The organism is uncultured Paraglaciecola sp. (assembly GCF_937123705.1).
In the GTDB taxonomy this organism is placed as follows: Bacteria; Pseudomonadota; Gammaproteobacteria; order Enterobacterales; family Alteromonadaceae; genus Paraglaciecola.
Genome location: NZ_CAKZKO010000133.1, coordinates 1 through 57,671 on the forward strand (window position 1 = coordinate 1; position 57,671 = coordinate 57,671).

46 protein-coding genes and 1 tRNA gene (1 of these 47 running past the window's edge) are annotated in these 57,671 nt (G+C 41.2%); 21 read left to right on the top strand and 26 right to left on the bottom strand.

All coding sequences use genetic code 11. The features are described from left to right. Window positions 1-123 precede the first annotated feature (123 nt). The 3 genes from Q0688_RS16290 (at window position 124) to Q0688_RS16300 (ending at window position 4,223) form a co-directional block, all read left to right on the top strand. Entirely contained in the window at window positions 124-2,691 is a 2,568-nt protein-coding gene (locus tag Q0688_RS16290) for an AAA family ATPase (RefSeq protein ID WP_299079179.1), read from the top strand. 510 nt (window positions 2,692-3,201) lie between these two features. Beyond that, on the top strand, window positions 3,202-3,693 hold the full coding sequence (locus Q0688_RS16295) for an FKBP-type peptidyl-prolyl cis-trans isomerase (RefSeq protein ID WP_299079181.1): 492 nt from the start codon (window positions 3,202-3,204) through the stop codon (window positions 3,691-3,693). A gap of 8 nt (window positions 3,694-3,701) precedes the next feature. Next, the gene (locus Q0688_RS16300) at window positions 3,702-4,223 is read left to right on the top strand and encodes a hypothetical protein (RefSeq protein WP_299079183.1); all 522 of its coding nucleotides are present in this window, start codon (window positions 3,702-3,704) and stop codon (window positions 4,221-4,223) included. A gap of 108 nt (window positions 4,224-4,331) precedes the next feature. On the opposite strand, the gene Q0688_RS16305 is transcribed toward Q0688_RS16300, so the two are convergent. The 6 genes from Q0688_RS16305 to yhbY form a co-directional block, all read right to left on the bottom strand. Beyond that, a complete protein-coding gene (locus Q0688_RS16305; RefSeq protein WP_299079195.1) occupies window positions 4,332-6,401 on the bottom strand; it encodes a multicopper oxidase domain-containing protein in 2,070 nt (689 codons plus the stop codon). Between the two features lie 46 nt (window positions 6,402-6,447). After that, window positions 6,448-6,789 carry a hypothetical protein gene (locus Q0688_RS16310; RefSeq protein ID WP_299079197.1) on the bottom strand — a complete coding sequence of 114 codons (342 nt, stop codon included), beginning with the start codon at window positions 6,787-6,789 and terminating at the stop codon, window positions 6,448-6,450. 210 nt (window positions 6,790-6,999) lie between these two features. Then, entirely contained in the window at window positions 7,000-7,428 is a 429-nt protein-coding gene (locus tag Q0688_RS16315; protein WP_299079200.1) for a phosphate ABC transporter substrate-binding protein, read from the bottom strand. Between the two features lie 11 nt (window positions 7,429-7,439). Further along, a complete protein-coding gene (locus tag Q0688_RS16320; protein WP_299079202.1) occupies window positions 7,440-8,573 on the bottom strand; it encodes a hypothetical protein in 1,134 nt (377 codons plus the stop codon). Between the two features lie 47 nt (window positions 8,574-8,620). Then, window positions 8,621-10,138, bottom strand: coding sequence for a methyl-accepting chemotaxis protein (locus tag Q0688_RS16325; RefSeq protein WP_299079205.1), 1,518 nt, complete (start codon window positions 10,136-10,138; stop codon window positions 8,621-8,623). 278 nt (window positions 10,139-10,416) lie between these two features. Continuing rightward, window positions 10,417-10,713 (bottom strand): ribosome assembly RNA-binding protein YhbY, encoded by a 297-nt coding sequence (yhbY, locus tag Q0688_RS16330; protein ID WP_299079208.1) that lies wholly within the window; start codon window positions 10,711-10,713, stop codon window positions 10,417-10,419. A 107-nt stretch (window positions 10,714-10,820) separates the two neighbouring features. Here yhbY and rlmE point away from each other — a divergent pair, with 107 nt between their 5' ends. The 14 genes from rlmE (at window position 10,821) to Q0688_RS16400 (ending at window position 28,805) form a co-directional block, all read left to right on the top strand. Next, a complete protein-coding gene (gene rlmE, locus Q0688_RS16335; RefSeq protein WP_299079211.1) occupies window positions 10,821-11,450 on the top strand; it encodes a 23S rRNA (uridine(2552)-2'-O)-methyltransferase RlmE in 630 nt (209 codons plus the stop codon). A gap of 93 nt (window positions 11,451-11,543) precedes the next feature. After that, complete coding sequence (ftsH, locus tag Q0688_RS16340; RefSeq protein ID WP_299079214.1) at window positions 11,544-13,496, top strand: ATP-dependent zinc metalloprotease FtsH; 1,953 nt, start codon at window positions 11,544-11,546, stop codon at window positions 13,494-13,496. A 95-nt stretch (window positions 13,497-13,591) separates the two neighbouring features. Next, entirely contained in the window at window positions 13,592-14,434 is an 843-nt protein-coding gene (gene folP / locus Q0688_RS16345; protein ID WP_299079217.1) for a dihydropteroate synthase, read from the top strand. Beyond that, window positions 14,424-15,764: a phosphoglucosamine mutase gene (gene glmM / locus Q0688_RS16350; protein WP_299079220.1), complete on the top strand. Its 1,341-nt coding sequence runs from the start codon at window positions 14,424-14,426 to the stop codon at window positions 15,762-15,764. The genes folP and glmM overlap by 11 nt, the downstream gene beginning before the upstream one ends. 100 nt (window positions 15,765-15,864) lie before the next feature. Then, the gene (gene tpiA / locus Q0688_RS16355) at window positions 15,865-16,611 is read left to right on the top strand and encodes a triose-phosphate isomerase (RefSeq protein ID WP_299079223.1); all 747 of its coding nucleotides are present in this window, start codon (window positions 15,865-15,867) and stop codon (window positions 16,609-16,611) included. Between the two features lie 8 nt (window positions 16,612-16,619). Then, the gene (gene secG, locus Q0688_RS16360) at window positions 16,620-17,021 is read left to right on the top strand and encodes a preprotein translocase subunit SecG (protein ID WP_299079226.1); all 402 of its coding nucleotides are present in this window, start codon (window positions 16,620-16,622) and stop codon (window positions 17,019-17,021) included. A gap of 17 nt (window positions 17,022-17,038) precedes the next feature. Next, window positions 17,039-17,123, top strand: a tRNA-Leu gene (locus tag Q0688_RS16365). Window positions 17,124-17,288: 165 nt separating this feature from the next. Next, complete coding sequence (locus Q0688_RS16370; protein ID WP_299079229.1) at window positions 17,289-18,530, top strand: integrase domain-containing protein; 1,242 nt, start codon at window positions 17,289-17,291, stop codon at window positions 18,528-18,530. Window positions 18,531-18,696: 166 nt separating this feature from the next. After that, window positions 18,697-21,126 carry an EcoAI/FtnUII family type I restriction enzme subunit R gene (gene hsdR, locus Q0688_RS16375; protein WP_367179813.1) on the top strand — a complete coding sequence of 810 codons (2,430 nt, stop codon included), beginning with the start codon at window positions 18,697-18,699 and terminating at the stop codon, window positions 21,124-21,126. Between the two features lie 17 nt (window positions 21,127-21,143). Further along, a complete protein-coding gene (locus tag Q0688_RS16380) occupies window positions 21,144-21,881 on the top strand; it encodes a DUF3800 domain-containing protein (protein WP_299079235.1) in 738 nt (245 codons plus the stop codon). A gap of 136 nt (window positions 21,882-22,017) precedes the next feature. Next, on the top strand, window positions 22,018-23,502 hold the full coding sequence (locus Q0688_RS16385) for an N-6 DNA methylase (protein WP_299079238.1): 1,485 nt from the start codon (window positions 22,018-22,020) through the stop codon (window positions 23,500-23,502). Window positions 23,503-23,504: 2 nt separating this feature from the next. Continuing rightward, window positions 23,505-25,352, top strand: a complete 1,848-nt coding sequence (locus Q0688_RS16390) for a restriction endonuclease subunit S (protein WP_299079241.1) — start codon at window positions 23,505-23,507, stop codon at window positions 25,350-25,352. A 50-nt stretch (window positions 25,353-25,402) separates the two neighbouring features. Then, complete coding sequence (locus Q0688_RS16395) at window positions 25,403-26,788, top strand: DUF262 domain-containing protein (protein WP_299079244.1); 1,386 nt, start codon at window positions 25,403-25,405, stop codon at window positions 26,786-26,788. Next, a complete protein-coding gene (locus tag Q0688_RS16400) occupies window positions 26,763-28,805 on the top strand; it encodes a DUF262 domain-containing protein (protein WP_299079247.1) in 2,043 nt (680 codons plus the stop codon). Before Q0688_RS16395 ends, Q0688_RS16400 begins: the two co-directional genes overlap by 26 nt. A gap of 927 nt (window positions 28,806-29,732) precedes the next feature. Here the strand turns inward: Q0688_RS16400 and Q0688_RS16405 are convergent. The 3 genes from Q0688_RS16405 to Q0688_RS16415 all read right to left on the bottom strand — a co-directional run bounded on the left by Q0688_RS16405 (window position 29,733) and on the right by Q0688_RS16415 (window position 33,989). Further along, window positions 29,733-30,599: an MBL fold metallo-hydrolase gene (locus tag Q0688_RS16405; RefSeq protein ID WP_299079250.1), complete on the bottom strand. Its 867-nt coding sequence runs from the start codon at window positions 30,597-30,599 to the stop codon at window positions 29,733-29,735. Between the two features lie 13 nt (window positions 30,600-30,612). After that, the gene (locus tag Q0688_RS16410) at window positions 30,613-31,749 is read right to left on the bottom strand and encodes a serine hydrolase (protein ID WP_299079253.1); all 1,137 of its coding nucleotides are present in this window, start codon (window positions 31,747-31,749) and stop codon (window positions 30,613-30,615) included. Window positions 31,750-31,871: 122 nt separating this feature from the next. Then, window positions 31,872-33,989 carry a winged helix-turn-helix domain-containing protein gene (locus Q0688_RS16415; protein ID WP_299079256.1) on the bottom strand — a complete coding sequence of 706 codons (2,118 nt, stop codon included), beginning with the start codon at window positions 33,987-33,989 and terminating at the stop codon, window positions 31,872-31,874. Window positions 33,990-34,356: 367 nt separating this feature from the next. On the opposite strand from Q0688_RS16415, the gene Q0688_RS16420 reads away from it, so the two are divergent. Next, window positions 34,357-34,932 carry a TetR/AcrR family transcriptional regulator gene (locus Q0688_RS16420; RefSeq protein ID WP_299079259.1) on the top strand — a complete coding sequence of 192 codons (576 nt, stop codon included), beginning with the start codon at window positions 34,357-34,359 and terminating at the stop codon, window positions 34,930-34,932. Window positions 34,933-35,007: 75 nt separating this feature from the next. On the opposite strand, the gene Q0688_RS16425 is transcribed toward Q0688_RS16420, so the two are convergent. After that, window positions 35,008-37,629: a TonB-dependent receptor gene (locus Q0688_RS16425; protein WP_299079262.1), complete on the bottom strand. Its 2,622-nt coding sequence runs from the start codon at window positions 37,627-37,629 to the stop codon at window positions 35,008-35,010. Between the two features lie 232 nt (window positions 37,630-37,861). Continuing rightward, window positions 37,862-39,091 carry a glutathione S-transferase family protein gene (locus tag Q0688_RS16430; protein ID WP_299079265.1) on the bottom strand — a complete coding sequence of 410 codons (1,230 nt, stop codon included), beginning with the start codon at window positions 39,089-39,091 and terminating at the stop codon, window positions 37,862-37,864. A 141-nt stretch (window positions 39,092-39,232) separates the two neighbouring features. Between Q0688_RS16430 and Q0688_RS16435 the strand changes: the two genes are divergently transcribed. Next, the gene (locus Q0688_RS16435; protein ID WP_299079268.1) at window positions 39,233-39,412 is read left to right on the top strand and encodes a hypothetical protein; all 180 of its coding nucleotides are present in this window, start codon (window positions 39,233-39,235) and stop codon (window positions 39,410-39,412) included. 352 nt (window positions 39,413-39,764) lie between these two features. Here the strand turns inward: Q0688_RS16435 and Q0688_RS16440 are convergent, their stop codons facing one another. The 6 genes from Q0688_RS16440 to Q0688_RS16465 all read right to left on the bottom strand — a co-directional run bounded on the left by Q0688_RS16440 (window position 39,765) and on the right by Q0688_RS16465 (window position 45,194). Continuing rightward, entirely contained in the window at window positions 39,765-39,956 is a 192-nt protein-coding gene (locus Q0688_RS16440; protein ID WP_299079271.1) for a type II toxin-antitoxin system VapB family antitoxin, read from the bottom strand. 172 nt (window positions 39,957-40,128) lie between these two features. Further along, complete coding sequence (locus tag Q0688_RS16445; protein WP_299079274.1) at window positions 40,129-40,956, bottom strand: type 1 glutamine amidotransferase domain-containing protein; 828 nt, start codon at window positions 40,954-40,956, stop codon at window positions 40,129-40,131. 28 nt (window positions 40,957-40,984) lie between these two features. Further along, window positions 40,985-42,751: an arylsulfatase gene (locus Q0688_RS16450; protein ID WP_299079277.1), complete on the bottom strand. Its 1,767-nt coding sequence runs from the start codon at window positions 42,749-42,751 to the stop codon at window positions 40,985-40,987. 17 nt (window positions 42,752-42,768) lie between these two features. After that, on the bottom strand, window positions 42,769-43,875 hold the full coding sequence (locus Q0688_RS16455) for a glutathione S-transferase family protein (RefSeq protein ID WP_299079280.1): 1,107 nt from the start codon (window positions 43,873-43,875) through the stop codon (window positions 42,769-42,771). A 55-nt stretch (window positions 43,876-43,930) separates the two neighbouring features. Next, entirely contained in the window at window positions 43,931-44,809 is an 879-nt protein-coding gene (locus tag Q0688_RS16460) for a bile acid:sodium symporter family protein (protein WP_299079285.1), read from the bottom strand. Window positions 44,810-44,930: 121 nt separating this feature from the next. Continuing rightward, entirely contained in the window at window positions 44,931-45,194 is a 264-nt protein-coding gene (locus Q0688_RS16465; RefSeq protein WP_299079287.1) for a hypothetical protein, read from the bottom strand. Window positions 45,195-45,728: 534 nt separating this feature from the next. On the opposite strand from Q0688_RS16465, the gene Q0688_RS16470 reads away from it, so the two are divergent. Beyond that, on the top strand, window positions 45,729-47,384 hold the full coding sequence (locus Q0688_RS16470) for an AMP-binding protein (protein WP_299079322.1): 1,656 nt from the start codon (window positions 45,729-45,731) through the stop codon (window positions 47,382-47,384). A gap of 134 nt (window positions 47,385-47,518) precedes the next feature. Here the strand turns inward: Q0688_RS16470 and Q0688_RS16475 are convergent, their stop codons facing one another. The 7 genes from Q0688_RS16475 to Q0688_RS16505 are packed head-to-tail and all read right to left on the bottom strand — an operon-like array spanning window position 47,519 to window position 54,500. After that, the gene (locus tag Q0688_RS16475) at window positions 47,519-49,153 is read right to left on the bottom strand and encodes a sulfatase-like hydrolase/transferase (protein WP_299079290.1); all 1,635 of its coding nucleotides are present in this window, start codon (window positions 49,151-49,153) and stop codon (window positions 47,519-47,521) included. A gap of 34 nt (window positions 49,154-49,187) precedes the next feature. Then, a complete protein-coding gene (locus tag Q0688_RS16480; protein ID WP_299079293.1) occupies window positions 49,188-50,102 on the bottom strand; it encodes a haloalkane dehalogenase in 915 nt (304 codons plus the stop codon). 4 nt (window positions 50,103-50,106) lie between these two features. Then, window positions 50,107-50,577, bottom strand: a complete 471-nt coding sequence (locus tag Q0688_RS16485; protein ID WP_299079296.1) for a hypothetical protein — start codon at window positions 50,575-50,577, stop codon at window positions 50,107-50,109. A gap of 10 nt (window positions 50,578-50,587) precedes the next feature. Next, window positions 50,588-51,700 carry a DUF2855 family protein gene (locus Q0688_RS16490; protein ID WP_299079299.1) on the bottom strand — a complete coding sequence of 371 codons (1,113 nt, stop codon included), beginning with the start codon at window positions 51,698-51,700 and terminating at the stop codon, window positions 50,588-50,590. A 12-nt stretch (window positions 51,701-51,712) separates the two neighbouring features. After that, window positions 51,713-52,336: a hypothetical protein gene (locus Q0688_RS16495; protein ID WP_299079302.1), complete on the bottom strand. Its 624-nt coding sequence runs from the start codon at window positions 52,334-52,336 to the stop codon at window positions 51,713-51,715. Beyond that, the gene (locus Q0688_RS16500) at window positions 52,333-53,331 is read right to left on the bottom strand and encodes an NADP-dependent oxidoreductase (protein ID WP_299079305.1); all 999 of its coding nucleotides are present in this window, start codon (window positions 53,329-53,331) and stop codon (window positions 52,333-52,335) included. The genes Q0688_RS16495 and Q0688_RS16500 overlap by 4 nt, the downstream gene beginning before the upstream one ends. A gap of 5 nt (window positions 53,332-53,336) precedes the next feature. Continuing rightward, a complete protein-coding gene (locus Q0688_RS16505; RefSeq protein WP_299079308.1) occupies window positions 53,337-54,500 on the bottom strand; it encodes a glutathione S-transferase family protein in 1,164 nt (387 codons plus the stop codon). Between the two features lie 71 nt (window positions 54,501-54,571). Here Q0688_RS16505 and Q0688_RS16510 point away from each other — a divergent pair, with 71 nt between their 5' ends. Continuing rightward, a complete protein-coding gene (locus Q0688_RS16510; RefSeq protein WP_299079311.1) occupies window positions 54,572-55,723 on the top strand; it encodes an MBL fold metallo-hydrolase in 1,152 nt (383 codons plus the stop codon). Between the two features lie 5 nt (window positions 55,724-55,728). Here Q0688_RS16510 and Q0688_RS16515 read toward each other — a convergent pair whose 3' ends face one another. Together Q0688_RS16515 and Q0688_RS16520 are read right to left on the bottom strand one after the other, a co-directional pair. Further along, the gene (locus Q0688_RS16515) at window positions 55,729-57,042 is read right to left on the bottom strand and encodes a DsbA family protein (RefSeq protein WP_299079315.1); all 1,314 of its coding nucleotides are present in this window, start codon (window positions 57,040-57,042) and stop codon (window positions 55,729-55,731) included. A 206-nt stretch (window positions 57,043-57,248) separates the two neighbouring features. Then, a protein-coding gene (locus Q0688_RS16520) for a cytochrome c3 family protein (RefSeq protein WP_299079318.1) crosses the window boundary here: on the bottom strand, window positions 57,249-57,671 show its 3' portion. Its footprint extends 1,785 nt past the window's final position; 423 of the gene's 2,208 nt are visible here — the last part of the coding sequence; the start codon falls outside the window, past its right edge — the gene reads right to left on this strand; the stop codon is at window positions 57,249-57,251.

The window sequence follows — 57,671 nt, forward strand, 5'->3', positions numbered from 1 at the left end:
AATTTAAAGATGCTAAAAAGGTTGATGCTTGTGGTGTAAGCAGTAATACGCGTCGGCAAGTGGTTGTCGATGCTTATATATTATAATCAGCTAGAAAATAAGCCTAAGTTGAGATTTTAGCAAATGAAAATAAAAACGAAATATAATAAGCATAATGTTAGCGCTTATCAGCAAACCCAATTAAAAATTAAGCGCCAGCAAGGTTTTAGCTTGCTTGAAATCTTTGTTGCTCTAGCTATTGGGCTAGTCATTTTTGCTGGCGTGTTAAGCGTGTTTGTCGGTATGAAAAGCACAGTGAGTGAAACATCACATTACGGCGAATTACAAGAAAATGGTCGATTTGCTATAAGTGTATTAAGTGATGATTTACTAAGGCAAAATTTTTGGGGCGATTATACTGGCTCAATTACGTTGGCAAATATCAACCCGGTACCTGCTGCGCCCGTTGGTGAATGTGTTGGTGGGGGAGTTAATAATGGTACCTTTCCCCTTGCTACAGGTAGTTTTAGAACACTGTGGGCTGATACAGTAACTAACGCCAGCATATTATCGGGTTGTGTTACAGATGCAAAAAAAAAGTCAGACGTATTACAAATTAAACGTGTTGTGTCTACACCTGAGGCATTAGTTGCAGGGGCTGCGGCACCAGCGGGTAATTATTATTTTATGAGTAACATGGACAATGGAACCCTTTTTGCTGCAGGTACGGTACCTGATGTGAAAAATGGTCGAGTCTGGGAATATCAACATCACATTTATTATGTTAGAGATGAAAAAATAACTGGTTCAGCTGAGACTATACCCGTATTGATGCAAGGACAGCTAACAAATCGTATAACTTTTTCACCAATTATTGATGGTAAGCCCATTACCGATGCCGAGTTTGCCAAAGTGTCAGATACACAACGTCAGCGCTTTTATCAACTGATTGACGAGCTCGAAGACAAGTTAAGTGAAGCCTTGATTGAGTTGCCTAGGTGGAAACGTGAAACCGCAGAAAAGTTAAGAAAACTCAAAAAAGATACGGCAGAGCAGGGGATAAGACCCTTACTAAAAGATTTAGAACACAAATATTCATCAAACTTAGCCATCTTGAAGTTTTTAAGGCAACTGAAACCTCATCTTGTTGAAACCGTTGTTGAGGTACTGGCTGACGACAAAAAAGAAGATAAACATGATGAATATGACAAACGTTCCATTCTAGAAGAACAGTATTTACCCAATATTATTGTTTCCCATGAACTCAATAGTGGTTCTCCGGTGATCTATGAGCCTAATCCAACTCATCAAAATTTGTTTGGAAGGGTTGAATACACCAATATTCAAGGATCGGTTTATACTAACTACCGGATGATCCGCCCTGGGGCCATTCACCGCGCCAACGGTGGATATTTGCTGTTAGACGTTGACAAGCTTATTGAACAACCTTTCGGCTGGGAAACCTTAAAACTGGTGCTAAAATTTGGCTCATTAAAAATGGACCTACCTCAACACGACGTAGGCATGGTGAATTCTATCACCCTTAACCCCCAACAAATTCCTATTGATGTCAAAGTGGTACTGCTAGGCTCACGAGACTTGTATTACACCTTGCAAGATTATGACGATGAGTTTTATGAGTTGTTTAGGGTGTTGGTGGATTTTGATCACGAAATTCCGTTAGATAAGAAAACCCTATTTGATTTTGTTGGCCGAGTACGGGCACAACTCAAAGAGCTAGGCCTAACCTCTATTTCTGCCAAGGCTATGTATCGCTTAGTCGAATACAGCTTGCGACTTGCAGAGCATCAACAACGCTTATCGGCACGTTTTTCTGATGTGATTGAACTGCTTCATGAGGCCGAATATTTTTGTCGCCAGCAGCAAACTCAAGAGCTAGACGTGACCCACATTGAGGCGGCACTAGCGGCAAAAACCCATAGAACAGGCCGGGTAAGTGAAGCGGTTTTAGATGATATCAAGCAAGGCCAAATTTTGATTGCTACCCAAGGAGTTGACCTAGGTAAAGTGAATGGCCTTACGGTATTAGAAATAGGCGATAGCATGTTTGGAACACCAGCACGTATAACTTCGACCGTGTACGCAGGTTCAAATGGTGTGGTCGATATCGAACGTGAAGTAGAGCTAGGTCAGCCGAGTCATTCAAAAGGCGTGATGTTGCTAACGGGTTATCTAGGGCATAAATATGCGCAATTGTTTCCTTTGACCTTATCTGCCAACATCGCCATCGAACAATCTTATGGTCATATAGACGGAGATAGCGCATCGCTGGCAGAGTTGGTGGCGTTAATTTCCGCCCTAACTAAAATGCCAGTACGCCAAGACTTAGCCATAACAGGATCAATTAATCAGTATGGCCAAGTGCAGTCTGTAGGCGGCGTGAATGAAAAAATCGAGGGATTCTTCAAACTTTGCCAACATCGCGGCTTAACGGGGACTCAAGGGGTGATTATTCCCAAATCTAATCAGGTAAATTTAATGCTAGATAAAGAAGTGCTGGCAGCCGTAAAAGCCCAAAAATTCCATATTTGCGTGGTTGAAACCGTGGATGATGCTTTGGAATTATTGATGGATGTAGACGCGGGTATTCAGAACTCTAAAGGCCGTTACCCTAAAGGTTCGGTGAACTATATGGCGGTATCGAGTCTATTGAATATTGCCAATATAGTGGCCGGAGCCGACGATGACTAATATGGCGAATAGATAAATCTAAACGAATTTTGAACCACAGAAGACACAGAGAGCACAGAGAAAAACAATTTTAATTTTCACTATCTTGTCCTCTGTGAAGCGCAGCGCTCTGTGAGCTCTGTGGTGAATTAGCTTTTGAATCATCAATAACTGATTAAATAAAACAAATGGACCCATGCTAACAACATGCAGGGACGAAGATAATGACGGCCATCATTCCTTAATGCTACCCCAAACCGCCATTCCCGAGTGCTTTTATCGGGAATCTCTTTTCTTTGACAACACGCAATGCATTTAAAAGCAAAAAAATTGAACCACAGAGATCACAGAGGGCACAAAGAAAAGCAGATAGAATCTAAACCTTCTTTTCCTCTACGTGGCTCAGTGCTCTGCGTTCTCTGTGTTTCAATCATTTCATTCTTACTCCAAATCTTAAGTGTTAACGCTCAACAGTGAGGTTTAATTCTGTTAGGATCTCGCCATTAATAATCATTAATCCTAAGAGACATTATGAAAATTTCAAAAGGTACAGTTGTACAATTCCATTATCGAATCAAAGACTTAGATGGCAAAGAGTTAGAGTCTAATTTTGGTGATCAAGCCGTGGCCTATCTCCATGGTTATAACAATATGATGCCAGGGATCGAAAAGTCTTTAGAATCCATGTCAAAAGGCGATGAGCTTGAAGTAGAGTTAGAAGCCGCAGAAACCTATGGTGAGATTCAAGCTGATAGCGAACAACGCATATCGGTCAAGCACTTACTTAGCGCCGAGAAAAAGCCAAAATGGAAAGCGGGTATGACAGCCGTTGTTAATACTGAACAAGGTCAGCGAGAAGTGACAATAGTAAAAGCCGGTAAATTTATGGTCACCATAGACACCAACCACCCACTGGCCGGTAAAACCTTACAGTTTGAACTACAAGTGGAAAGTGTTCGCGAAGCTACAGAAGAAGAAATCCAACATGGCCATGCTCATGGAGTGGGTGGGCATCAGCATTAGGGAATTTTATGGATATAGAATCACTCAAAATTGTAGGCGGAATTCTTGGAGTTGTAGCTTTCTTTTGGAAGGTTAGTGATACTTTAGTTAGTTATGTCAATCTTAATGTTGAAGTAAAAACCGAGCCAAACGAATTTTTAACTGTAAAAGTTTCTATAGAAAATAAAAGCCCTACTAGAAAAGTATTAACTAACGCAATTCTCTTAATATCACCTGAAGAAGAAAATCCAATTTTAACATTTAATAATTTATTTAAGAATGAATCTAATTTTAGCAAAATCTCTTCAACTAGAGGAATAGCGGTGAATAAATTTGAAAATAGTATCGTTGGTGAAAACGGACGAATAATAATTCCATTGCCATTCTTTTATAACGAACATGAGTCGATAGGAGATGAAAAAATATCTTATAGAACTTATATCAATTTGAAAGATGTTGAAATACTTAAATCATATTCGGTGAGATTTTACGTTTGGGGTGCAGGTAGATTGCATAGAAGCTCACAAGATTCATTTTTCAAAACTGAATAAATATTCGTGTAATTAAATTTCAAGTTATTTTTAGTTTATAATGTAAAAAGTCAGTTGGCCTATTGATGTTAAAGCCAACTGATTGATTTAACTAATAATAACACTTAACTAAAAAGTGGCGGTGATCCCAACACCTACGCCTGAAGTTTCGTTGGCGTTTATTGCAATAGACCAATTAGGTGACGAACGATACTCCAAAGCCGTTTGCCACTCTGATTCACTTGAAGCGCCAATGGATAAACCTATATTAGGAGTGAGCTGAAATTCAGTTTCTGCCTCAGCCTGTATTTTACCTTCATCATTAATCCAAATCGCTGTTTCAATATTAAATGGTGTGATGTATTTAAGCCCCACCATCAATTCGTTTTCTTGAGCTTCGCGCTCAACACCTAAAAAGTACTGCAACCAACTAGATTGTTTGTAATGAAAACGGGCGCCCAATTCTAGCGCTTCTGAGAAATGTTTTTCAGCGGCTAACTCAACCATATAATTAGTATTGCTGATGCGAAACTTTGCATAAAGGTGCGAAGAAAGTAGCGTTAAATCACTGCGGCTATACCAATCATCATCCATGATCTCATTGCTCAACATTTTTGCCTTGGTAAATGCTGGATTACCTTGGTAATCGCTGTAGCGAACTACCCGAGCCATACCTGTTTTTGCATGATATAGATTGTGGCAATGAAAAAACCAATCTTTCTCTTCGTTGGCGGCAAACTCTATGGTGACACTCCCCATAGGTGGCACATCTACTGTGTGTTTCAGTACGTCGTATTCACCATTGCCAGAAATCACTTTGAAAAAATGCCCATGCAAATGTAATGGGTGATGCATCATAGATTCATTTTTAAAATGAAAACGAACTACTTTGCCTTTATCTATTTTGATTACATCTGCTTTCGATAATGGCAGATTGTTAAAATTCCAGTTATAGCTTTCCATATCACCGGTTAACCGCAAAGTGTATGTTTGTAATTCACCGGTATATTTAACTGGCTGCCTAGTTTTGAGCAAAGCATAATTGAGTGTGTTGACTATTTGCTCTGTTGAATCCTTCATCATCTGGTGATGTTGATGATGGTTGTGTTGTTGTGGCTTTGGCTGTTGCTTGGCAGCAGTTGTGTTGGACATCTGATGCATTGAGTGATCTTCGCCATCGCCGTCACCATGTTGCATTTTCGCAAAAACATTGGGTCGTTGAGGATCGGGTGAGGGTGTTGCCGAGCCACTACCTAGTTTAACTTTTACACCGCCGGTTCCATCAATGTTATTTGCTGCAAACTCAAAGCCGCCAGAACTAGGAATAGTGACTATCACATCATAGGTTTCAGCCATGCCCATTCTCAATTCTTTTACTTTAATAGGTTGAACATCTAGTCCATCAGCAGCGACCACTTCAAATACACCAGAACGTTGCTGAATATCAAAATAACTCGAAGCGCCCGAGTTAATAAGCCTGACTCGAACTTTTTCACCCGCTTTGGCATCGGGTAATAACGCTAATGATGTTTGTCCATTTGCTAAAAATGCATCGTAACCTACATCCGAAACATCCATACCTTCCATTCGCTGCCAGCGGTTAGTTAACCACGCATCCAAATTGCTATTTTCAAGGTAGCCTTGAATGCTAAAAACTGAATCTTTTTTATATGCATACCAATCCCCGTCCATTTTTAGATTCTTCAGTACATCGACTGGGTCTTCATCAGTCCAATCGGATAATTGCACCACCACATCGTGGTCAAATGATTGCTGATAGCCTTGCTTTGGGTGTACCACTATCGAACCATATTGACCTTTTTGTTCATCAATTCGTGTATGGCTGTGATACCAATAGGTTCCCGCATGTTTAAGCTCAAACCTATATTTAAAACTGGCTCCAGCTGCTATTGGAAAGTAAGTAATATAGGGCACTCCATCTTGTTCTTGAGGCAACAATAGTCCATGCCAATGAATAGAGGCTTCATCTTGGGTATGGTTGATGACTTTAATGATGGCAACATCGCCTTCAGTAAATTCAAGCTTTGGGGCGGGAATGCTGCCATTAATTGCCATGGCTGTGGCCGTTTGGCCAGAAAAATTAACGGTTTTGTGATCTACATTAAGTTCGTAGAACACTTCTTTGCTATATGCTGTTGTAGTCAACAAAACACAAAGCATTACTAATACTGGTTTCATAGATATCTCCAAGTTAAAAATTGCTGATGATCAGCACAACGATTTTTTAAATGGAGAAATAAATAGGAGGGCGGTAATTCCGGCTTTTGTTTTGAGAGTGAAGTTGCTTCACAATATTAATACGGGTGCCATATTGAAGTGACTTAACAAAACTTGATTCAAAGCCATAAACAAACTGAGAGCAGATATCACAATCACAAATATGTGGCGCGTTTTGGGTTTCTTCTTCTACCTCATCGTGACAAGGCATTTTAGTAACACTTTGGGCTGTTTCATTATGATCCATCATGCATGCCTTTGAAGCAGCAAGAGAATTTGCTGACAAAGTGAATAACAGTAATAGCACCAAAAAATGTTTCATGATCTCGATATATTCAGTATATGTCATGCAGCGACACACCGAAAAATAGATGGTAATTTACATGTCACAATTTTAAGTTAATCCATAACCTATACGCAATTAGTTTTTATGGTCTTAGTTGGTAAGTTGGCCCAGTGTTATATCAAGCCGCATCAAAATGTGATCACATATTTAATGCGCTTGATAGTAGAAATGATCAATCAACAAAACCACCTAAACTGAGCCAATACAAGAGAGTTAAAAAGTAGCAACAACCTTTACATCGGCATTAACACTTGCAGCATCAACGTACCCGATAGCGGCTGGGTTTCCCTTAATTAAATTAATTACTTCTGCATCATTGGCTACTTCTTTTGGTGGATTTGCTTTACCACTAAAGAGTAACTTCGACCAATAAGCCTTCATTTGGTTACTGGATTTCCCTAAGGCCTTCTGTTCAAAATCGCCCCTAGTTGCTTGTGAGCCTTTTAAATTGACTGGTTCAGCTGAAGCGCCGCCAGGAAAGCTCTTTGATTTTCCTAAAAATAAACGTTTGATGTCATCATTGCTCAAGGTTGCGGCATTGCTTGGGTTTACAACCACGGCTACTTCAGCAAATGCACCTTGAGAAAAAAGCAAATTTACAATAAACACGTTCAGTAAGGCTACCCTATATATAAGTTTCATCTGAATGACCTCTAGAAGACAGTTGTTATAGCAAATTGAAGTAAAGATGCATCGTTTGCACCCATCAATTTATTATCGAAGTTAGTGTATTCCACTTTCATGCTGACGGTTGCATCCATGTCCCATTTGTAGCCTAAGGTGACAAAGCTGCTATCTTCAGCACCATTATTGAAAATACCAACAGTAGATGCATACAAAAAGTCTAACTCAGGCACTACGCCTACAGGAACATCATCAAGCAATGAAATATCAGGATCTGCTTCATCAGCCCCTGCAGTAAGGTGCAACAGGCCATTGCCAAGGCGATATCCAATACTCATGTAATAAGAATCACTTGTGGGATAAAAATTTTCACCTGTTTCGACTTTAGTGACCTCTGTTACTATAAGCCAGTTTTCAAAGTCAAAAGTAAAACCAACTCCAGCAAACTTACCCTTATCTTCAACAATTTCTACGCCAGTTGCTATTTCTGGAAACATGGCTGCTCGCCAACCATCAGCTAAAGTGGTTATGTCAGGTGAGTCAAGTGAAAAATCAGCTACTGCATAACTTAACCTTGCGGTAAACCAATCCTTGTTGAGGCTCCAAGCAATACTAATGACATCTTTAAATTCGGCATCAAACCCACTAATCTCGGACTTATTACCGCCCATTGTCACGTGAAAAGTAGAATCAAAACTACCTAGCGTTAAGTTTTTAATTGCACCAATACCATCTATTACGTCAAAAGGCAGGGAGTAAACACCTTCTGGGGGCGTTATCCAATGGTAGGCATAAGACACATCAAGATAATCGGAATAAATATAAAAAGGTGCTCTTTGTCGGCCAAATAAAATACGCCAATCGTTTGATGTGTCATAACTAATAAAAGCCCATTTAGCACTGAGATCCCAATCTTCTTCTCCTTTGGCTAAAAGTTGAGTTGTAACTCCCCAGCCTTCGCCTAGATCAGAAGAAGCTTGAAGTCCAACTAGAGAGTTAGTCGCAAAACTAATTTTGTCGTCATACCCCCCGTAATTTTCATCGCTACCCATAGTGACTCCGCCCGCAATTGTGGCAAAGCCTGAAAAATTTATATCTCCTGCGTGAGTTTGAAACGCCAAACTACTACCTGTTAGTAACAATAACTGTATTTTCTTGTTCATGGATGTTTTCCTAATGTGTTCTGACAAATATTAATTAGAGTAATGTTTTAGACTTTAAATTGAGTCGCAATGGATTCTAAAACAGAAGCTAGACCTGATAGTTTTTCGCTGACTTCTGTTAGCTCCGAACTGGCACTATTTGATTCTTGGGTTTTTTCTTGAATATCCGCAACCGAATCAACCAAACGGCCTGATATTTCAATTTGCTGAGATGTGTCGCCCGCAATTTCTTGGTTCATGCGATTTATTTGAGATACCGTCTCAGTAATATTTTTCAAGCTGTCTCCTGCATCGCTTGCTCTTTCAACGCTAACATTTACTTGATTTTGACTGCTTTCCATTTTTGAAACAGCATCTTTAGCTGACACTTGAAGCTCTTCAAGAATTTGGTTAATTTCTTCAGTAGACTCCTGGGTACGTAATGCCAAATTTCTAACTTCATCTGCAACTACTGCAAATCCTCTGCCTTGCTCACCGGCCCGTGCCGCTTCTATTGCCGCGTTGAGAGCGAGTAGGTTAGTTTGTTCTGCAATCCCTTTAATCACTTCAAGCACAACATTCACCTTAGATGAACCTTGTTCAAGCTTTAAAACTGCATCTGAAGACTCGGTAATGTTTTGTGCCAAGGACTGAATACTATCAATGGTTTTTTGAACATCATTTAGCCCATTGTTGGCACCTTCTTTGGCATCACCCGCTGAGGTTGATGCATTAGCGGCATTGTTAGAAATACGTTCAACACTTTGATTCATTTCATCTACTGAACTTTGTGATTGGTTACTACTAACCAGCTGTTGCTCAAAAATGGTTTGAGTACGACTGGTAAGCTGTTTAATGGCTGAGGCTGTTTCTGCCAAAGGAATAGCTGTCTCAACGGTTTGCTTAATGGTATTTTGTAGTTTTTCGATAAAAGTATTAAACCAGCGCACCAGTTCGCCTATTTCATCTTGGCTGGCTGAATTAATTCGTCTAGTGAGATCGCCATCTTCTTCAGCTATTCGGCGCATTGAAACTATGATTTCATCAATGCTACCTTTAATCCCGGTACTGATTGGCAGGGATACCGCAAACAAAAGCACTATTGTAATAACGCCAACAATAATGCCTATGGTAACAGTCGACTCCGTTTTTTCGTTGACACTATTAAATGCTTCAATAAACTCTTCGTTTCTCGCTTCATTAAACACTTTTAAGTCTTGCTGCAGTTTTTCGAGTCGTTCCGACATCTGCTGGCTTTTTTCAGCTAACGTAGAGTAATCAGCAGTGCCATCAACGATACTTTTAGAAAGCGCGTAGGCAAGTTGATAGTAACTTTCTAATTGTTTTATCAACTCATTGATATTGCTAGTATTTGAAGAGTCGATTTCTGCGGCTTTATATAAGGTGTCTTTGAGTTCTTGATGTATAACATTGGCAGCATCAAGTTTGTCAGGTTCGGCCATACCTGCAGCGTCGCCTAATGTTTCTTTGATTTTTTCTAGTTTGATTAAACTTTCGGATGAGAACTGTAAAAGAGGGAATTGAATGTTCTTCGCATTGTGAAGAAGTACCAGGTTGTTATTCATTGCAAATAAGCTAATAAATAAGTAAATCATGAACCCTATTACACCAACGATTGGGATCATTAATATTTTGAAGCGGATTGAGCGTTTAGAAAAAAAATTCACCAGCAACTACCTCTAATTAAGTAAATTCAACAACTTAAATTTTAGTGTAGTCAAAGCTTTTTATTTAGCAAACAAGGATATACAGATGTTTGGGAAGGAAGAATTAAGTTATGTGCCCTAAATATAAAAAAACTTAGGGCTACATTTAAAGACAACGAAAAAAGTTAAAACATTCTCTATTTTTTTGGCAAATCGATTTTTTTCTCGTCGCTTTGTTTAAATAATACCAAAACGTGGCCTATCACTTGCAACTTAGTCGCCGCGGTTTCTCTAACGATGGCGTCAACAATTAACGATTTTTCTTCTTTATCGTCGGTCGGGATTTTTACCTTAATTAATTCATGGTGATTAATCGCCCCTTCAATTTCAGCCAAAACCCCTTCAGTTAGGCCATTGTTACCTAGTTGTACTACAGGTTTTAGTGCGTGGGCCAAGCCCTTTAAGTGCTGCTTTTGTTTGTTTGATAAAGTCATTAGTTAGGTTTTCTTACAAATTTATTGATGATGTATGGTTGAAAAGCGCTATTCTAGCGCCATCTCACATTTATTCCTAATTTGAATGCGGTGTTTTTGACAGTTAAATGAGCAAAAATAAACAATCGGTTAGTAGCCAGCGTTGGTTAAAAGAGCATTTTGACGACAAATTTGTGAAAAAAGCGCAAAAACAGGGGTTGCGTTCAAGGGCTGGATTTAAGATAGAAGAAATTCAACACAAAGATGGTTTAATCAAACCCTCTATGACTGTGGTTGATTTAGGGGCTGCGCCCGGAGGTTGGTCGCAATATGCTGCTAAGGTAGTAGGTGATGATGGCTTAGTCATCGCTTGTGATATTTTAGCTATGGACCCTTTAATGGGAGTAGCATTTCTTCAGGGAGATTTTCGAGAAGAAAGTGTATTAAATGAATTGTTGAATAAAATTGATGGTAAAAACGTTGATGTGGTGATGTCTGATATGGCACCCAATATGAGCGGCAATGACGCTATCGATCAGGCTAAGTCTATGTACTTAGTAGAATTAGCCTTGGATATGTGCCATCAAGTACTGAAAAAAAACGGCAGTTTTGTGGTAAAAGTATTTATGGGAGCGGGCTTTGAAACCTTTATGAAGGATGTTCAAAATGCCTTCAAATCGGTTAAAACACGAAAACCAGAATCATCAAGAGCGCGTTCCAGAGAGGTTTATCTGGTGGCGACAGGATATAAATTATAGTAGTCTCGTCATCATTAAGTGGTACGCGATAAAAAGCGCGAGACGAAATTCATAGAGTCACAATGACTCTAGCAACAACAGAGGTTTAACAACTTGAGCGACATGGCAAAAAATCTAATCTTATGGCTCGTTATCGCTGTGGTATTGATGTCGGTTTTCCAAAATTTTTCAGGCAATGAATCCCAGTCAACCAATACTGATTACACCATGTTTTTACGTGATGTCAGTAATGGTGTGGTTAGCAGTGCCACTATCGACCGCAATACCGGGCAAATTAATGGTGTAAAACGTAATGGTGAGTCTTTCAATACCATTATTCCTTACACAGATTTAGCCTTGATGGACGAGTTGATTGAAAACAATGTGGCTGTGTTTGGTAAAGAGCCAGAAGAATCGTCAATTTTAACCTCGATATTTATATCTTGGTTCCCTATGTTGTTGTTGATTGGTGTGTGGATATTTTTTATGCGTCAAATGCAAGGCGGAGGCGGCGGCAAAGGCGCCATGTCATTTGGTAAAAGCAAAGCCCGTTTGTTAGGCGACGATCAGATTAAAACCACCTTTGCCGATGTGGCAGGCTGTGATGAAGCTAAAGAAGATGTTTCTGAGTTAGTGGATTTTCTGCGTGACCCTACTAAATTTCAAAAGTTAGGCGGCCGGATCCCAACAGGTGTGCTTATGGTAGGCCCTCCAGGAACAGGTAAAACCCTGTTAGCTAAAGCGATTGCCGGTGAAGCAAAAGTACCGTTTTTTACGATATCGGGTTCAGATTTTGTAGAAATGTTTGTAGGTGTGGGTGCATCTCGTGTGCGTGACATGTTTGAACAAGCTAAAAAATCATCTCCTTGTATCATCTTTATCGATGAAATTGATGCAGTAGGCCGTCAACGTGGTGCTGGCGTAGGCGGTGGTCACGATGAAAGAGAACAAACCCTTAACCAAATGTTAGTTGAAATGGATGGTTTTGAAGGTAACGAAGGCGTGATTGTGATTGCTGCCACTAACCGTCCAGATGTATTGGACCCGGCATTATTACGTCCAGGGCGTTTTGACCGTCAAGTTACTGTTGGTTTGCCTGACATTAGAGGGCGCGAGCAAATCCTTAAAGTGCATATGCGTAAGGTGCCACTGGGTGACAATGTTGAAGCTAGCTTAATTGCTCGCGGTACACCGGGTTTTTCTGGCGCTGACTTGGCCAACCTAGTGAACGAAGCCGCGCTATTTGCCGCACGTTCAGGTAGAAAAACAGTGTCTATGGATGAATTTGATAAAGCCAAAGACAAAATCATGATGGGCTCTGAGCGCAAGGGTATGGTGATGTCTGAGGAAGAAAAAACCAATACTGCCTACCATGAAGCAGGGCATGCAATAGTAGGACGTATGGTACCTGAGCACGATCCGGTTTATAAAGTATCTATTATTCCTAGAGGTAGGGCTTTAGGTGTGACTATGTATTTGCCCGAACAAGACAGATATAGCCACAGCAAACAACACCTCGAAAGCATGATATCGAGCTTATTCGGCGGGCGTATCGCTGAAAACATGACATTAGGCGAGGAAGGCGTAACCACAGGTGCATCTAACGATATCGAACGTGCTACCGATATTGCCCGTAAAATGGTAACCCAGTGGGGCTTATCTTCAAAAATGGGACCTATGCTATACGCTGAAGAAGACGGCGAAGTGTTTCTTGGACGCAGTATGTCAAAATCTAAGAATATGTCTGACGATACCGCACGTGCTATTGATGCGGAAATTAAGTCTATTATTGACCGCAATTACGAACGGGCAGAAAAAATTCTAGAAGAAAATCGTGATGTTCTGGAAACCATGAAAGACTGTTTAATGAAATACGAAACCATTGACGCGAAACAAATCGATGATCTAATGGCCAGAAAAGAACCTAGACCGCCAGCAGATTGGATTAGAGATAACAAAGATGATGGCAACACACCTTCGGGCGGTGCTACTGTCACAGGCTCTGATAAGAAAGATGGCAAGCCTAGTGAGCCCAATGTAGGCGATCCAAGCGACGCAACTAGCTAAGATTAGTGGATGTAATAAAAGCGCTTTGTTGATGATTCAGCAAGGCGTTTTTTTATGGATACGCTCTCAAATCTTGAACAAACTATCGAGGCTTTATGCAATTTAAAGATAACTGCTTAGATTTATCGACCCCGAAAGTTATGGGAATATTAAATGTTACGCCGGATTCATTTTCTGACGGTGGCGCTTTTGATGTACTCGAAAATGCCCTGACACAAGCCGAATTAATGCTGTCAGAAGGCGCCGATATTATCGATATTGGTGGCGAGTCTACAAGGCCTGGTGCTAAAGATGTATCGCTACAACAAGAGCTGGATCGCGTCATTCCAGTAATAGAGGCAATAAAACAAAGATTCGATACGGTTATCTCCATAGACACCAGCAAAGCACATGTAATGACAGCAGCGGTTAAGGCTGGTGCTGGTCTGATTAATGATGTGAGGGCATTGCAAGAACCGAGCGCTCTAGCTGCAGCAGCCAATGCCAAGGTGCCAGTTTGCCTGATGCATATGCAAGGTCAACCTAGGGAAATGCAACATAATCCAAGGTATGGTGATGTGGTGCAAGACGTAATGCAGTTTTTACAACAACGTATTGAGCGTTGTTTAGAGGCGGGTATTGCCCAGTCACAACTTATTGTTGACCCCGGTTTTGGTTTTGGAAAATCCCTAGAGCATAATTATCAGCTATTGGCTAATTTAGAAGTATTTCAGCAGCTTAATGTGCCGGTTTTAGCTGGGATGTCCCGAAAATCTATGTTGGGCAACCTGTTAAATCGAGACGTAGAGCAACGCTTAGCCGGCAATATTGCGGTGGCCACAGTGGCACTGCAAAAAAGAGCACAAATAATTAGAGTGCATGATGTTAAAGAGACAGTAGATGCTGTTAAAGTAACGCAAATGATAAACGCTTACAGGAACAACAATAATGAGCGATAGAAAATATTTTGGTACGGATGGAATACGCGGCAAAGTGGGTGAAAGCATGATTAACCCAGAGTTTGTGATGAAACTCGGTTGGGCTGCGGGCAAGATATTGGCCGGTCAAGGAACCAACAACGTGTTAATAGGCAAAGATACGCGCATTTCAGGTTATATGTTGGAGTCTGCCTTAGAAGCGGGTTTGTCTGCCGCGGGGATCAATATTGGGTTACTCGGCCCTATGCCCACACCTGCTATTGCCTATCTAACCAAAACCTTTCGCTCTGAAGCCGGTATTGTTATTAGTGCCTCACATAATCCTTATTACGATAATGGTATTAAGTTTTTCTCTGCCGATGGCATGAAGTTAGACGATGATATTGAGATTGCCATCGAAGCAATGATGGATAAACCTATGGAATGTGTTGCATCAGATAAATTGGGCAAAGCAGTACGTATTGCCGATGCGCCTGGGCGTTATATCGAATTTTGTAAAGGTAATTTCCCTTCGGCACTATCGCTTAAGGGCTTAAAAATAGTGGTCGATTGCGCACATGGTGCAACCTATCACATTGCACCTAACGTACTTAGTGAGTTAGGTGCAGAAGTGATTGAAATTGGCGCTGAACCCGATGGTTTAAACATTAACCAGAAAGTGGGCGCAACTTCAATGAAGGCTGTAACCGAAAGCGTTGTTGAGAATAAAGCTGATTTGGGTTTTGCACTCGATGGAGATGGCGACCGCTTAATGCTAGTCGATCACAAAGGTAACGTGATCGATGGTGACCAAATTGTATATATCATCGCCAGAGACGCCCTTAAAACAGGACGCTTAAAAGGCGGAGTGGTGGGTACAGTCATGAGTAACTTAGGTTTAGAAGTTGCATTAGGAACCTTAGGTATTCCATTTGTTCGCAGTAAAGTAGGGGATCGCCATGTTATGGAACTACTCAAACAAAAGGATTGGCTAATTGGTGGTGAAAGCTCTGGCCATGTTCTAAACCTAGCCGCAGCTTCAACCGGAGACGGAATAGTAGCGGGGTTGCAAGTCTTAGCGGCCATGTTAACGGCCGAAATGACCCTACATGAATTGAGCCGAGGGATGAGCAAGTATCCTCAAACTTTAATTAATGTGAGGTTTTCTGAAGGCACGACACCTCTTGAAGACAAAGCCGTTAAACAAGCTGTTCTTGATGCAGAAAAAGCTCTGGGTGACAAAGGCCGTGTTTTATTACGTAAAAGTGGCACCGAGCCCCTTGTTAGAGTCATGGTAGAAGCCCATGATGAACAGGATTCGAGTAGCTGGGCCGAGCATATAGCCAGTGCTGTGCGTAAAGTAACCGTTTAGTCGGCTTTACTGGGTAATATTAACCGCAGCCACTTGTATATTGCCATTGGGTTAGTTAATATCTCGCGCGCTTTTTTATTGGCGTTTGAAGGAGCATAACTTGCAAACAAATAATCGTAGACAGTTGGTCGCCGGTAATTGGAAAATGAATGGCGATAAAACACTGGTTAAGCAAATGCAGCAAAGCCTAGCGGAAGCCAGTCTCGACAATATGGACGTGGTGATTTGTCCACCTTTTCCATATTTGGAATTGTTTGCAAATACAGTGAAATTAGGCTCCCAAAATATCAGCCAATTTGACTCGGGGGCCCACACTGGTGAAGTGTCGGTTGCCATGCTTAAAGAGTTTAACTGCCACTATGTGATTGTTGGACATTCAGAGCGTCGTGCAGATAACAACGAGTCTGATGCAGTGGTTGCGTTAAAAGTTGAACAAGGGTTAAAGGCGAATCTGACCCCTATTTTATGTGTGGGCGAACCTGAAGACGTGCGAGAAAACGGCACACTATTCGATTATATCGCCGCGCAGCTAGATGCCGTATTGCAGCAAGTAGGTATCCAGCAGTTTGCAAAAATGGTGTTAGCCTACGAGCCTATTTGGGCCATAGGTACTGGTAAAACCGCAAGTCCAACGCAAGCCCAAGAAGTACATGCTTTTATCCGCGGATATTTAGCGAAACAAGATACAAATATTGCGGCCAATATCGTTATTTTATATGGCGGCAGTGTTAAAGGTAGTAACGCCCAAGAATTATTTTCTCAGGCAGATGTAGACGGTGGTTTAATTGGCGGAGCCAGTTTAAATCCAGAAGATTTTTTAAGTATTTGCCAAGCGGCAAATCAATAGAGGCACACATGGTTTTTTACGAAATATTAGTTATTGTTTATTTGATAGTTGCAGTGATGTTGATTGGTTTTGTGTTGATCCAACAAGGAAAAGGCGCTGGAATGGGCGCATCTTTCGGAAGTGGTGGCTCAAATACGGTTTTTGGTTCAACAGGATCGGGTAACTTTTTAACTAGAACTACCGCGATACTGGCAACATTATTTTTTATTATTAGTTTGATTTTAGGTAATCAAACCGCCGATAAAGAAAAAGCAGTCGACGAATGGCAAAACCTAGAAGTGCCTGTTACTGAACAAGCGGTTGATTCTGACGTACCCGTGACTGAAGAAACTGAACAGTCAATGCAATCTACAGCAGATGATGTACCTGTTACAGAAGCACCTAAGGAAGACGACATACCTAACCCTTAATAGGTAAGACTAAATTTGCGGATGTGGTGGAATTGGTAGACACGCAGCCTTGAGGGGGCTGTGGCTTAGGCCGTGAGAGTTCGAGTCTCTCCATCCGCACCATAACAAGGTTCTATAAGAACCAAATAAGACCCGAAAGGCCCATAAAACAAGCCTTTCGGGTTTTTTTATGTCCGATAGTGTCCGATATGCCTTAGTGACATCCAACGATCTTAGTGGTATTTTTAGTGGTATCGGAGTCAAGGCTGAAAAAGCGATACCACTAAAATGGCTAGAAAGACCGCCCCACTTACCAATACGCAAGTTAAACAAGCCAAACCAAGCGAGAAGCAGCGCAAGCTTTCAGATGGAGAAGGTTTGCAGTTATGGGTTAAACCTAATGGTTCAAAATTGTGGATGTTAGATTATACTCACCCAGTTACAGGTAAACGCTCATCAATAGCGTTTGGCCCATATCCAGCCTTGTCATTAGCAGAAGCTCGCAAAAAACGATCAGAAGCTAAAGAGCTTATCGTCAGCGGACTTGATCCCAAAGAACACAAAGATGATTTACTACGCCAAAGTCAACTTGCAGCGAGCCACACATTAAAAAGTGTGGCTACCGACTGGTTTGCTATTAAACAATCTAAGATCGCTGAAACAACCTCTCGAAGCTTATGGCGTAATTTTGAAAATCATGTATTTCCAAAGCTAGGACATAGGCCAATAGATAAACTGCTTGCACCTGAAGTGATCAGCGTATTAAAGCCCCTAGCAGCCAAAGGAAGCCTAGAAACCACAAGTAAAGTGATAGGGCATATAAACGAAGTTATGCGCTATGCGGTCAATACAGGCTTGCTACATCACAATTCACTTGCAGGTATTCGTAGTGCGTTTGATACGCCTAAAGTAACCCACATGCCAACCTTAAAACCTGAAGAGCTCCCAGAGCTTATGAAGGCCATTAATTACGCAAGTATTAAGTTAGTGACTAGATGTTTAATAGAATGGCAATTACACACTATGGTACGTCCTAGAGAGGCGGCTGAAGCAAAGTGGTCTGAAATTGATTTTGAAAATGGGTGGTGGGTAATACCTGCAGAGCGTATGAAAATGAAAGTTGAACATACCGTACCCTTAACCCCACAAGTGCTTGCCATATTAGAAATTGTTAAGCCTGTTAGCGGCCACCGAGAGTATATCTTTCCTTCGGATAGGCAACCCACTAAACCAAGCAATCCAGAAACAGCCAACAAAGCATTACAGCGTATGGGATTTAAAGGACGATTAGTGGCTCATGGCATGCGAGCTATAGCCAGCACAACACTTAATGAGCAAGGCTTTGATGGCGATATCATAGAATCTGCGTTAGCACACCAAGAGCAAAATGAGGTGAGAAGGGCGTATAACAGAACCCAGTATTTAGAACGAAGAAAGTCGTTGATGTGCTGGTGGTCCGAACATATTGAAAATGCAATGACGGGTAAAAGTCCTAAAGCAACAAATGTTAAACATTTAAGAATAGGTTAAGTCTATAAAGCTTTGTGTTTAGCTTTAGAAAAAGACTTAAATTACGGGATACTAAATCCAACTAGTTGTTATTACTTATTATTTTAAAGTGTTACGTTGACAAAATAGCTTGAAAATTGCACTTTAAATAAAGTGTTATGGAAAATTTAGTATGCCAAGGTATGTAATGGACAAAAAGAAGCTCTCCGAAACCGACATTATCACCAAGTTTATCATGCCAGCGGTCAAAGCGGCCGGTTGGAATGTTATGACTCAAATTCGCCAAGAAGTGAAATTGCGTGATGGTAAGGTTATTGTTCGTGGCCAGCTAGGTGTGCGAAAAACGGTTAAATCTGCTGATATTGTGCTTTATCATAAACCTAATATGCCATTGGCAATTATTGAAGCTAAGGCAAATAAGCATGAAATTGGAAAGGGGATGCAACAGGGCTTAGATTATGCTCGTTTGCTTGAAGTGCCTTTTATTTTTGCTTCAAACGGCGATGGCTTCATTTTTCATGACAAAACCAACCCCAACCAACTTGAAACGCAAATATCACTCAACGAGTTTCCTACTCCCACTCAGTTATGGCAAAAGTACTGTGCTTATCGTGGTTTCAGCGATGCTCAATTGCCTTTAATTACTCAAGACTACCATGATGATGGCAGTGGCAAAGCACCTCGTTATTATCAACTACAGGCCATTAACAAAACCATAGAAGCGGTATCACAAGGCAAAAACCGTATGTTGTTGGTGATGGCAACAGGCACAGGTAAAACCTATACCGCCTTCCAAATCATTTGGCGTTTATGGAAGTCACGCCAGAAAAAGCGTATCTTGTTTTTGGCTGACCGAAACATATTAGTAGATCAAACCCGCATTAACGACTTTCAACCTTTTGGCCAAGCTATGACCAAAGTTACCGGCCGTAAAGTTGATCCTGCCTACGAAATCCATTTAGCATTATATCAAGCTCTCACAGGCCCAGAAGAACACCAGAAAGCCTTTAAACAAGTGGATAAAGACTTCTTTGACTTAATAGTAATTGACGAGTGCCATCGTGGCAGTGCCGCAGATGACAGCGCATGGCGTGAAATATTAGAGTATTTTAGTTCTGCTACCCAAATAGGTCTAACTGCCACACCAAAAGAAACAGAAGAAGTATCTAACATTGATTACTTCGACGAACCTGTTTACACCTATTCACTAAAAGAAGGCATTGAAGATGGCTTCTTAGCGCCGTACAAGGTAGTTAGGGTAGACCTTGATATCGACGCCCAAGGCTGGCGACCTGAAAAAGATCAAACAGATGATAACGGCGAACTGATCGAAGATCGTATTTACAACATAAAAGACTTTGATCGCACCATAGTGATTAAAAACCGTACCGAGCTAGTAGCGCAAACTATTACCAGTTACTTGCAACGCACTGATCCAATGGCAAAAACCATCATCTTTTGTAACGACATTGACCACGCAGAGCGCATGCGTCGTGCGTTAGTTAACCTAAATCCCGAGCAAGTCGCTAAAAACGACAAATACGTGATGAAAATCACCGGCGATGATGAAATCGGCAAAGCACAACTAGACAACTTTATTAATCCCAAAAAGGCGTATCCTGTCATTGCCACTACTTCAGAATTAATGACTACAGGTGTCGATGCTAAAACCTGTAAGTTAGTTGTGTTAGACCAAAACATTCAATCCATGACCAAGTTCAAACAAATCATTGGCCGTGGTACACGTATCGACGATAAATACGGCAAGTTATGGTTTACCATTCTCGACTTTAAAAAAGCTACTGAGTTGTTCGCTGATGAACGTTTTGATGGCATACCCGAAAAGGTAATGGTGACTAAGCCAGAAGAAATTATTGAAGATGACGATGACAGCTTTATTGGGGAGTTAAGCGAAGACAATGACTCCGGCACAACTGATGGCGTCAACGAACAAGAAAAAGATTACGACACAAAAGAAGTCCAACTCCGAGTTGAAATAGACAGCGACTGGGGAGAAGACGACGAGGACAAACGCTTCATTAAGTTTCAAGTATCTGGTGTAGCCGTTAAAAAAATGGCAGAGCGTGTGCAGTATTACGACAGCGATGGCAAGCTGGTGACCGAATCATTCAAAGATTACACCCGTAAAACTATTCAAAAGCAATTTACCTCGCTAGATGACTTTACCCGCAAGTGGAATGCCGCAGAGCGTAAACAAACCATTATTGATGAGTTAGCAACCGAAGGTGTTATTTGGCAAGCGTTAGAAGACGATATAAGCAAAGATCTAGACCCCTTCGACCTTATTTGTCATGTTGCCTTCGACCAACCTCCATTAACCCGTAAAGAGCGTGCTAATAACGTTAAAAAGCGTAACTACTTCACCAAGTACTCAGAGCAAGCACAAACAGTACTTAACGCCTTACTTGATAAGTACGCCGATTCAGGTGTAACCGAAATTGAAAGTATTCATGTACTTAAAGTTCAACCGTTCGATCAAATGGGCAAGCCTATGGAGATAGCTAAGCAAGCTTTTGGTAACCGAAAAGGATATGATCAAGCGATTACTGAGCTGGAAGCTGAACTATACAGCAATACTGAGTCAAAGTTGGCGTAATATAATAGGAAGGATTTGTGTCTTTTAGTGATTATATTGTTTATGTAGATGAGGCTGGTGATCATAGTTTAGGGTCGATCGATGCGGACTTTCCTGTTTTCGTTTTAGCATTTTGTATCTTTGACAAACGACAATATATCAATCAAACAACACCTGCGGTTCAGCAGTTTAAATTTAACTATTTTGGTCATGACATGACTATATTGCACGAGCGGGAAATACGGAAATCTATCGAGCCTTTTAATATTTTGCAAAACCGTAATATTCGTCAAAGCTTTATGACTGATTTAAGTCAGCTGATGACTGATGCGCCATTTACTCTTGTCGCTTCTTGTATCGATAAGCAGCATTTTGTTAATCGACGAGGGAGTAATGAAAATCCTTATCACGTTGCAATGCAATTTGGTTTAGAGCGTGTATTTTACTTTTTACAACAGCAGCAACAAGTTAATAAAAAAACACATATCGTTTTCGAATGCCGTGGTAAAAAGGAAGACAATGAACTTGAACTCGAATTTAGAAGGTTACTTGATCAAAGCCAAGTTAATGGCATGGCGGGATCGTTAGATATTATATTCGCGGATAAAAAAGTTAACTCAACAGGCCTACAGTTGGCAGATATGGTCGCACGACCTATTGGTAGGCATATTATGGATCCAAATCAATCAAACCGAGCATACGATATTATTGAAACAAAATTTAGAAGAAGCCCACAAGGCAACGTTAGGGGGTGGGGATTAAAGTGTTACCCCTAAAAAAGCGAAAACCCCCGAGGTACTCCCCGAGGGTATGGCGCCGACCGAGCATTCCCAGTCCACTTATATTAAGTGTAAGAATTACAAGTTAACTTGTAAAGTATTAAGCGAAACAAATTCAAAATAAGAGAGTTCCATGTCAGTCAGTTCAGTGATCAAATCCATTCAAGATATTATGCGTAAAGATGCCGGTGTAGATGGCGATGCCCAACGACTAGGGCAAATGTCTTGGTTACTATTCTTAAAGATATTTGATGCCCAAGAAGAAGCCCTAGAGTTTGAACTAGATGGTTCTAATGGTTCTGACAGTTACCAAGAGCCTATCCCTAGCGAATACCTATGGCGCAATTGGGCCGCAGACAACGAAGGCATAACCGGTGACGAACTACTCGAATTTGTTAACGACAAACTCTTTACTGAACTTAAAAGCCTCACTGCGCCAATTAACCTTAACCCCCGTGGCTACGTGGTTAAAGAAGCGTTCAGCGATGCCTTCAACTACATGAAAAACGGCACACTACTACGCCAAGTGATCAACAAACTCAACGAAATAGACTTTACCGACTCACAAGAACGCCACCTATTTGGCGACCTATACGAACAAATATTAAAAGACTTACAAAGTGCCGGTAATGCAGGGGAGTTTTATACACCGCGCGCCATTACCCGCTTTATAGTTGACCGTATCGATCCAAAACTAGGCGAAAGCATAATGGATCCCGCGTGTGGTACAGGCGGCTTTTTAGCCTGTTCGTTTGACCATGTAAAAGACAACTATGTAAAAACAGCTCTAGATCACCAAACACTACAAAAGCAAATTCATGGTGTAGAGAAAAAACAACTCCCGCACTTACTCTGTACCACCAACATGTTACTCCACGGCATAGAAGTACCCGTACAAGTAAAACACGGCAATACCTTAAACAAGCCACTTTCAAGTTGGGACGATGAAGTAGACGTTATTGTTACCAACCCGCCATTTGGTGGCACCGAAGAAGACGGCATAGAGAAAAACTTCCCTGCTGACACCCGTACCCGAGAAACCGCTGATTTGTTTTTGCAGCTCATTGTTGAAATTCTTAAAGATGGCGGCCGCGCCGCAGTAGTATTGCCCGATGGCACCTTGTTTGGCGAAGGTGTCAAAACGAAAATCAAAAAGCTATTAACTGAAGAATGTAACCTACACACTATAGTTAGGTTACCCAACGGTGTGTTTTCACCCTATACCGGCATTAAAACCAACATACTATTTTTCACCAAAGGTAAACCCACCGAAAAAGTATGGTACTACGAGCACCCATATCCAGAAGGGGTTAAAAACTACAATAAAACCAAACCCATGAAGTTTGAAGAATTCCAAACCGAAATTGATTGGTGGGGCACAGAGGAAGACAGCTTTGCAGCAAGAGTTGAAACCGAACAAGCATGGCAAGTGAGTATTGAGGACATTATTGCCCGTAACTTCAACCTCGATATTAAAAACCCACATGTTGGTGAAGTCATCAGTCATGACCCCCAAAAGTTATTGGGTGATTACGCTGAGCAACAAGCCGATATTCAAGCGCTACGTGACCAGCTCAAAGGCATTTTGACTAATGCACTTGCTGATGATGGTAAGTAGTTATGACTGATATACATAACCTGATCACTGACAACATTGATGTGTGGACAAGTGCCATAAAAAAGAAATCAGCTACAGGGCGGGGCAGCAGTAAGAAAATTGAGCTGACAGGTATCAAGAAGCTGCGTGAGCTCATTTTAGAATTGGCCGTGCGTGGCAAGTTAGTCCCACAAGATCCAAATGATGAACCCGCAAGTGTGTTACTTGTAAGAATAGCCGAAGAAAAAGCGCAGTTAATTAAAGAAGGAGTTATCAAAAAGCAAAAGCCATTGCCTGATATTACCAACGAAGCTTTACCATTTGATTTACCAAGTGGCTGGGAATGGGGGCGTGTTGGTGAACTGTCTAAGCAGGTAACCGATGGTGTTCACCATACACCAAGGTATATTGATAAAGGTGTTCCATTTATCTCTGTAAAAGACATAGATGGGTCAACTGTAAGTTTTAATGATTGTAAGTACATATCAGAGGAGCAACATTTAGATATTAATACGAGATGTAACCCTGAATTTGGTGATGTTTTGTTATGTAGAATTGGTACTTTAGGCCGAGCTACAATTGTTGACACTAATGAACCATTTAGTCTCTTTGTTAGTGTGGGGTTGATTAAGTTTTTTCAGTCCTATTTAACATCAAGTTATTTGCACAGAGTTTTTCATAGCCCATTATTAACTAATCAATATCAAGAAATTAAAGCAGGCGGTAGTCATACCAACAAGTTAAACCTTGGTGATATACCAAGGTTATGGATTCCGATCGCCCCACTAGCTGAACAGCACCGCATTGTGGCTAAAGTTGATGAACTCATGGCTTTGTGTGACCAGCTAGAACAACAAACAGAACAAAGCCTTAGCGCACACCAAACCTTAGTTGAAGAGTTGTTATCTACCTTAACCAATGACTCGGCCGACCTAACTAGTAGTAATGGTAATGGGGCAAGTGACAGCAAAAACAGCAACAGCCAAAGCGCAACACAACACAACATTCATGACTCGTTTAACGAAAACTGGCAACGCATCGCCCAGCACTTCGACCTACTATTCACCACCGAGCACAGCATAGAACAACTAAAACAAACCATCTTGCAACTAGCGGTCATGGGCAAGCTCGTCCCACAAAACCCAAACGACGAACCTGCCAGCGTATTGCTTGAAAAGATAACCCAAGAAAAAGCCCAATTGATTGCCGACAAGAAAATCAAAAAACAAAAGCCAATACCAGCTATTACTGATGAAGAAAAACCGTTTGAATTACCAAGTGGTTGGGAATGGACGACTTTATCTCATATTGGTTTATTCTCTGGTGGTAAAACACCTAGTAAAGCTAACTCTGATTATTGGAACGGCGACATACCTTGGGTTACACCTAAAGATATGAAAGTTGAAGAAATATTTGATAGTGAAGATCATGTTACCAAGTTAGCAATAACTGACGGTTTAGCTCAAATAGACATCGAGTCACTTTTGTTTGTAGCTAGAAGTGGAATATTGAGAAGAAAATTTCCTGTCGCAATTACTAAGTCTGTTTGTACTGTTAATCAGGATTTAAAGGTTTTGAGCTTAATCGATAAGTCGATATCAAATTATGTTTTGCTTATGATGAAAGGTTTTGAAATGTATATATTAGAAAACTTGACAAAGATAGGTACTACAGTTGAGAGCTTGAGGTTTGATGACTTTTCTAAACACTACTTCATTATGCCTCCGTTAAAAGAACAACAGCGCATCGTCGCTAAAGTCGACGAACTGATGGCCTTGTGTGAACAACTCAAAGCCCGTCTAAGCGACGCCCAAACCACCCAATTACACCTAGCCGATGCTGTGGTTGAAACTGCCTTAAGTAAGAATTAGTTGAGTATGCAATGTAAGTGGCAGACAACAACTAACATGGAAAGTGAATAATGGCCATAATCGATAAAAACGTTTATACGGTTGCTAACTTGCTTAAGCAACCGTTAGCGATACCGAATTACCAGCGGCCTTATAAATGGCGTGTTAAGCATGTTAATCAGTTACTTGATGATATTATCAATCACCAAACCAAGTCCTGTTATCGCTTAGGGACTGTGGTTTTGTATCAAGCGCCTAATACTGATGAAGCACCTGCAAGTGAAGATGTGCCCAAAGGGGCCTTGTCGATAGTTGATGGTCAGCAACGGTTATTAACTTTAACACTGATATGTGCTGTTATTGATGCCAGCCTAGCAGGTAATAAACATACATTTGAAAGTGGCTTGTTAGCACATTCGTTTAAATCAGCTATTAGTATTAATAACTTACAGCACAACGCTAAGGTGATAGAAAGTCGAGTTAGTAACCTAGCCGAAAATGTACGCCAGGAATTACTCGATTTTGTTTTGCATAAGTGTGAGTTAATAGCGGTAACTTTAGATAACTTAAGTGAAGCGTTTCAGTTTTTTGACTCGCAAAATGCCCGTGGTAAAGCACTCGCGCCTTATGATTTGTTAAAGGCTTATCATTTGCGTGAAATGATGCAAAGCACTGATGAAACACAGCGTCTTAGCTATGTGCAAGCTTGGGAGCAGGGAATAAACCCTGACAACGCTATGCCAAGTTTACACACCATTATGGGTGAGTTGTTGTTTAGAATGCGCCGCTGGACAGACGGTGATAGAGGCATTCAGTTTAGCCGCCACAATATTGAGGTGTTTAAAGGGGTTAATTTAGATTCGGCTAATTATCGTTATGTTGAGGCTATGTTAGCGTTAGATTACACAGTTGAAAAATATAACAGTGATCCTATTCGTCAATGGGATAAGCAGCATAAAAGTTATCCCTTTCAAGTTGATCAAGTGATGATTAACGGCAAGCGCTTCTTTGATTATATTCAGCATTACATCACAATGTATTTTAAACTTTTTAGTGCCGAGAGTGCATTATTAGAAAAGGTAGTGCGTGATTTAACTGTATATCAAGGTTGCAACCGTAAAGGTGACCGGTACGTTAAAAACCTCTTCTTATGTGCTGTTATGTATTACTACGATAAGTTTGGCGACCTTGAATTACAAAAAGCAGCACAGCTGTGTTTTATATGGAGCTATCGCTTGAGGTTAGAGCTGCAGCGTATAGGCATAGAGTCTGTCGATAATCATGCCCGTTCACGCAACGGGTTATTTAAAGTGATCAATAAAGCCATTCACCCGCAGCAGGTATTGAACATGAATATTCCTACTGTGGAATCGGCCAAGTATAAAAACGCGCCAGCGGTTACTGATAACTTTAAAGAGTTTGGATATTTACATGGACAGACGATTAATGATAGCTAGTAACCAAAGTGAAAACCATGAACACTTAGATGTGTTAACTATTGCCGAATTGTTCGACCCTTCGGAGCAATACACAATCCCTATTTACCAACGTAATTATGCATGGGGTGCGACTGAGATTGAGCAGTTAATACAAGACGTGTATGACGCTGCATTGCGCAACCAAGCAAGTGTTAGTGTAGGTGAAAGCCCTATTGATTATTTTATTGGCAGCCTAGTAGTGTATTTACGAGGTGAAGGTAGTTTTGAAACTATTGATGGTCAGCAGCGACACACTACCTTAAGCATTTTACTCGCGTTATTGAAAAATAAGGGCTGTATTGAACAACCGTTGCAGCGGGTAGAACAATCAATTCAATCTAAGCACAAACCTGAAAGCACTGACATTGCGCTAAATTTGCATTTTGATAGTAGGCCAAAATCAGCACGCACATTAACCGATTTATACAATCATCAGACTAGCATTGAACCAGAAGAACCCGCTATTCATTCAGCCTATAATATTGCAGCACGATATTTGAGAAAAGACACGGTTGATAAAGAAAAGATAGATATATCACTTTTTAGTGATTACTTATTTAAGCAAGTAAAAATACTACGGGTGCAAGTACCTCAAGACACGGATCTAAATCATTACTTTGAAATAATGAATAATCGTGGTGAACAGTTAGAGAAGCACGAGGTTTTAAAAGCGCGAATGATGGCCCAATACATTGACGATGTGGACGGGCAAGCATGTTTTTCTGCAATATGGGATGCCTGCGCTAATATGCACCGCTATGTTCAGTTAGGCTTTGATACAAAGGTTCGTGATCATATATTTGGTGAAAACTGGTCGAGTTGCCCTACGAGCTTTGAAGCGGTTAAAGCGCACTTTATTGACGCTAAGAACACCAGTGATGGCATGACACTTAGCAATATCATTAGTAACAAACAATATAGTACCCATGAAGCGTTAGAACATGAAGATTTCGAAAAGGAAGAGCGATTTAGTTCGGTAATCGACTTTCCTAATTTTTTACTACAGGTTCTTAGTGTTAGCAGTGGAAAAGACGTAGCGCTGGATGACAAACGTTTACTTGATACTTTTGGCCATACAGATGGCAAGCTTGAGATAGAGCCGACTGTTTTTATTATGCAACTTTTAAAATGTCGGATGCTTTTTGATAAGTATATTGTTAAGCGTGACTTTGATGAAAAGTGGAGCTTATTGTCTTTAGAACGGTATACAAATAACAATAAGAAAAGTTTTAGCTACATCAACACTATCGGTAAAGATGAAGATGATAGTATCAATAACCAGTTGGTTATGATCTTGTCGATGTTTCATGTGTCATACCCAACACAGGTATATAAACATTGGTTAAGCAGCGCATTAAAGTCCTTACTGGCCTTAGCTACATCGAATGAGCTAAATGTAAGCGGTGATCGTTATCTAGCCGAATTAGAACTTTTAAGTGACCGTTTTTTCGCAAACGCTACAGGCATTGAACAAAGCATGTCGGTTGATAGTTTGTTATATGTTGATAAAGATAATGTTGAAGATGAAGAGGGTGTTGCAGCCAATCAAACGCTGCACACTGGCACAGGCGTACAAAACTTTATATTTAACCGTTTAGACTATTTGTTATGGCAGAAGTTAAAAAGTGGTTACGACTTTAAAAGCGACGATGCTCAACTTGACATGAACTATGTTAAAGAACGCTTTGATGTGTTTCAGTTTTCATTCCGCACTTCGGTTGAACATTACTTTCCGCAAACAAACCCGTTAAGCAAAGTGACAATGAAGGACGTCGATCGTTTTGGTAATTTGTGCCTAATTACGCCAAGTAGTAATTCAAAGTTAAGTAATTACCTACCTGAAAATAAAAAACAGTATTACGCAGAAAAAGGGCGCACCGAGAGCTTAAAACAGGCGTTTATGATGAGTTATAAAAAGTGGGCTCCAGACGAGCAAGGATTAAATAACATCAAGTCACATGAAGAAATGATGATTAAGGTTTTGTGTAAACAGTAGCCCTGTAACACTGTTGGACTAAATATGATTAACAGCTATTAAAATATCCACTCAAACTGAAAGGTAACCATAGGTCACTTTTTCAAACGAACCTGTACACCTCACTAAAACAAAGCGGCTAGATGAATAATCTGTCACTTTTTTATGCCGTATTTATTAAAACAGCCCTGCTCAATCTGCAAGAGTGTTCCTCAAAATCAAGTCGATATCAACACTAGCTTTTACCCAAATAACGCTAAATTCCACATTTTGAAAATTACTTTCAGCGATGCAATTATCGAACAATTTAAGAGACTTGATTTGTGTACAAATGTGAATTCAGAAGTAGCAATTTACTTGCTACATCTGCACTATTTGATTTAGAGCTAGAATGTGGAGATAAAATACTTATGGATACAGATGATTTTCCCCTATAGTGGTACCGGTAGTGGTGCTGTATTTATTTTGTAATGGATATATACTTATTTAACAATATCTTGAGTTCAATAGTCGAGTCTCTCCACCGGTAATACCAAGACCTTTTTTATGGCGTTGTCAAACCTTTGGTTTAATTTTTTAAAGCTCGAAACCTATCTTTTATACCAATCTCCATAAATATTAAATTGAACATCAAGCAAATTTTTCATGTGTTTTTCTTCTTCTAAACGGCGAAGCCGATGCTCTAGCTTTACCCTCGACTGAATGCTCGCCGCTAATTTACTCGTTTTTGTAGGTCAATTGCATGTGGGTATCGGCCAAGCCGATTTTTCTAGCATGTTACGTTGAATGTCCATGTAAATAAGACTGATTTACAAATAGTTACCAAGAGGCATGTTAATTCCGTTAAAAGTAAGTTGAGTAACGATGAAAGTGAGTTCAATGAGGCAGACTACCCTACCAAATGATCAGGTGTATACTCCCGGTAGCCATTGAAGCTATTTTACTTGTTTACATTAGACTTCCAAAGACATATTTGATCCACCGCTCTTCACTAACAAACTTCATACCTTTATTTAGATCTCTGAATTCAGTTGGCAAACCTTTCTTCACAATAGTCTCTAAATCCTGCCCTCGATTCTTCTGTTCTTTAATAAAAGTTACCGTGCTTGATAACCTCTCGGCAAATTGTAAAAGATCCGAAATAGTGAAAAGCTTTACTGGATCGGGGGCAAATGATGAATGTCCTGGAATAACTAAGGTATTGGCAGGATAGTTTTGTGTTAGGTATACAATATTATTTAGATATCCTGCTAAGTCTCCAGTTCTTTGGTCGATTATTGGATAGCCTTTCGCAAATAGATAATCTCCGACGTATAGTGTGTTTTGCTTTGAGAAGTATACGACTTGATCTCCTCCTGTGTGACCTGACATATTAGGCAACGTTTGAAGCTTGACAGGTTGATCAGCAATCTTTAAAACTAATTCCCCTGTAAAGGCTATGTCAAAATTGACACCAAGCTTGTCAATACTTTTTATTTGATTAATTGGCACGATGACTTGGGCATGAGCATTAAATTCTGGATATTGTTCAATATGATCCATATGCTCATGGGTTGAAGTAATATGTGTAACTCGATTACTTCCTAACTGAGCCAACTTCGTTTTAATCAAATCGCTGGTCTTATTGAAATTTGGATCGATTAACAAGGTTGAGCCGTCTTTAATAAGTGCAACGCTTGTTGTATTGCCTTTGTCACTGGTGACTCGCATTACATGTAAGTATTTATCTATTGATACGGAATCAATGCTAGTGTCAGCTAAACTAACTAAGGGAATAAACGCGATCATTTGAAATAGTGAGTGTAAATTTTTCATATTTTCTCTTCCTCTAGTAATTTCTGTCTAATAGAACATCAATAATGTTATCTGTAACGGCGATGGCATGGTCACCTCCGACATTGGTAAGAGCAATAACAGCGATTTCCTTAGCGCCAAAATCCATTCCGATATGGGCATACCACATTGTATTCGTGCCCATATGATAGACGTTTGTTCCTGATATAAACCACCCCAGAGCATACTCCGTTCCTGGCAAAGGGGTGTGTAACTTTTCGTACCCACTTTGGCTTAGTAAAGGTGAGTTTCCAGAACGACCATTTAGGTGTTCTATTGTATATTTAGCAAGAGAGTCTAGGCTCATATTTATCGTTCCAGCAGGTCCCATTGCCTTAGGATTATCAGAATATGTTTCTGACGGGTTTACCGGCGTCCAAGTATTATTTTCAAATCGATGACCATAGGGTTGGCTATCAGTAAATCCGTCGTCAGGAGCGCCAAATTTTGCATCCCTTATCCCCAGTGGTAACAATAAATATTCACTTACTAACTGTTCCCATTGTTCTATCATAATACGTTCCAGCATATGTCCTGCAATCACGTAGCTTCCGTTAGAATAGTTAAATGTCCCAATTCCATTTCCTGACATTGATAAAAGGTCTGATGACATTTGAGCTCGTTGCTGAATAACAGGGTCATTTGACGTGAAGTAATTATCCCAACCAATAACACCCATTATTTCACTATGTATGCCCCCAGTGTGCGATAGCAATTGTTCTATTGTGACATTACTATATTTTGCTGAATATTCACCTTCTTCAAATACATCTGATATAGATGTGCTCCAGCTTAATTGTCCCTGTTCAACGAGAATCGCTGTAAGAGTAGCAGTGAATGATTTAGTCAGTGAGCCAATATGCCAGCTATCGTTGATGGACACCTGTTGGCTACCACCTTGTTTCCTAACGCCTAGAGAAAATTGCTCAATAACTTGGTCACCTTCTATATAAGCACCTGATATAGCTGGTAAATCATGCTGTTGTAATACTTGTGTAAACGCTTCTTCAGCTGTTAGATACGAGGGCGGTGTAATAGGGGCTGGTGTATTAGGGGCTGGTGTATCACTAGCTCCATTACAGCCGCTGATTATTGTAGATAAGATAACAAATAATAGAATATATAATTTCATAACTTTTCCTGATGATAGTTCGATTCAACATAAGAATAGTGATTTCACGATAAGGAGTAGTTAGATAAAGGTGATAAGAATGTGAGGAAAATATTTGTTAATAAAATTCAGGTAGTTAGGGTTTATTTAAGAATAATATTCGCTAAACTCAAATTTGACTGTGCACGATTCGACTTTTCTAAAATGATACGTTTTCCGTCTTTTGACACATCGAATCGACCTCCAACTGATTTTTCAAGTGGTATTATCATGGTAGGTTGCCACTTATCCATAGTTGTTGCGTACAATCCACGTTTTGGCACTTCAGAAATAAAGTAGACTTTATCATACGAATAACGCCAATAAGTGTTTGCTGGTAACTCAGGTATGATTTTTTTCTCTTGTGTGCCAGCCTGGCCGTATAAATACAAACCGCCAGTATTTGCTTTCGAAACTAGCAACTTATTATTATAAAGAGGTTGAATATTTCTTACATTTTCAATATCCAATTTAGTGACTACAGGTTCTTGTTGATTAATATTAATCTGGTGACCTCTCCATATTCCATCATCGAGACTGTTAAAGTAGATAATCCCATTGTTAGATATGCTTAAATTACGAGCAAAATAAGTAGCGTCCGAGATTATTCGGAAACTTTGATTTGCTAAATCAATAACTCCGATTTGTTGGTTAGTAACAGCACAGATAAATCTGCCATCAGCAGATATCGCTAAATCAGCAAATTCTTTGTATTCAGAAAGATTTGTTAATTGTTGAGCAGGTTGATCTCGGTGTTTTACCCATATTTGTGGCAAGCCTTGTTCTACCGCTATATAGCTTAATCCATGTTCAAATAGCCTAGGTAAATACTCATTTTTCGTGGTCTTTAGAGAAGTAAATGTATTCTCTTCGTACATAACAATATCAAAGATATTGCCGTCACTAGTTTCCACGACCGCCAACGAATCGGTGATTGGTTTTAGGTTGAAGTTCCAGCCAATGTGTGTGCTAAGCAATTCAGTCGAATTTTTGGTACTAATATCATATGATAAAAGTCGATCATTGCCCCAGTTTAACCAAATACTATTATTATCTGGCCCCATATGTGCAGTATCGTAGACTGAATCAAGAACTAGCACTGAATTTAGCTGATTTGAATTGATAGCATAAGTCAAAAATTCAGTTTGACGTCTTTGTTTATCACGTAAAATGAGAATAGTTTTATAATTAGGACTAATATCAATAAAAAAATCTCCGATACCGTCGAAAGGTGATTCAGATATTTGTGTTACTTCATTAGTTACTATATTTAGCCGATTAACCGTATTTGCCTTTCTATTAATACTTTGTGTGAAGTATAAGGTTTGATTGATAGGATCATAAGCAAGCCGCACGTTTTTACTGGATTCGCAGTCATGTAATATTAGGCTTGATTCAACTGCTTCGCCGCTATCCGTAAGGAAAAGCTTAATAATCTGGCAAGAATTGTTATTATCTAATCGTCTACGACTAGCAAAAATCGAGTTATCTTGCACTGCCCAAGTTATATCCATATAGGTAAAATCATCAGTTTGTAATGCTGTGGGTTGCTTACTGCGCCGACTTTCAACCTGCCTAGTTTCAGCATAAAGTGAATTTTCTTTGAATGTTTTATCCTCTCTAAATTGTGCTTGATAGAGCGAGAATATATCGGTATTGGGTCTTTTATAAAGGAAGTATAGGTGTTTCTTATCTGAACTTAAGAGAGGATCTTTCTCGCTACCATCTAATGCGGTTAAGGTACTTAAGTTGTTAATTTTCCAATGTTTAACTGGAACATTAAAATAACTAATGGCTAATAAGCCTACGCAAATTAATAAGGTTAGAATAGAAACTCTTAGCCAAGAAAAAACGCTTGAGTTTGCCGGATTTTTTGATAACAGTGTTGATTTATCATATACGCGTATAGACGCAAGAAAAATATAACCTTTTTTGGGTCTAGTTTCGATATAAGTTGGGTTCTTTATATTATCGGAAAGTGCTTTACGTAATTGTGAAATTGACCAGGTGATGGTGTTATCATTAATTACAGCGTCAGCCCAAACATTTCTTATTAGGCTATCCCTGCTTAGAATCCTGTTGGGGTTTTGTACCAAAAATAACAGTAATTTAGCTAAAAGAAAATCAAGTTTAATGTTTTCTTTGTTCTTTAAATCAACTAATTCGAGCCCATCGAATTGATATTCATCGTTTAATGTGTAGATTGTCAACTCTTTGTTCAATATATCAACCTCTTTAACAAACAACCTCAACATATCAAATTTCTAAGAACAATCTAATCAGCTTTGGATAAGAACAAGGTAACCTTATTCTTCCTCAATGTTAATGAACAAATTGATAAGACTGCCTATTTTAAGCGACCCTAAAGTCAAACTCAACGAAAAAGGTTGGGCGTCAAGTTGCTCGTATTAACCAAGGTGATGAAGTTAAGAGCTTTGTAGATAGGCAGGGGTCAAAGCCATCAGTAATGTGCTGATCAGTGTTAAAGCTAAAATCTTTTTATTGGCATAGTTTATGTAATAATTAACGGGTGTATGAAATAATTAGTGTAATATCTAAGCTGAATATTTGATTGTGGAGATGTACATTTTGGAAAATGTAAAACCTGACGGTCGCTTTAAACGTAGTGCGCGTAGCCGTAGTGATATTGTTACGGCCATGGCCGATTTAATGGAAGAGGGCGTGTATGTGCCTACTGCGCAGCAGGTGGCTGATAAGGCCAATATTTCTATTCGGACTGTGTTTCGTCATTTTTCAGACATGGATTCTTTGTATAAAGAAGTTGACCAGTTTATTAAGCCTGGTTACGAAAAAGATTTTGCTAAGCAAGATCCAAACGGCTCGTTAGAGCAAAGGATTATACATTTAATCAACTTTCGAGTTGAAGGTTTTTATCATAATATTCAAACCATTAAGGCAACTAAAACCTTAGTATGGCGTTCTACTTTTCTTAAGGAAAACTACCACAGAAAACAAACTAAACTGCGTAAGTTGCTGATTCTGCAGTTTCCTGAGCTTAAAGATAAAAATGCTCAACTATTAGAAATGGTGGATGGGCTCACGTCTTTCGAAGCTTTTGATCGACTCTACACTCACCAAAAATTGTCGATTGAGGAGTGTAAGGAGATACTGATAGTACAATTAAAAATGCTGCTCTTGAATTAGATTGCTCCTATATTTGCTAGAAAGCCATCAATTGATGGCTTTTTAGTTTGCGGTTGTTTTAGGGACTAAGCCTGCCTAAAAGCGCTTTTTAACGGTAACGCCGTAGGTGGCAGGTTCTTGATAAAAGTTTAACAGCTTACCTTGTTGCAGCGGTCCTGCTATGGATAGTGAACTAAACTCTGCATCATCACCGATATTTCGCCCCCATAATACAATGTCCATATCGTATTCTTCTAAATTGAAAAACACTCTGGCATTAATGGCACTACGTCCATCAATAAGTGCAAGTTCATCACCTGAGGCTTCGGTATAAATATCACCCACATAGTTAAACTCTATGGCTACATAAGAATAAATATCATCACTTAACGAGAATTCCTGCTCTAGGGTCAGCACACCTTTGGTTTTAGGTTGGGAATAAGGTCTGTCACCTGAACGGTCACAATAGGGCGCGGGTGCGCCATCAGGTAAAAACTGTTGTTTAGGATCAGGCGTGCCTGTTTGCCAAGGAGTGGTGCTCCAACAAGGACCTTGTTCAAACGTTTTAAACACGGCATCGGTGTAACTATAAGCCAATAACAAGCGCGTACCTTGGGTTGGGATCCATATTGATTCTATCTCAATGCCGTCAGCTTCATAATCACCGGCGTTTTGTAAGGCAAAGCTATTACCAATAAACACGTTGGATTGAAAATCTTCGGTGATGGTATGGTGCGCCGCTACGTTCAAGCGCAAGTTAGACTCAGGGAAATCCGCTTTTAGCCCCACTTCAAATGATTTTGAATTCTCAGAGTCAAAAATTAGATCAACGGATTCTGCCACTCTGTCGGTATTGATCCCGCCCGATTTATAACCGGTTCCGTAGGATGCATAAAACAACATCTCTTTACTGGGTTGATAGGCAAGTTTTATTGTACCCGATACCTGCTCATCGTCCATTTTTTCGCTTACATTAGGTCTTTGAGCAGATAAAGGACCCAGTACTTGCGCATACCAAGCTTCTTGCTGAAAAGGTACAAAAGTTTGAATGGCCTGCATAAACTGCGGACTACCTACAGTAATCGCACCCGATGTAATGCCTTGTAAGGCTTGCCCTGCCGCGCCTAAATTGAATAACAAACTATCTGGCGTGATAGTTTGTGGAAACGCTGGATTGCCGATACTTGAGATAAGTGTCGAATGCTCTGCGCCGCTAGCGTAGTCTTCGGTAAACCTATTGGTGACGTCTTTTTCTTCATCGGTGTAACGCAACCCGGCAGTAAGAGTGAGCTGTTCGGTCAACTGGTAGTCAAACTGAGTAAACACCGCCCAGCTACTATGCTCTTGATGAGAATCAGCGCTATAAGATGCTTCACTCAACGTCGGTGCAGCAGGCGCAACAAGGCCTCCTGTCATTTGACTGATTGCATTTATTCCATTAAGAATGCTATCGAATTGACCGCCAGATAGGCCTTTCAGTACATAGTCGTTGATGTCTGTACCCACAGAGGTTTGGGCTAAGCCGTCTATTTCCTGCTCGAAATAGAACACACCCACTGAGCCATTTAGTTTTTCACCGGAAATATCGAATCGGAGTTCTTGAGAAAACGAAGATTGTTGCACTCCATTCAAGCGATTAAACAAATCTGCTGTGGTGTAGTCAGTATCACTAGTTTCAACTGAGTCAAACTTACGCATCCCTGTTATAGACACAAAGTCTAGGCTGTCGGAAAGACTCCAATCAATTTGGGCAGACAAGCCGCGGTCTTTAATTTCAATTTCGGGCAAATAATTAAAGGCTACCAAGTAATCGCCGTACTGATCGGCATTAATGATATCGGCATTAAACAAAGGAGAGCTGAGTAAGGTATCTGTGCCCATTTTTCCAGATACACCATTGGCTTCATAATTATTTAAAATGGTGCCTGGTGAGCAACAAATTTCGTCTAGCTTGGCATAATCACCAATAATTCTGATACTAAGATCGGCATTTGGCGTGTATAACGCTTGCACCCTGCCGCCATATCTTTTTTTATCGTTGATGGTGTTATCACCTAAATTAAGGTCATTCACAAAGCCATCCCGGGAGGATGAAAAACCCGATACGCGAAACGCCAACTCTTCATCAATCGCAGACAGAGATTTGGCAAAACCAAAATTTTGCAGCCCTAAATTACCTAAACTGACTTCAAGGTAACCAGTGCCGTCGTGATCCGGTGCCACACTTTTAACTTGCACCGCTCCTGATGGGGTGTTCTTGCCAAACAAGGTACCTTGTGGCCCGCGCAGCACTTCTACCGACGTTACATCATAGAAATTGTTGGTTAACGCACCTTGCCTTGAACGATAAATACCATCCATATAAAGACCTACCGAAGATTCCAAGCCAAAATTCAAGCTAGAAGTACCCACGCCTCGGATAGAAAAAGTGGCGGCAGCTGGGCTAGTTGACTCGGTAACCGTTAACCCCGGTACACTGCTTTGTAAATCGAACACATCTTTTATCACGCCCTCTGCTAATGCATCGCCAGAAATGGCCGTGACCGCTACTGGTACTTCTTGAAGGTTTTGCACCCGTTTTTGTGCAGTGACTTCAATCACCTCTAACTGACTTTTTTCAGTTTTTATATCAGCGGAATGTGAAGAAAAGCTATATCCAGCAAGAAGTAACGGGATCAAAGCGGCTAAGGGGTGTTTTTTCGTAAAATTTGTATTCATGGTGATTCCCATCTCGGCGTACGAACAAATAACAGCGGCAGTTGTTACGGTTTTGTAAAAGAATGGTAACTATAAAAACATTTGTCATACATGTTGTCAATATGATTTGTCATAAAGAGTGACATAATGATGAAGGCCGAAGGTAAATCATTAATTTATATTTTAAATTACTTAGTTTTGTGGAGGTACGGCAAGAACGAGACTGCTCATTGCAGCCTCGCCATTATTAGCATTACAAAGCTTTCTTAGCTTTTTCTTTTAAGTATTTAATTCTGGCATCAGGAATACCGTCTTTAACAAAAGGTGGAGTAAATCCATCAAAAAGAGTCGAATGCAAGATACCGTCAGACATCAAAGCTGGCATTATCTGCGAATCAATTAATGCACCAGACAATTGTGATTGCTCCTCGGGAGTCAAGTTCTGATAACGTAATTGCAATTGCTCAAAGGCCCAAGCTCGGTATTGACTAGTGGTAAAGGTTGCAATAACCCCATCAATTTGCGTCTCGAACCGTTTAACTTTGCTTGCAGCGGCTTTGGCCGTTGCTTTACACAGTGGCACATAGGTTTTGGCGATAAAGCTTAATAAATGACTCAAACTCTTTGGCAAACCTTTGGCTAAATTTAGCCAATCAGTAAATTCTGTTTGCCCGGCGCAGCCTCTAGTATCACCCAATTGCATAATGGTATGGATCCAATTACAGGTGCGTGGTGCTTGGGTTTCCATTATTTCGTGGCTTTGGGGATCTTCGTAAAAGTGCACTTTTAATGGGCCGTATAGGGCAAAGTCGGCGACACTAGGTTTGCCACCTAGTAAAAATTGATGTTGTTCAAAATGTGCCTCTAAAATGCTTAGTAAATCTAGCACTTGTTTATCCATATTAGCGCGTACTTCTTCTCCCTCTAAACCTAAATGTTGGTCAAATCCGGTTTGCCGATTCAGAATAATGGGAGCCAATTGCTGCATTTGCATAGTGGGAACGCCATACACAATACCTCTAGCAATTTTGTGACTAAGCGTATGGCGATTTTGCTCATTGCCCCAACGGGTGTGCATAATCATGCGGGGCATGTATTCATCAGCAAAATCTTCTATTAGCCACATTAAAAAGGCCAATGACGGGTCTTCTGGAATGGTCGAAACCTCAGGATGTTGCGCTTCTAAGTACTCAATAATAGGGGTGGAGTCTTGCATCACTTGATCATCTGGGCTCAACATAACAGGAACAATACTTTGCCCCGCGGCTTCTACTGCCCATTTAAGATCTGATTGATTCGAATGTATTTTTTTATAGTGAATGCCTTTGTAATGCATATAAGTCATCACTTTATGAGAATAAGGCGAACCTTGAGCCTGCAAAATTCGATAGTAACTCTCTTGCCCTTTAAGCAAGATTTTACTTTGTTGATGAAATTTGTTTTCTAACCATACTGTGGCCGATTGTTCAGCGTTATTTGTCATGCTTTTTCTCCATGATTGTAATGTCATTAGTTATGACACAATATATTTGTTAATACAAGCCGGATATAAGATCAGCACATCTATGGCCCAATACTTAGCAATACAGCAATGGGTATATATCGAAAACACTAAGGAAGACAGATGGTTAAGAAGTTATTCGTAGGTGCAGCTGTGATAGCAACAGTTGCCATAGCTTGTGCTACGCACTTTATCTTGGGCGCGTCCAAAATCGCTGCGGGTTATGTGGCGCAAACCTACTGCACTAACTGCGAAGAACAGCGCAATTGCGGACTTTCAAAGCAACGACTTAATGATAGTTAACATGAAACTCTTGTGCTAATTTGCGTAAGCGTTTATCTAAGGTCCAGATTTTGGTTTCATATGAAAGTAAAGCTGATGTCAGAAGTGCAATGTCTATATAACCACAGCCTTTGCCAAAGAGTTTATTTTGTTCTATAAACACCAGTATTTCCTGCATTGTTGCAATCGTTGAGCTTTTTAGTAGCGAAAGATCGTTTAGAGTTTTGGATCTCGCTGGTGGCGTCCCGCATGTAAGTTCAGCGATTATTAGGGGGTGACAAGAAGCATGATCTGTACTCAACAGTTTTATCAATTTCCCGTTGGGCGATTTAAAATGCGCAACCCAAACAGATGTGTCTACTAAAATCAAAATTTAACTTTCTCGCCTTGGTATATCTTCCATATTAGGACTTTCACCGCCTAAAGAAGCTAGACGCTTGGCAGCTTGTAACCTCACAAAAACCTTCATTGCTTCTCTAATTACACTTGCCTTATCGCTATTTGGTGGACAAAATTGCGCAGCTTGTTCAAAAAGTTCGTCTTCTATACTAATTGTTGTTCTCATAGCTATCAGCCTTCCCATCATCAATTATGATGTATATAAGTATCATAACTAGACACGTTTGGGTAGGGCCACTAAAATGAAATCCCATCTTGCGCGCGAAACTTGGACGCAAGTTTATATGAATGCAAACTCCAGCGCTTTATTGGCATTCAAAATAAAGCGCACAATCGGCTCATAATGACTTCGACAACAACTCCAAAATACGCAGGGAAGCTTCGGCGCCACTGTTTTGATTTTGTCCGGTAACTAAGTTGCCATCGACTACTACATGGGTGGCTAGCATATCTCTAAATGCGCTGTTGGCTTCGAATTTGGCATTGCGTTTGCGTAGTTCGGTTTCTGGGTGCTTAGGGGTGATGGAAATACCCAGTTCTTCAATTTGTTTGTCGGTAACCCCTGTCACTCTGCGTCCTTCGATTAAATTGCTGCCGTCTTTGTTTTGGGCATTCACTAAGCCTAAAGCGCCGTGACATACCGAGCCTATCACCGCATCCTTGCCATTGGCCTTGGTCACAACTTCAGCCAGTTTATCTGACTGGGCAAAATCATAAGCCGCGCCCCAGCCACCGGCTAAAAATATGACATCGTACTGCGCGGCATCAATTTGCTCTATGGGGATGGAATGGGTGAGTTTTCCCATAGCTATGGCGTCTTCTGTAAAGCGGTAATCTGCATCGGTAGCCAAAGGCCAGCCCATAGAGTTTGGTTCAACAGGAATTTCGCCACCTTGAATAGAGGCAATATCTACTTCTATACCTGAATCTAAAAAGGCGTAGTAGGGTACGGATAGTTCAGATCCAAACACCCCAGTGGCTTTACCTGAATCCCCTAAAGTTCCGTGACTTGTAGCGACAATTAGCGCCCGTTTACCACTTAATTGATAACTTGGAATATCATGGTGTGGGTGTAAACCTAAGCTCGTAAGTAGTTTCGGTAATCCAAAGTACACTATGACTATTAACGCGAAAACGCCTATCACTGCATAAAATAATTTGTTCATATCAATGTTCCTGTGTAAATTTAATAGGTTAAACCTTGGCTCTTTTAGCCTTAGCCTTTTGTTTAACTTTTCTAAAACCAAAAATAATCAAACCGAGAATAATTAGTAGCACTAAAACCTTGGGCCAGATGTCGTTTAGTGTTTTTTTAATGGCATTCTTAGCGACTTGTTTTACTGCATGCTCACCTTTAGGCAAGGCAATAATCCCCATCTCATTGGCGTACTTTTCATACTCATTAAGCATGTCTTGAAAAATCAGCGGATGAGTTGATGCCAAATCTTTGGTTTCACCTGGGTCCTTGACTACATCGTATAAATGCCAAGCTTCATCACCAAAGGGCTGTTTGATTAGGGCAATTTTCCAATTGTCACGATAAAGTGAGGCATTACCACTGGTTTCAAAGGCAAAACTATCTTTGCCCCAAACATCTTTGCTTTGCCCCGTTAACAAAGGCATTTGGCTGCGACCATAAAACTCATTTACATTAAAGGCTGCACCTGAGTATGCAAGCAGGGTAGGGACTAGGTCGCTAACATGAGCGCGAGCAGAGACTATGCCTAAATTTTTAATACCAGGGCCTGACATCACCAAAGGTACTCTTTGGCCACCTTCAGAGCTGTTAAATTTGTACAAATTGAACGGTGCCGCCGATACCGAAGCCCACTCGGGGCCAATGCTAGCAAGACTGCCTTGTTGTCCTAAATTGGCAAAATCGTGATCCCAATCAAGGGATTTCATCCATATTTTTGTAAAGACATCTTGCACAGGATTAACTGGCAGAATGCCAATAGTGTTACTTTCAGCACCGTTGTCAGAGGCGACCACCACTATAGTGTTTTCTAGTTTACCTAGTGATTTTAGATGTTGTAATAAACGGCCAATATGATGATCGGCGGCTTCGGTCATGCCGGCGTTCACTTGCATTAGGCGGGCCCAATACTGTTGCTCTTCTGCGCTTAAATCAGCCCATTTTCGATGATGTTCTGGCACACCTTCTAAAGTTGTCGACGGCGGCACTAAACCTAGTTTAATGGCGGTTTGTAAACGTGCTTGGCGCATCTGATCCCAGCCTTGGTCAAAAACACCGTTATATTTGTCTATATATTCAACGGGGACTTGCACCGGAATATGAATAGCTTGTAAGGAAAGGTAAGCAAAAAACGGTTTATTTGGGTCGGCTTCATCCACATAGTCGATCATTTTGTTGACTATATCCCGAGAAGAATAGAAATCTTTGGGCAATGACACGCGCTTTCCATCTTCAAACCACTTTACTTCTTTGTATAAGGCTAGGTAAGGCGTTTCACGATAATTGCTGGCACCTGTTGCATCGAGTACAAACGACCGGTCGAATCCAAAGCGATGAGGCAGATTTTTAGTGGTTCGGCCAATGCCCCATTTACCCGACACCATGGTTTGATAACCTTGCGTTTTTAAACGGCTGGCAAGGGTTTTTTGGTTAGCTTGCCACTCCATGGAGTAACTGGGATGTTGCTGCATTTCTGGTGTAAGGGATTCCACTAAGGTAGACATACCCACTTGATGACTATCTTGCCCCGTCATTAACATGGCACGACTTGGGCCACACATAGGTGCGGTGTAATAACGGGAAAATTGCACCCCCTGCTGAGCTATTTTATCAATATTGGGGGTATTGGCGTCACTACCATAAGCGCCCAGTCCCATAAAACCCACATCGTCTAGCATCACAATAAGAATATTGGGTCGTTGCGGGGCTTGCTGAGCCAATGTACTCACACTGAAAAAGAGTAAAAACAATATAATTAAGCGCATTCGTGACATCCTCAAGTTTAAGCCAATGCTGCAGTTAGTCCTTTGCGTTGTAATTTCAAGCCGTAGTCAATGGTTAAAAAGTCAGTTTGACCTTGTGTTGCTAACCAGTTGATAAGCGTTGCTTTATCTTGCTGATTAAATCTATTCAGCATATTTTGAAGTCGCTGCATACGCCACACAGAATAGGTAAATGAGCCACGACAAAACATTCCATCGAGCATTTTGAAACCTAGTTTTTCAGTTGTCCTAGGGAGCGGATGACCCGACTCCAAACCTTGTTCGTTAGCCATTGTTTTGATTTCATTGGCCGTCGCTTGCATTAAGGGTAAGTACTCGTCGAATACCATTTTTAGCATAGGTAGCAACGTAGCTGGAATTTCGTCATTAGGATATAAATGACCTGAGGCCTTGTCACCTCTGGCCATTTTTTCCACCCACTTTTGTAGATGAGGTCGAGGGTCTAGCCATTCACGCTTGGGCCAAGGATCGCGGTTTAAATGACCGAACATGGGACCAAATAAGGCAAAGTCGGCAACCGTTGGTCGCTCACCCAATAAGTAACCTTGTTGAGTAAAGTGTTGTTCAAGTATATCTAAAAGGGTTTGACTCCATTTTTCTAATAGCCCTATTGATTCAGGCCCAATCCCTTGGTTAGGAAGGTGCTGCGTCATGCGCTGTTTAAAAAAGCTTTCCACCAATCGATTCCGAATAAACTTAGGGGCAAAAGGAAGCAGTGCTTTGCCTGATTCATCTCGATTAAGCTTTTCCCAATTTTCATTGTAAGACCAGCGGGAATGCAAAGCGACAGTCATCCAAGCGTCATCAAACCAATTGTGCAGCAACTCTGCCACAAAGGTTTGCACTGGGGTTGTTGTCAGTATGCTTGGCGTGGGGTGACGCTTTTCCAACTCTTCGATTATGAGTGGCGTGTCACTTAACCATTCGCCTTGTTTGCTTTCAATGGCGGGCATCGCCGCTCTTTTGGTGGCTTTGCTGATTTTTTTAAAATCAAATAGGTTGATTTCTTTTTCTTCAAAATCTAGCCCTTTGTACTTAATGTATCCTCGCGCTTTCCCTGCAAAGTAAGATGCCTGCCATCCATAAAAGGTGTAATCGTGTTTCATTGCTCTTACCTTATAATTTCGCTTTTGAATTATGTAATGTCATTATCTAGTTTAATCACGCTGGTTGCGGTTTATGCAAGAAGCGGTAAACCAGCATAATGCCAATAGCGGTAGGCATCATAAGTATACCCACTATGGCACTGGCATAAGCAACTTCGTTTATTTGTAGGGCGTTGGTGGCGATAAAAAACGACAGTAAGATATTTTTTAACGAACTTTCTACCGCAATAGTAGCACTGTCTCTGGTGTTGATACCTGAGATACGCGGCAGCAAAAAACCTATCACTACGGCTGCCGCCAACAGTAAAATAGCCGGAATAATAATGACGCTGGCATCCTTTAAGGTGTTACCACTGTCAGCAACGCCTGCGCCAATAAAAGCCGCCAGCATAGCGACAAAACTGACTTTGGATAACACAGGTTCACTTTTTACCCAGTTAGGTTTTTTCGCTCGCGCAAACATGCCTAAAATCACAGGCAATAATGTGAACATTGCTAACTGTGCGGCTGTTTTTAATACCGGCATCTCCACTAAGGCTCCGTCGTTACCATATTTGGCGAGTGTAAAATTAACCCACAGTGGCAAGGTAAATAAGGTAATTGTTGTAGCCATAGCTGTTAATGTAATAGATAGCGCAGTATCACCTTTACCCATATGCACAATCACGTTAGATGTGGTGCCGCCAGGGCAGGCTGCTACCGCAACCAAACCTACAGCGAGCATAATAGGTAAATTAAATCCAACGGCCAATCCTAAGCCGACTAAAGGTAAAATAAAGAGGTTAATCACTAAGCCTAAAATCACCGCTTTTGGAAAACGCACCACTCGTTTAAAGTCAGCTGTGGTTAAGGTCAAACCCATAGCAAACATTAAGGCAAACATGGTGACGGGTACGGCTATTTGTAGTAATTGAGCTACAACAGGATTATCCATGTCTAAAGACTCCAAGTAATGTAGGTTATACCTGCATTTGGCTTATTTTTACTCCACAGCGAGACTAAATCTGCGGCTGCACTATCAATTAAAAAACGGTTCACGTTATGGCTGCTTTTTGTCATCGACTAGTGATAACACTAAGCCAATAATAAATGCAGCAAGCAGGAAATAGGACAACGTGGTTGCCGGTGCCGTGCCTGCTGTGGTAATAGGTTTTAGGTGGCCAATAGCCATACAGCCTAATTATCTCGTTAATCTTAACTTGCAGTTCATTTAATTTAGGCACTGCGTCATGGGTGGTTACAAAGATGTCATCAGTGCTGGAGTCGTGAATTTGTTTCATTCTTACTTGGGTAACGTGATTATTTGATAGGCTACTCATTAGGCTATTCCCAAACTTCTTGAAATGTTGACTGAGAACAACCCCTTGGGTTGTGACAGATTTTCCCTTGTGATGAATGAGCGTTTATGCGCCCAATTTTTTATGACACAAACACTGACATAAAGTTTCTACACATGCAATAGCTCGATATAAAATATTGACACTATTTATGTCATAATATTAGGGGATGGATAAAAAAATAGACTTGTATAAAAAGCGCGATAAGCTGATGTCATTAAGCAACATTGATTGTCATTGGAAAACCTTAGGTTTAGAGGTCGTGCAAGTTAGCGACTCCCTTGTCCAAAGGATCAGTAAAACACAGGCTTTTAATTATGGGATCAACTCAGCTACAAACATAACAACCTAATCCACCTTCTTAGTATATTATCAATACCTAAAAATGTATTGACACACATTGTGCTATAATTCATATTTGAGGACAAACTTGAGGTTCTTCAAAAAAATATAGTATTCAGGTATATCAAGTAAAAAATAACAATAATAACTAAAAAGAATTGGGGGGAGACTATGATGAATAAACCTTGGGTAGCGCATTATGCGCCGGGCGTAGAGCCAGAAATTGACGCGGCTAAATATAACTCAGTGGTAGAAATATTTGATACCTATACCGATATGTACGCTGGCAACAAAGCATATATTAGTATGCACACAAGCGTTACTTATCAAGAGTTAAGGGCTAAATCTGAAGATTTCGCCGCTTATTTGCAGCATCAAATGGGCTTAAAAAAAGGCGATAAATTTGCAATCATGTTGCCAAATATTCTGCAGTATCCTATTGCTTTATTTGGCGCACTAAAAGCAGGGTTAACTGTTGTCAATGTTAACCCTCTGTACACACCTAGAGAATTAAAGCATCAGCTAACTGATTCGGGCGCCAAAGCAATCTTGGTTATTGAAAATTTTGCTCACGTCTTGGAAGCCATAGTCGACGAGACGCCCATTGAGCACATTATCACCACCCAAATGGGTGATTGTATCGGTTTATTAAAAGGCACCATGCTAAACACTGTGGTTAAACGTGTTAAAAAACTGGTGCCAGCATTTACCTTGCCTGATACGGTTAAATTTAATCAAACCTTGCGACTAGGGAAAAAACAGAGGCTTTCACCCGTCGCCATCACCTCTAGTGATCTAGCCTTTTTACAATATACAGGTGGAACTACAGGTGTTGCTAAAGGCGGGATGTTAAGTCACGGCAATATAGTAGCCAATATGCTGCAAATAAAAGGCATGATGGGGTCGAACATAGTTGAGAATGATGAAATGGTGGTCACCGCATTGCCGCTTTATCATATTTACGCCTTGACCGTTAATTGCTTAAGTTTTATGACTATAGGTGGTTGTAATCTGCTTATCTCAAACCCCAGAGATATTCCAATGTTTGCCAAAGTGTTGAGCAAATATCCAGTGACTCTTTTCGCTGGCGTCAATACACTTTTTAGTGGTTTGTTAAATAACCCAACTTTTCACAATATCGACTTTAGTACCTGGAAAGTGTCTATTGGTGGCGGAATGGCAACCCAAAGGGCGGTTGCAGAACGTTGGCAAAGGTTAACTGGGACGCCCATATTGGAAGGATATGGGTTAACCGAGTGTTCGCCTTGTGTCACATCAAGTCCAATGAATCAAATTGGTTTTACCGGCTCTATTGGGCTTCCCCTTTGTAATACTGACGTTAAGATAATGGATGACCAAGGCAACGAAGTCGCGCCGAATCAGTCAGGAGAATTATGGGTCAAAGGCCCGCAAGTGATGGAAGGCTACTATAATCGCCCTGAGGCAACAGCAGAAATCATGCACGATGGATGGCTAGCTACGGGGGATATTGCTCGAATAGATGAACGAGGCTTTGTCTTTATCGTTGATCGTAAGAAAGATATGATCATCGTATCAGGCTTTAATGTTTTTCCAAACGAAATTGAAGATGTGATTGCCATGATTGACGACGTGGTTGAAGTGGCTGCTATTGGTGTACCTTGTGAAAAAACTGGCGAAAAAATCAAAGTTTTCTTAGTCACTAAGAGTGGCGAGATTAATGAAGAAACCCTTGTCGCCCACTGCCGAGAGAACTTAACCGCTTATAAAGTTCCCCACGAATTTGAACTGAGAACCGAGCTACCTAAGTCAAATGTGGGTAAAATTCTAAGGAAAGAATTACGCAATTAAGTACAACTAATGATGCGGGCTTATTCGCCTCACAGGCATGCATTTAAATAAGCGTTATGTAGTGCATTGTGAGGACAGGAGGGAATATAAAAAGGGGATGCAGCAGCGCGAGGCTACTGCATCCCCTTTTTCGATTAGTTATTCCAACGAATGTAGGTATCACCTTCACGCATTTCTTCGCCTAGGTGTTTATCTATTGTAATCGCCATTGAAAAAACCGAGTATCCGGCGCTAGGCACTGCATTTTCAAAATGCTGCTCGATGAGCTTAATCAGGCTATCTAATTTTTGCGGTTGTGTGGCCGCCAAATTAGTTTGCTCGGTTGGGTCGTTGTTTAAGTCAAACAAAAACACTTGATCTGAACTAGGGTTGAGTTGTAATTTCCAGCCATCCGCCTGCACTACGCGGTAAGTACCAGTAAACCAGTACATAGCATCATCTTTACGGGCGAATTGATTTGAGCCTTGCCACAATGGTGCTAAATCCACACCGTCCAGCTCTCTGTCTGAGGGCAATTTCCCTCGGCTGGCATTGACAATAGTAGGCATTAAATCAAAGTGATTCACTGGCTCGTCTATCACAGTTCCGGCTTTGATTTGTTTTGGCCAAGTAATGGAAAACGGCACCCGAATGCCACCTTCAAAAAATGTGTTTTTCCAACCACGGTAGGGTTTATTTAAATCATCAATAGCCACATAATCGGCGCCGCCGTTGTCGCTTGATAACACCACTATGGTATTGTCGGCAATGCCTTGCTCTTCGAGTTTAGCCATCACCTTTTCAACTGAGCGGTCGAGTGAACGTAACATAGCCGCATAAACACGTTTGCGATGCGGTTTAATATCACCCACTGCCTCATAATCAGATTTTTTTGCTTGGATAGGGTTGTGAGGTCCCCAGTGAGCTAAATACAGAAAGAATGGACGATTGGCATTGGCTTCAATGACGCGCTCGGCTTGCTCGGTGAAATAGTCAGTCAGATAACCTTTAGGCGCAAAGGGTTTGCCACCATTCCAAGTGACAGCGTAATCCATGGTTGCCCAAATAAAGCGGTCGAGCCCAGAAAATTCAATCGGGCCATTCACCGCTTCTGGATGATCGACCGGCAAATATAATCCCGACTTCATCATTAAGCTTTCATCAAAGCCTTGATCATTAGGCGCCATGCCGTTGGTTTGCCCCAGATGCCACTTGCCAATATGTACACTGTGATAACCTTGCTCTTTCAGTAGCTCTGGAATAGTGATTTCTGAGCTGTTTAAGCCGCGATCGTCAAAATCGGGATTGCTGGCATCTACTTCAGGAAAATATTCTCCTGCTGGGCGGCCTTTCAGATCGGCGTTTTCAATCATTGCCACCATTCGGCCAAAACCATTAGGAATAGGCGTTACATCATATCCAGTGCGGGTTGCGTCGCGACCGGTAAGCAGCGCCGCTCGAGAGGGTGCGCAGTTGGCGTGACCAGAATAGCCTTTAGTGAATAACGCCCCTTTTGCCGCTAATTTGTCGATATTGGGAGTATCTATCATGCCAGCGCCAAAAGTAGACACATCGTTTATGCCCATATCATCGGTAAGGATAAGCACCACATTGGGTTTGTCAGATGGTTGCGCTGGCCCTTGTTGCCACACAACTTCGCGATTTTCAGCCACTGGCTCTTTATTTTTATTGCCGGCTAAATACAACAGAAAATCGATACGGTTGATCCACAACAAGGATCCCGCTAGGGCGATAAAAACAACCAATCCCAAGATGATTTTTTTCCACATGACACTACTCCTCAATTCATTTTTGTTATTGTTGTTACTGCTCTTGTTGTATGAAAGCCATAATATGTTTAACCAAGGCCTCGGGTGCTTCTTCTGGTGAAAAATGCCCCACGCCTTCTAATGTATGGTGATTTTGCCCTTTACAACCCGGTACATGGCGTTGTAGTTTTTTTGCAACGCCTCCCGTCACAGGATCTTTATCACCAAATACCGTTAAAAAGGGTTTGTTAAACTGCCCTAGTTTTTCCCATACCTTTCTGTTTCTTTCAACCTCTGGATGGTCCGAAAAAACAGTGATCAGTTGTGGAAACTTGCAAATTCCAGCCTGATACTTGAGTGATGGAAAAGGCGCAAGATAGGCTTGATACTCCTTACTGCTAAGCTTTTTAGCGGCAAAACTAGGTTTAAAGGCAATTTTCCAAGGAAACCCAGGGGCAATTTTCATAAGTCTTAGCCACCAGCGTAAAAAGGTATTGCCGCCATCGCCTATTGGCACCCCAGTATTAGAAGCTACTACTCGTTCAAATCGTTCGGGAAAATCAGCCACCAATTTAAGCCCTAAGGTCCCGCCCCAATCCTGACAGACTAAGGTGATGTCTTGCAAATCATTAGCTAACAACCATTTTCTCAGCCAATCTTGATGGCGTGAGAGAGTATAGTATTCACGTTTTGCAGGTTTGTCTGAACGGCCACAGCCTACTAAATCCAAGGCAATAATACGTCTGCCTGTAGGTATTAAGCCTTTGATGATATAGCGGTAAATAAAGCTCCAACTGGGATTACCGTGCATCAATAAAATCGGTTTGGCATCCTTAGGCCCAATATCGATGCTGTGGATCCGAATGTCGGTACCATCTTCATCTTTTATATGGGTATAAGTGGGCGCAAAATCATAATCGGGTAAGTTTGCAAATTGCTCATCTGGGGTACGTAAAACTTTCATCGTCATTTTGTTACAAAGACCTATTTTGGGTTTGCTGGTTAGGGATAAGGGATAGCAACAACCCTAAGGTTAAAAATGCCAGCAGATAAAAAGTTAACGCAGCAGCAGGTGCAGTGCCTTGGGTAACCACTGGTTTCCATTGGCCTATGCCAATGCGACCTAGTTGGGTGATGACCATCACCAAATACAACAAGGGGATCATCGATTTGTAGCGAACAAGCGCCACAATATTTAACCCCGCCATCATCACTTGCACTAAGCCCCAAAATGCAAACATCGAGATTAAGGTTTTTGCCGCGTCGGCAGACCATAGATCCAGTGGAATGGTGGCAATGCTTTGGGCACCGCCATCTGCGGCAAATACATGTATCAGTGAGCGCCCCATAAATATCAAGGTGATCACAACAAACATCCACAAGGCTATTTTGTTGCCGCGATATTGGTTGTCGAACTGCTTAGGCAGTAATAATGAAAAATTCATAACATCACCTTTAATTAGCGTCAGAACCATCGCTGGTACTCAGCATCACGCCTCGTTGCCCAGAGATCTTATTGTCCAGTAAATCTAACCAAAGCTGAGCCACTGCTTGCGCCCCTTGGTGATGCTCAATATTGACTAAATGTTTAAAGCGAGCAAACAGTTGCACGGCAGCAGTAAAGCCTTTTTCCATAAAGACTTTTTCGCCCAATTGCTGGCTGCGTTTTTGAATATGATCTGGGGTAAAAAAGAATACGGGTTGTGCCCCTGGTAACGCTACGCGCTTACCTAGATTTTCCCAGTGAGTCACGCCCACAATTTGGCTGGATTTCATGTTATCGGCTAAGTGGTGATGCAAAGCTGCCACCACTTGTCTATCTCCCGACATATCTATGTAAACCGAGGAAATATTGTTAACCGTATCGGCTTGATCATAAGTCACAACCTGATCGCAGATAGCCAACTCTTCTACAAATTTCACATTATGCGCTGAAGTAAGCCCAACAATTTTGCCTGTATAGCCATTGCTGCGAATAAAAGCGGCCAAGCTATAACCGGTTTTAGACGACACCGAACCGACAATCATTTGTTCGGCGTTAAAGTAATGGTTATCCATTAAAAAGTCAGCGATAACAAAACCTGTCAAATACAGAGGGAACAATACACTGCGCTGATCTTCCATGCTTTGCATCAATTCTGGCTCGGCCTGACATCTATGGTATTGATTGTAAAAAGCCGGTAACCCTTGGCGATGCTTGGTGGCATCCAAAAATAAATGGGGTTTAACTTCACTGGGTTTAAGCACAAGTTGACTAGACATTGGGAAAAAACCGTAAAGCCTTTCACCCACTGCAACATCAACAACATTGCTTTCAATCACATCAGCGAACCCCCATACGCCTACTTTGCCCCAGTCTTGCTCATGAGTAGGGAAATACTGCCAATAACCCACAGCATCGCCTCCGATGGCATAGCCTATGTTGTTGGCGGTTAAGGCAAATTTGTCGATATTGACACGAATTTCGCCTTGTTGCAGAGGCATTGTATCGGCTTCTACAATTTGGGTTTTGCGAAAATCTTTTTTATTGATCCAGACTTCGGTGTTGGTATTAGCGCTTGTGCTCATAATATTTATCTTTTAAACAAGGGAAAAAATAATTTGTAGTAGGCAACAAATTTGTAAGATCACCAGAGGCATCCAAATATGCGGCCTGAAAAAAGTAGAGAACTTAAATTCAGTAGGAACACTAATAGTGCGGGTGATAGATTGATATTTAAAACTAATCGCCGCAGAAAAAGCTGGATCGGTGACAATATTCATAAAGTCCCGACGAGAACGCCAGCGCATCATGGCGATAGCAGGAAATTCGAACTTATCATCACTGCCCCAGCTGTCGATATGTCCCCCTACCTTCAATGCTTGATACACAGGATAACAGCCGTGTTTCAACATGATGGGTAATATGCCTTTAGTGTATTTTTCTACTGCTTTACGTGGTGCTAATAGCTCTCCTGTGACGGGATCTTTCACATCACTGGCGGCTAACTCAACAAAATTTGCCATGCAAAAATCCTTGCCTGTGTCACTTTGCATAAAGTTTTGTAACACCGCTAAATCGCTATGCTTATTTATGTCATTGGATTTTAGTATTTCCAACATATTAGCAATTTCATCTGCTTGCATGGGACCGCGCCAGTTAAAATGCCACAGTAAAAAACAGCCATAGAAAAACCCACCAGCAATAAATATTTCCCAGATCATTTTTCCACCTTTAATAATAGTTTTCCGTGATTCTTCCCAGTGAAAATCATCTCTAATGCACTTTGAAAGTTTTCTAATCCAGCAACAATATGCTCTCGGAAAATAATGTCGCCAGTTTGTTTAGCTTTAAGTAAATAACTAAAGGCTTCGGGTACGCGGTGCATGTAGTCCTTCATGGTAAAGCCTTGAATTTTAAGGCTATGGGTGACGACTGTCATAAAGTTTGCAGGCCCAGAGACATTAGCAAAGTCAGCGTATTGCGAAACCGCCCCACACACCACTATGCGCCCCTGGTAGTTGATACAAGCTAAAACCGCGTCTAATGTTGCCCCGCCCACGTTGTCAAAATACACATCTATACCCTTAGGGCATTCACGTTTTAGAGCCGAAGGCATGTGGTCATTTTTGTAGTCAATGACACCATCGAGCTTTAAGGTATCTAGCAAATAAGCGCATTTTTCGGGACCACCGGCTATGCCAATCACTCTTGCTCCGGCCAATTTTGCTACTTGCGCGGCAATAGAGCCTACCGCGCCACTTGCAGCAGATACCACTACTGTTTCACCCGCTTGTGGCTGGCCAATATCGGTCATGCCAAAGTAGCCAGTAAAACCCGTCATGCCAAGGCCTGCTAGGTAGTCTTTGGCTTCTGCTAGATTTAGGTCAACTTTGCGCAAGCCATTTTGACTCACCACGCCGTAGTCCTGTACTCCCATAAAGCCAGTCACCCAATCACCTTGTGCAAAATGCTTAGACTGACTTTCGAGTACTTCAGCTACACCAAAGCAGCGCATTATTTCGCCAGGTTGCACCGGTGGCATGTAACTTGGTTTATTGGTGGTCCAGCCTCGCATAGCGGGATCGATTGAAATCCAGTCGGTGCAGATTTTTACTTCGCCTGGTTTTAAAGCGGGCAGAGCTGTATGGGTGGTTTTGAATATGTGGTCGGTGCTGCCATCATGAAACCCAGTGGTGCGAACTTGGGTAACTTGCATCTTGATTACTCCCACACTTCTTTATAGTTTTGGCGAATCACTTTGCGCTGGGTTTTTAGGGTTAACAGGCTGTCTAATCCAGTAGCGGCGAATTGCTCAGTGATTTGTTGCGAAGTGGCGCTTTGCTGTTGCTCAAAATGTTGGGTGAGACGCTGTAACAAATAAAATCGGTAGATCATCACAGTTGAGCCTATTGTTTTGCCTCGCCATTCAAACTCAGCCATACCAAGAGAAGCCTGGGACATTTTTTCACTCACGCCTGTGCTTCCTGAAGGAATATCAGGATGCTGGTTTAGCCAATTATTACCATGAGCAACATGGGCGGTGATTTCGGCTAGATACTCTGCCTTTATGTAGTGCATTAACTCAATAAGGCTCTGTGGTAAGGCATTACTTGCAAACAGTTCGCCTTTACTGGCTTCGTATAGGTGGTTATCTATAGTGTGGGGCGAATTCATTCTTTCTAACCACTGAAATACCGCTGGCGCATGCTGTTGCATTAAGGCCAGAGGGTAGGGATCACGACCTAAATGAGCATAGAGTGGGCCAAACAAGCTGTAATCGGCGATAGTCGGTCGGCCACCTAGTATAAATGCATGGGTATTTAAGTGACTTTGTAATAGCGCTAAAAATTCGAGATAAGAAGCCTCTACATCGGACAAATTATTTGCGCTGGCACCAAAAAATTCAGTGGCTTTGCGCATTCTACCGCTGGCAAATTCAAAGCTGGCGTCTGCAGCTGCTTGATTTTCGGCTGGAGGTAAACAATCTCTAAATGAGACTTTAAGAAAGGCAAGGTTTTGCTTATCGAAATTCCAACGGTAATGCATAGCCGGTCGAAGTAGGCCTTCTGAGCCAAAGAGTTCAAATAAGTGAGCAATGGCCTTAAGGCTTGGATCTTCAGGAAAAATAGAACCATTATTGGCTGCATTTTTATCTAAATAATCTAAAATATCGGTGCCATCTTGCAGTAGTTCACCTGTAGGCGTTTTTAATACTGGGATGATCCAACGCCCAACTTTAGGCACGATTTCTTGTCGGAACTCTTGGCTACCTGCACCACGCTCAATAAAGTTGACCTTGTTAAAACGTAAATAAGCGCGCACTTTTGCGGAAAACAACGAGGCCGTCATGGCATATAAAATATAAGGTTGGTTATTATCAGGCATAGTCATTTTCACTCGAGAAGAAGTTAACAAATCTATATAATGTCATAAACAATGTCATAACAATATTGATTATGCAAGCATCACATGTGATATTGACATTATATGTGACATTATTTATTTTAGTGGATGATTTTGCAGAGGGGGTTGAGGTGAAAACAGTTAAATTTATAGCATTGGGTTTAGTATTGTTTGGCGCCGTTTTATTTTTTAATAGAGAGGCGATTACCTTAAAACTCATGGAAAAAACCATAGATAAAAACTTAACCAGCAATTTACTGTCTTCATTGCCTGATGGTTTACATGTGTATTTGTGTGGCGCAGGCTCGCCTATGATGGATGTTAAACGTTCGGGGCCATGCACTGCCGTTATGGCCGGCAACAGAGTTTTTATTGTGGATACTGGCAGCAGTGCATCCAAAGTATTGCAACAAGGCCGCGTGCCCCAAGCCAATATAGAAGCGGTGTTTTTAACCCACTTTCATTCTGATCATATTGACGGCTTAGGGGAATTAATTATGCAGCGCTGGGCCAACGGCGCGCACACTACGCCACTTGCGGTGATTGCTCCGAAAGGTGTTGAGCAAGTAGTAGCGGGCTTTAATCAAGCTTATGCCCAGGATGACGCATATCGTATTGCTCACCATACTGCTAAAATCATGCCACCTACTGGCAGTAATGCTGCGGCTCAAGGATTTGAGTTGCCTGAGTCAGGACAAAGTAAGCGGGTGTATGAGCAAGATGGTTTAGTTGTGACTGCCTTTAAAGTCGAGCATGAGCCGGTATCACCTGCGGTAGGTTATAAATTTGAATATCGAGGACGATCAGTGGTAATAAGCGGTGATACGGTCAAATCCACTAACATTGCAAAATTTGCTGCAGGTGTGGATGTGTTGTTACATGAAGCCTTATCGAAAGAGTTGGTGCTTTTGATAAATCAACGAGCTAAGGCCGCAGGCCGCGCCAATATTGCAAAAATCACTCACGATATTCTTGACTATCACGCTAGCCCAGTAGACGCCGCACAAACGGCGCAACAAGCAAAAGTGGGGCATTTGGTGTTGCATCATATTGTGCCGCCATTGCCTATAAGCACCCTTGAAAGTATCTTTGTTAAAGGCGTGAGCGAGGCTTATTCTGGGGATTTCACCCTTGGTAAAGATGGCACTTTTATCAGCTTACCCGCCGAGTCTAAAGAGATTAAGGTGCAGGAATTAATTTGGTAATCTAATCAAACAAGAGACTGGCGTATTTGCTGTTCGATAAACGCCAGTTTATCTTGTCCAAACACAGCCGTGTTTTGGTACTTAAAGCTGGGCACTCCCCATAGCCCTAGGCTGTACAACTCTTTTAAGTTGGCCTGTGCCCAATGGCGCCAAGTTTCATCGGTTAAGCATTGTTTTGCCTGTTGCCAATCTAGCCCAGACCGCTCAACAATACTTTTAAGCCCTTTATCTGTATCTGCCCATACTCTTTGAGACCAAACGGCTTGGGTAAAGTTACACATAAATTCTACTTCTTTGCATTGGGATTGTGCATAGTCAAACAGCGCGTAACAGCGCTCTACGCCAGCACCTAAAGGATCGGCGATTTTTCCAAAGGGTAACGCATATTCATTTGCTTCGCGCTTGGTGTCGTGAGCGATATACATACTTTTCTGCTTCGGCACAGGCAAATTTCGCATCAACATAGGTAAAACAGGTTTTAATTTTAAAGGGATTTGATAGTGCTCAGCCAGTTTTCGGGCGCGCCATAAGCCTAAGTATGAATAAGGACTACGCACCGAAAAATAGATAGTTAAGGGCTCAGCTTGTTTGGGATTGGGAGCTTGCCAATTTTCTGCCAGTGGCAAACACAGCTGATGTAGCTTGTTGTAGCTCACTTGTTTTACGCTTGCACCGGCAATCAACAGTTCATTTAGCCTTTGTTCTAAATATTGCAGTCGCTCTAAGCCCCAATACCATTCTTGACCATAATAAATTATTCCCGATAAATAATGGCCTTTATGGGCCAATTCAGCTTGGTTGTCGCGTAAACATTTTTGCAATGCGCCGAGATTATCTTTTACCTTTGGCTCAATAAGACTGCCTACAGTGGTGCTATCGTCATTCCAAAAAGCGTGGAATAAAACCAAGGCATGGGTGATAAAATCATCTGAATCTGCCATAGCCACTAATTGGCAACTGGCTAGTTTGCTAAGCTCAGGATCTTCTATGGCCTGTGTAGGTGAAGTTAATTGATACAGCGCCGCCAATTTTTGGTTGTCACTTAACACGTTGGCTCGCCACAGTGCTAGCTCTGGAAACATGCTGCTTTGTTTTTCAAGCACTATTTTAAATGCATAACGAACAGCATATCTTTGTTGAAGTTCGGGTAATACTTGCAACAACAGGTAGCTGGCAGGATCGTCTATGGCCAAAAAGACTTCTAAGGTATGTGGTAAGCCCTGTTTTATGCGCTTATTTTCTATGCGAGCGCGCTTTTTGTTTAGTCGCTTGTCGCTCAGGATCATGTTAGTAATATAAGAAATCAGGTGTTTTTTCATATTCGCTCTATCTTGCCTATTGACCGCTGAATGCTTTTTGGTATGTCATTCTAGCCGGAGTGATACATTAACTGCGTCTTGTTTTTATCGACACACTTTATGTTAATACCTGTTTGATTGTCCAGTTTCAATCTGAAGTTCAATAGATAAGATCATAGTGAATGGCGAATGATTAAAGAATGACAGCCTAAAGGATTGGCATGACATTATTTTTGAGCCAAAGCAGTAAAAAAATCAAATGCCTCTCGGCTTTGCATTTTTTGCGAAAAATTCAGGCCGAGCTGAATAAGGCTGGCATTATTTTTATACCTATAAATAGATTGTTTTAAGCCTACAATAGCCTGATTAGTTTGCTTTACGCTATCTAAAGCCAAGAAATATAAATAAGCATGTTGGGCGTTTTGTGGCGCTAGTTTAACGGCTTTTTCAAACAACCCAATCGCGGCTTGTTTATCACCAGAGCGAATTTGATAGAGCCCGTAAGCATAGAATATTTCTGCTGCGTTAGGGTTGTTCTCTAATCCTGTATCTAGCACCTGTTTTTCACGTTTGACGTTACCTCTAGCCCGGTGCATTTCGGCCAAATTAACATAAGAAGGTGCAAAATAAGGGTCTACTTTAATACTATG

Excerpts from the sequence above, each read along its gene's own strand:
- Q0688_RS16290 (WP_299079179.1), top strand. The coding sequence starts at position 124 with ATGAAAATAAAAACGAAATATAATAAGCATAATGTTAGCGCTTATCAG.
- Q0688_RS16295 (WP_299079181.1), top strand. The coding sequence starts at position 3,202 with ATGAAAATTTCAAAAGGTACAGTTGTACAATTCCATTATCGAATCAAA.
- Q0688_RS16300 (WP_299079183.1), top strand. The coding sequence starts at position 3,702 with ATGGATATAGAATCACTCAAAATTGTAGGCGGAATTCTTGGAGTTGTA.
- Q0688_RS16305 (WP_299079195.1), bottom strand. The coding sequence starts at position 6,401 with ATGAAACCAGTATTAGTAATGCTTTGTGTTTTGTTGACTACAACAGCA.
- Q0688_RS16310 (WP_299079197.1), bottom strand. The coding sequence starts at position 6,789 with ATGACATATACTGAATATATCGAGATCATGAAACATTTTTTGGTGCTA.
- Q0688_RS16315 (WP_299079200.1), bottom strand. The coding sequence starts at position 7,428 with ATGAAACTTATATATAGGGTAGCCTTACTGAACGTGTTTATTGTAAAT.
- Q0688_RS16320 (WP_299079202.1), bottom strand. The coding sequence starts at position 8,573 with ATGAACAAGAAAATACAGTTATTGTTACTAACAGGTAGTAGTTTGGCG.
- Q0688_RS16325 (WP_299079205.1), bottom strand. The coding sequence starts at position 10,138 with ATGAATAACAACCTGGTACTTCTTCACAATGCGAAGAACATTCAATTC.
- yhbY (WP_299079208.1), bottom strand. The coding sequence starts at position 10,713 with ATGACTTTATCAAACAAACAAAAGCAGCACTTAAAGGGCTTGGCCCAC.
- rlmE (WP_299079211.1), top strand. The coding sequence starts at position 10,821 with ATGAGCAAAAATAAACAATCGGTTAGTAGCCAGCGTTGGTTAAAAGAG.
- folP (WP_299079217.1), top strand. The coding sequence starts at position 13,592 with ATGCAATTTAAAGATAACTGCTTAGATTTATCGACCCCGAAAGTTATG.
- glmM (WP_299079220.1), top strand. The coding sequence starts at position 14,424 with ATGAGCGATAGAAAATATTTTGGTACGGATGGAATACGCGGCAAAGTG.
- secG (WP_299079226.1), top strand. The coding sequence starts at position 16,620 with ATGGTTTTTTACGAAATATTAGTTATTGTTTATTTGATAGTTGCAGTG.
- Q0688_RS16370 (WP_299079229.1), top strand. The coding sequence starts at position 17,289 with ATGGCTAGAAAGACCGCCCCACTTACCAATACGCAAGTTAAACAAGCC.
- hsdR (WP_367179813.1), top strand. The coding sequence starts at position 18,697 with ATGGACAAAAAGAAGCTCTCCGAAACCGACATTATCACCAAGTTTATC.
- Q0688_RS16385 (WP_299079238.1), top strand. The coding sequence starts at position 22,018 with ATGTCAGTCAGTTCAGTGATCAAATCCATTCAAGATATTATGCGTAAA.
- Q0688_RS16390 (WP_299079241.1), top strand. The coding sequence starts at position 23,505 with ATGACTGATATACATAACCTGATCACTGACAACATTGATGTGTGGACA.
- Q0688_RS16395 (WP_299079244.1), top strand. The coding sequence starts at position 25,403 with ATGGCCATAATCGATAAAAACGTTTATACGGTTGCTAACTTGCTTAAG.
- Q0688_RS16400 (WP_299079247.1), top strand. The coding sequence starts at position 26,763 with ATGGACAGACGATTAATGATAGCTAGTAACCAAAGTGAAAACCATGAA.
- Q0688_RS16405 (WP_299079250.1), bottom strand. The coding sequence starts at position 30,599 with ATGAAAAATTTACACTCACTATTTCAAATGATCGCGTTTATTCCCTTA.
- Q0688_RS16410 (WP_299079253.1), bottom strand. The coding sequence starts at position 31,749 with ATGAAATTATATATTCTATTATTTGTTATCTTATCTACAATAATCAGC.
- Q0688_RS16425 (WP_299079262.1), bottom strand. The coding sequence starts at position 37,629 with ATGAATACAAATTTTACGAAAAAACACCCCTTAGCCGCTTTGATCCCG.
- Q0688_RS16430 (WP_299079265.1), bottom strand. The coding sequence starts at position 39,091 with ATGACAAATAACGCTGAACAATCGGCCACAGTATGGTTAGAAAACAAA.
- Q0688_RS16435 (WP_299079268.1), top strand. The coding sequence starts at position 39,233 with ATGGTTAAGAAGTTATTCGTAGGTGCAGCTGTGATAGCAACAGTTGCC.
- Q0688_RS16440 (WP_299079271.1), bottom strand. The coding sequence starts at position 39,956 with ATGAGAACAACAATTAGTATAGAAGACGAACTTTTTGAACAAGCTGCG.
- Q0688_RS16445 (WP_299079274.1), bottom strand. The coding sequence starts at position 40,956 with ATGAACAAATTATTTTATGCAGTGATAGGCGTTTTCGCGTTAATAGTC.
- Q0688_RS16450 (WP_299079277.1), bottom strand. The coding sequence starts at position 42,751 with ATGCGCTTAATTATATTGTTTTTACTCTTTTTCAGTGTGAGTACATTG.
- Q0688_RS16455 (WP_299079280.1), bottom strand. The coding sequence starts at position 43,875 with ATGAAACACGATTACACCTTTTATGGATGGCAGGCATCTTACTTTGCA.
- Q0688_RS16460 (WP_299079285.1), bottom strand. The coding sequence starts at position 44,809 with ATGGATAATCCTGTTGTAGCTCAATTACTACAAATAGCCGTACCCGTC.
- Q0688_RS16465 (WP_299079287.1), bottom strand. The coding sequence starts at position 45,194 with ATGAGTAGCCTATCAAATAATCACGTTACCCAAGTAAGAATGAAACAA.
- Q0688_RS16470 (WP_299079322.1), top strand. The coding sequence starts at position 45,729 with ATGAATAAACCTTGGGTAGCGCATTATGCGCCGGGCGTAGAGCCAGAA.
- Q0688_RS16475 (WP_299079290.1), bottom strand. The coding sequence starts at position 49,153 with ATGTGGAAAAAAATCATCTTGGGATTGGTTGTTTTTATCGCCCTAGCG.
- Q0688_RS16480 (WP_299079293.1), bottom strand. The coding sequence starts at position 50,102 with ATGACGATGAAAGTTTTACGTACCCCAGATGAGCAATTTGCAAACTTA.
- Q0688_RS16485 (WP_299079296.1), bottom strand. The coding sequence starts at position 50,577 with ATGAATTTTTCATTATTACTGCCTAAGCAGTTCGACAACCAATATCGC.
- Q0688_RS16490 (WP_299079299.1), bottom strand. The coding sequence starts at position 51,700 with ATGAGCACAAGCGCTAATACCAACACCGAAGTCTGGATCAATAAAAAA.
- Q0688_RS16495 (WP_299079302.1), bottom strand. The coding sequence starts at position 52,336 with ATGATCTGGGAAATATTTATTGCTGGTGGGTTTTTCTATGGCTGTTTT.
- Q0688_RS16500 (WP_299079305.1), bottom strand. The coding sequence starts at position 53,331 with ATGCAAGTTACCCAAGTTCGCACCACTGGGTTTCATGATGGCAGCACC.
- Q0688_RS16505 (WP_299079308.1), bottom strand. The coding sequence starts at position 54,500 with ATGCCTGATAATAACCAACCTTATATTTTATATGCCATGACGGCCTCG.
- Q0688_RS16510 (WP_299079311.1), top strand. The coding sequence starts at position 54,572 with ATGCAAGCATCACATGTGATATTGACATTATATGTGACATTATTTATT.
- Q0688_RS16515 (WP_299079315.1), bottom strand. The coding sequence starts at position 57,042 with ATGAAAAAACACCTGATTTCTTATATTACTAACATGATCCTGAGCGAC.